This window comes from Thalassospira sp. MCCC 1A02491, from assembly GCF_001613785.1.
Taxonomy (GTDB): domain Bacteria; phylum Pseudomonadota; class Alphaproteobacteria; order Rhodospirillales; family Thalassospiraceae; genus Thalassospira; species Thalassospira povalilytica.
Genome location: NZ_LPVX01000023.1, coordinates 1 through 57,008 on the forward strand (window position 1 = coordinate 1; position 57,008 = coordinate 57,008).

A 57,008-nucleotide genomic window follows, 5' to 3' on the forward strand; every position below is an offset into this window, starting at 1 on the left:
GGTGAGCCCGACAGGATTCGAACCTGTGGCCAACTGATTAAAAGTCAGTTGCTCTACCAACTGAGCTACGGGCCCTCAACGTTGGTGAAGCGCGTTTTAATGGGAGAGCACGCGCTGGTCAACACCTGTTTTCCATATTTTTCCTCTTTTTCTGCTTTCGCGCCCTAAAACGCGAAAGCCGCCCCACAAAGGGACGGCTTTCGGTTGCAAATGATCGGTTTGCGCGATTATTGCGCGTCTGCAGCAACCTGCATTTTGACAATCACGTCCGGATCGGCAACCGACCCGTTGGCCCAAGGGGCACCTTTTTTGATCATGTCGACATATTCCATGCCTTCGGTCACCTGACCCCAGATGGTGTATTGGCCATCCAGATGCGGTGCATCGGCAAAGCAGATGAAGAATTGCGAATCAGCACTGTTCGGGTTGGCCGAACGGGCCATGGAAACGGTACCGCGACCATGATGTTCCTTGGAGAATTCGGCATCAAGTTTCTGACCCGATCCGCCGGTACCATTGCCCTTGGGGTCGCCGGTCTGCGCCATGAAGCCTTCGATCACACGATGGAACTTCAGACCATCATAGAACCCCTCGCGGGTCAGTTCCTTGATGCGGGCAACATGTTTCGGCGCAAGGTCCGGGCGAAGCTGAATAACAACGCGGCCATCTTTCAGATCAAGATAAAGCGTGTTTTCCAAATCCTGCGCGACAGCGTCGTTTCCATTGGACATGGTTACAATTCCTAGTACGAGAGCAATTATTGAGAATAGACGAAAAAGACGCATGGCCTGCGTTATTCCTTTTCTTCTGCCAGCTTTTCATGCAAGCGCTTAAGCACGTTGGCCGGCACAAATTCACTTACATTACCACCCAGCCGGGCGATTTCCTTGACGAAGCGCGACGAAACAAACTGCTGTTTGTCGGACGCCATCAAAAACACGGTTTCGACTTCCGGTGACAGCCGGGCATTCATGCCCGCCATCTGGAATTCATATTCAAAGTCCGATACCGCGCGAAGGCCGCGGATGATCGTGCTTGAACCGTTTTCTTTGGCGAAATCCATCAGAAGCGAAGAAAATGGCTTAACTGAGGTGCGCGCGGCAACTTCGCCGCCCGCCGCTTTCAGGGCCTCTTCGACCAGTTTGCAGCGTTCATCAACGCCGAACATCGGACCTTTGCCGGCGTTGATCGCAACGCCGACAATAAGCTGGTCCACAATCCGGGTCGCACGACGAATAATATCCATATGCCCCTGGGTCACCGGGTCGAATGTGCCCGGATAAATCCCGATGCGCGATATGGTAGAAGACGTTTCAGTCATCGAATTTCCAATTATTCGTCGCTTTCGGTGCCATCAGTTGCCGGTGCATCATCACCCGCATCACTGGCACTGGTTTCTGCGGTGTCGGTTGATGCGTCATCGGTGTTTTCAACACCATCCACATCGCCCTCTTCACCTTCTTCGTCACCGCCAAGGTTTGACAGTCGTTCAACCGCGACGACCTGTTCGTCATCGGCAGTCCGGAACAATGTCACACCCTGTGTCTTGCGGCCGGCGATACGGATGTCGTGGGTCGGCATACGGATGACCTTGCCACCATTGGTGACCATCATCAGTTCGTCGCCTTCTTCGATGACGAAGGATGCAGCGACGTTACCGTTACGCTCAGACATCTCGATATTGGCAAAGCCCTGCCCGCCACGACCGGTTACACGATATTCATAGGCAGACGTGCGTTTGCCATAACCGTTTTCGGTCACGGACAGGATCAGCTGATCACCAGCAAGAATTTCCTGATAGCGTTCAGCGCTGAGCACTTCGAGCGGAAGATTGTCTTCGGTGATTTCCTCGCGGCGCAGTTTGCCTGCGATCGAAAGGTATTCATCACGTTCTTCCATGGTGACATGGTTGCCAAACAGAACCGACATCGCGATGACCGAATCTTCGTCCGCAAGGCGAATACCGCGCACACCAACCGAATTACGACCGGTAAAGACGCGGACATCCCCGACACGGAAGCGAATGCATTTGCCCATTCGCGTGGTCAGAAGAATATCGTCATCATCGGTACAGGTCTGAACCGCGATCAGCTTGTCACCACGATCTTCTTCAAGCTTCATGGCGATCTTGCCGTTGGATTTCACATTCACGAAATCGGCAAGGCTGTTACGGCGGACATTCCCGGTCGAGGTGGCAAACATCACATGCAGGTTCGGCCATTCTTCCTCGTCGGGAAGCGGCAGGACCGTGGTGATATATTCGCCTTCGGACAGCGGCAGCAGGTTCACAAGGGCCTTGCCGCGCGATTGCGGGGTGCCGACCGGCAGACGCCAGACCTTCATCTTATAGACCATGCCCTCGGAGCTGAAGAACAGAACCGGGGTATGGGTATTGGCCACGAACAGCTTGGAAACGAAATCTTCCTCGCGGGTGGCCATGCCCGAACGGCCTTTGCCACCGCGACGCTGCGCGCGATAGGTCGACAGCGGAACACGCTGGATATAGCCGCTGTGCGACACGGTGACGACCATGTCTTCACGGGCAATCAGATCTTCGATGTCATGTTCGAATTCTGCTTCCTGAATTTCGCTGCGACGCGGGTCGGCGAATTCATTGCGCATTTCGCTCAGTTCGTCCTTGAGAATCGTCAGCTTGCGCTCGCGCGAGGCCAGGATATCAAGGAAGTCTTTGATCTTTTCACCCAACTCGGTCAATTCGCCCGCGATCTTGTCGCGTTCGAGACCGGTCAGGCGATGCAGACGCAGTTCAAGGATTGCACGGGCCTGTGCTTCGGACAGGCGATACATGCCATCCGATGACCCGATCTGGTTCGGATCGGCGATCAGTTCGATCAACGGAACAATATCGCCCGCCGCCCAGTCACGCGCCATCAGCTGTTCACGGGCGATCGTCGGATCGGCCGCATTGCGGATCAGCTTGATGACTTCGTCAATGTTGGAAACGGCAATCCCCAGACCAACCACGACATGGGCACGTTCACGCGCCTTTTTAAGAAGATGGATGGTCCGGCGGGTAATGACTTCTTCGCGGAATTCGACAAAGGCCTGAATGATGTCTTTCAGGTTCATCAGTTCCGGCTTGCCACGGTTCAGCGCCAGCATATTGACGCCAAACGACGTCTGCAGGGCGGTAAAGCGGAACAGCTGGTTCAAGACAACGTCGGAATTCGCATCACGTTTGAGTTCGATCACCATCCGGACACCGGAACGGTCCGACTCATCACGCAGATCGGAAATGCCTTCGAGTTTCTTGTCGCGTACCAGTTCGGCGATCTTTTCCATCAGGGTCGCCTTGTTCACCTGATAGGGAACTTCGGTAACGATGATCGCTTCGCGGTTGGCACGGATTTCCTCGACATGGGTACGTGCGCGCATGACGACCGACCCGCGGCCGGTCTTGAACGCCGAATGGATGCCCGAACGCCCCAGAATAAGGCCACCGGTCGGGAAGTCCGGCCCATGGACAAATTCCATCAGCCCTTCGACAGTGATGTCGGGATTGTCGACATAGGCCATGCAGCCATCAATGACTTCGCCAAGGTTATGGGGCGGAATATTGGTCGCCATACCAACGGCGATACCGCCCGCACCATTGACCAGCATGTTCGGAAAACGTGCCGGGATAACAGACGGTTCCTTGGTGGTTTCGTCATAGTTATCGCGAAAATCAATCGTGTCTTTATCGATATCATCAAGCAGGAAATGGGCTGCCTTGGCCATGCGGGCTTCGGTGTAACGCATGGCGGCGGCCTTGTCGCCATCCATGGAACCAAAGTTCCCCTGCCCGTCAATCAGCGGCAGACGCATGGAGAAGTTCTGGGCCATACGGACCATCGCGTCGTAAATCGCGCTGTCACCATGCGGGTGGTATTTACCCATCACGTCCCCGACCACACGGGCCGATTTGCGGAACGGCTTGTTATATTCGAAACCGTTTTCGTGCATGGCGTACAGAATACGACGATGCACAGGTTTCAAACCGTCCCGGACGTCAGGCAGCGCACGGCTAACAATCACGCTCATTGCGTAATCAAGGTAGCTGCGGCGCATTTCTTGTTCGATGGAAACCGGGAAAATATCGCGGCTCTCGGAATTGGTCTCTTGGGTGGACAAAGGCCGTGACCTCTTAAACGCTTGATCAGAAATGATTCAATCGGCGTGACATGCACCTGTTTTCAAGCACATGCCGGACCAGAAAGGCGGAAAGTATCAGGTTTGTCGCCCACAAACAATATTGACAAATCCCGACATTCCACGTTGGGCGATAAAGTTCGGCTTTTATCGCGATTTTGTGTTTTTTCTACGGATTAGACTTGCTTTTTTCACGATCGGGACTGTCAAGAACTGGCGCGATCGGATCGCCTTTGACACCAGCATCGCCTGTCTGCTTTGCTGTGCGGCCAAATCGCAATTGCGATGCGGCAATCCCGCATAAAATGATCACCAGTGCCAGCAGCGCATTGGGCTGGGGCACTTCGCCCAGCACGATAAAACTGATCAGAACCCCGACTGCCGGCACCAGATAATTGTTAAACACCAGGAAACTCGCCCCGGCCACCGCAATCAGATGGAGGATCATGAACATGGCAATCCCGGTCGGGAACATGCCCAGATACATGATCGATATCGCCGCCCCAAGGTCCCATTCCATGGTCCATGGCCGGTCAATGATCAGGGCAAAGGGCATCAGCATGAGGGCCGCGAAACTCAGGATCACGGCGGTCGACCCGATGCGGGGCTGATCGCGCAGATTGCGTGCGACCAGCGATGAAATCGCATATCCGACCGCAGCCACCAGAATGGCCAGCTGAAACAGGAATTCGCCCCCCAGCCCCGAAAGCGTTTCCGGACCGACCAGAACAATGACGCCAATGGTGCCCATGATCACCCCGATCACCTTGCCCAGCGTCAGCTTTTCATCATGGGTAAAGAAATGCGCCAGAACCACGGTGGTCAGCGGCACGGTCGACATCAGAATGGCCGCAAGCCCCGCATCGACGCGAATTTCGCCATAACTGATCAGAAAGAACGGAATGGCATTGCCAACAAGGGCAACCATGAATGTCGATATCCAGGCCCGCCGCCCGCGCGGCATGTCGGATTTGCGGATCAGGGCAAAACACCACAACACAAGGGCCGCAAATGTCAGCCGCCCGCCCGCCACCACCAGCGGGGAATAGGCATGAACCCCGATCTTGATAAAGGTGAACGAACTGCCCCAAATCATCGCCAGCAGCAACAGCAAGCCATATTCACGAATTCCCGGACGTGTCATGTTCCCAGCCTATTTTCGCCATAGTTTTTGGGCTTTATCACGGTTGTGATCAAACCGGCATCCAGCGTTAGAGGCCAAATACCAAAGAATCAAGAAAATAGAACCCCGACAGCCCAAAGGCTGGCGCGATGCCCCTTCATGGGACTGCGCATCGGGACCCAAACCGGCCGGGCCCGAACCACCCGGCCAAGACAGAAAAGCCACCACAGAAAAACATCAACCCCACAGGATAGAACCAGAACACCCGGCCCCGTCCGGACCATACAGCCAAAAGATGCAGATTTCCGGGTTTTATACGCTCAGCAAGGTACGGATTTTTGATTGCCACTGCCCGGTGATTTTCACCGAACACCAAGGCAGATCAATGCAGCAAACCAGCAAAAGTGGAAAAAAGTAAAATCGGCGCAAGTTTTTAGTTGCGAATGATTTGCAATATCACTACATTACGCGCAACAAAAAGACCAGGATACGAGATGATGAGTTACGTTGATCAGGAATTGTCGATTGAAGACATGCTTGCCGACCCGATCGTGCAGACATTAATGCGCTATGACGGCATTTCTGCCAGTGACGTTCGTCACACGATCGAGCAGGTAAATCAAAATCGCGCCCAAAAGGCCGAGGCGCCCCTTCCCGGGACGCACCATCACAACCGGTTGCACTGGGGCGCATCCCATGGCAACACCAGCCGCCTGCGCCACAACGCGGCCTGATCGTGCCGGCCTTGCCACCGGGCGCCATCAAGCGCGCCCGGAGATCTGATTGTGATCGTTGGGCAATCGGCACGCGCGAATTGCCGCACCATTGTCAGGATTGCGGTGCGTTCAGCGCCCAGTCATATTCATCGTCGGAAACATCAAACCCGCCGATATGATCAAGCTGTGCGGTCAGCTCAGGCCCGGCAAAGGTCAGAAGATGGGCGACAAACTGCGCATCCCCCGCCCCGAAATCATCCCGATACCAGTCATACAGACTTGAAATCACAAAGCCGCCATCGCCGTCACTATGGATGGCGCGCGCATGGTTGATAAAACCGCGCGCGGCCTGATCAAGCTGGCTTTCGATCCGTTTGGCATCATAGGCATCGCGCGCCAGCGCCGGACAGCCGACCGATGCACAATTCACCGCATAGTGAATGCGCGCATCCTGCCAGATCGGGCGCAGGATCCGGTGTTCGATATCATCAAGTGACAAGGTCCGCCCTTCGATACGGACAAGCTTTTTACCCCACGGGCCCGATGCGAACAGGCCCGGCGAAATGTCGATATCGCGGATCGATGCCACCGGATAATGGTCAAGCACCACCTTCACGGTCAGCGCGTTATAAAGATTGATCCAATATGCCATCTGCTCGGCCCGGTTAAGGCGACTGACCGATATATCGACCATCTGGTCTATATAATGTGCAACCGCATAAATCCCGTTTGCGCGCTCCGACAAGGCACGCTGGTAATCAAATGTGGTCACCCCGGCTTCGGGCTGATCAACAAACCGGTCAAGAACCCCCTGCCATTCCGAATGATCGACCATGATCGTGCTTTGCGGATCGTAAACCTGCCAGTCCGGCCACAGATCGGCCTTTGGCGCGGCATTGACCACCCCCGGCATCGCAAGCATCACCATGACAACAAGCACAGGCGCAAGACTGGCCAGACCAGGCCATCCGGGCAATCCGGGCAAACTGGCGCGTCGAACCGGACGGCACAGACCGTAAAGACCGGAAACAAATGGCAGAAGGGGCAAAGAACGCATAACCGCAAAACCGTTTCGTCAGTGATACAGGATCAGGCAAGCGCCTGTCGGCTTTTGGAACAGCTTACAGTGTAACCCGTTTCAGCACGTCACAGCCTCATCAAACCGGCGTGATCACGGGAACCTGCTTTATGTACTTTTAACCCCAAGTTGGGTTACACTATCACCCATGATACAGGCAGGTGCAATACAGGTCATCCCCGGGAGTGGTGGGCAACTTGGCCAGATTATTGCCACACGCGCCCTGCCCGGCTCCGGGAGCCAGCCGCCGACCAGCGGGTCGGGCGGAACGGGCGCGTCTGCGCCGCAAACCATGCCAGCCGCCGTCGCCCTTGTACCACTTGCCAGCAACACCCCCGCGCCCAACCCGTCACAAACCGGATCGAACACCCTGTCACGTTCGGGGCCGTCCGGTTCCCTCGGATCGACGGCGGGAACGGCCAGCAGCCCAGAACCCGCGCAGCCATCACCCCCGCCGCCCTCAACCGCGCCGGTCAACCGGGCCGCATCGGTGATCACGATCATTCAGCAACTTGATCCCCGCGATATTGCGGGCGAACAAACGGCCGGGGAAACAGACACAAGAAGCCCGACCGAACGTCAGCAACAGGAACGCGAAGACACCCCGAAAAGCGCCCGGCAACCCACCGCCAACCCGGCCCTTCTGACCGCAAGCGAACGCGAAATCGTCCAGCAGCTTCGCGCCCGCGACGCCACCGTCAGAACCGAGGAAGAAAGTCACCAGGCCCTTGCTGGGGCAAATGCCGGCATGATCACCTATAGCTATACCGCCGGACCTGACGGGCGGCTTTATGCCACCGGCGGCAAGGTCAGCATCCGCCCGCTTCAGGGGCTGGACGGTATCGCCGCCATCGCCAATCAGGCCGCGATATCGCGCGCGGCATCGGTACCGGGAAGCTCGGCGGCCGACTTCAATGTCGCCAAGGGTGCATCAATGAATATATCGGCGATGATTTCGGCACAGGCCTATGCGGCAGCGGAAAGCTACCGCGCGACCATCGGGCTGAATATCGGACTGAATGCCGCACCGGGGTCGGTCGACCTTCGCGGCTAAACAGCCGTCATCATCGGGCAATCTGTGCTTCGACCGCAAGCTTATCAAGGAGCGAGCGCACATTCACGATCTTGCCATCGCGAAACTCGTAGAACACGTTCTCCGAAAAGGCGACCTTCCGACCATTTACCGCAAGCCCGAGAAACTCACCCTTTGGTGAGCACTCAAAAGCCAGCACGCTTGCAACATGGGTTTCATTGGCGACCAGCAAATCGATATTGAACCGAAGATCGGGAATTTCCCGATAATCCCGTTCAAGCATGGCGCGATAGCCCGACAAACCAACATGCTTGCCGTTGTAATGCACATCGTCGCCAACATAATCACCAAGGCGATCCCAATCCTGCGCATTCAGGCAATTGATATATCCGCGGTAAAGCTCTTCCAGACGCCGGGCGCGCATAAAACGCCCCTATGCGTAATGCCAGAAGATATCAAAGCCCGGATTGAACACCGTGACCGGACCATCGCCGGTTTCGATCTTGGCGGGGAATTTCGCCGGTTCCGCGCGTTTTTCCAGCGTGATCTGATCACCGTTTAGCGGCAGACCATAGAATTGCGGCCCGTTGATCGAGGCAAAGGCTTCAAGCTTGTCAAGCGCGCCTTCCTGCTCGAACACATGGGCAAGAAGCTGCACGGTGTTGTTGGCGGTAAAGATACCGGCACAGCCGCACGGGCTTTCCTTGCGATCATCTGTATGCGGGGCGGAATCTGTGCCCAGGAAGAAACGCGCATCGCCCGACGTTGCCGCCGCACGCAGGGCCAAACGGTGCTTTTCACGCTTTGCAACCGGCAGGCAATACATATGCGGATGAATGCCGCCAACCAGAATGGCATTGCGGTTAATGATCAGATGGTGCGTCGTGATGGTCGCGCCCAGATTTTTGTCATTGGCTTTGACATATTCAACGCCGTCTTCGGTGGTGATATGTTCCATCACCACACGCAGTTCCGGCAGACGCTTGCGCAGCGGATCCAGAACCCGGTCGATAAACACCGCTTCACGATCAAAGATATCAATATCCGCATCGGTGACTTCGCCATGCACACAAAGCGGAATACCAAGCTCTGCCATCCGCTCAAGCGCTGGCATCGCATTATCGAAATTGCGCACCCCGCTATCGGAATTGGTGGTTGCCCCCGCCGGATAAAGCTTCAAGGCGGTGATCACACCGGCCTTATATCCTTCCTCGATATCATCGGGATTGGTGCCCTCGGTCAGATACAGGGTCATCAGCGGGGTGAAATCATGACCTTGCGGAATGGCTGCGGTGATGCGATCGCGATAGGCCACGGCATCCGCGGTCTTGACCACCGGCGGCACCAGGTTCGGCATAATGATCGCACGGGCAAAATGCTCCGACGTCTCGCCAATCACACCTTTGAGCATCGCGCCATCCCGCAGATGCAAATGCCAGTCATCCGGACGGCGAAGGGTAATGCGTTGTGTCGACATGTGGCGATCTCCTGGCAACCGATGAACCCGTTTGGGAAAATATGGATGCTTACCTAGCAGATTGGCCCCAAATTGGGAAACAGAAACAAGCAAGCCATTGGATCAACCATTGAGTGTGCAGGACGGAAATTTTCTGTTTAAATAAGGTGGTTCTTAACAGTTCGATTGGATGCTAGCACTGATGCAGTATCAACAAAATAATGCTGTAATTATTGCAGTCATCGCTTCATTCATAGGAGGGCTCGCTGCGATAACTGCACTTTTATTGTTTGGAGCTTATCCTGATCTCTCAGCGAAGCCTTTTTATCAAGGCACAATCAAAATACTTTATGATTGGCAAAGTCTTATCGGCGTAATTGTAAGCGCCGCACTTGCAGTTGGCCTCTTTAAATACCAGAGACATCTTGATCTTGAACGAGAAAAACAAAGCTTTCGGTTTCTGCTGACCAGAGCTCTCAAACGAACATCCACACATCCAGCAAAAATCAAACTGGATATTGCCGCAAACCGAATAGAAAGTTGCAGGGTATCAATTGAGAGACTTCGACGAGTGAGCCCTGCACAGGAGATCCGAACTACTTGCGCCAATGCACTATACGAAATTGAGGAAGTATGCGGCGTCTTTGCCGAAATTATGGCGTCAATTCCTCGCACGGCCTACTTTGATTTGACATTGACATCAGAAATAGATGATCTCGACAACGCCTTTCGCAAATTCATTATGGCAGTTCGCCTTATCCATAATGAAACACAGTCCGATAGATGGAATGATCGAGGGACTGATGGAACACCTAAAGTTATTTTCAACGCGCAACAGGTAATTCTGGATATCCGAAGCACACTTGAAAATATCAGCGTTAAAATTAGCGAACTTGAAAATAACGCAGTAACAGCTTCAACTTGATAGCAAGCCTGCACAATTATTGGAATGAAGGAATCTCATTCCGATAAGACAAAAGGCCAGGCATTTCTGCCTGACCTTTTCACATGGGGCGAGTGATGGGACTTGAACCCACGGCCCCCAGAGCCACAATCTGGTGCTCTAACCACCTGAGCTACACCCGCCATCGTGTGGCGCGGTTTATATGGCCCGTGGCCCCCAACGTCAAGCGCATATTTTCACTTTTTTCCGCTGATTTTTCCCAAGCCCTTCAAAGCGCCGAATTTTGCGGGCTTGGGCGATGTGGTGGTGGTTTGGCTGGTGAATTCTTCATACAAATTCGCCGACCTACCCGTCTGAACATCTTGCATGTCGGGCCACATGCCTTAATTAATCGGGGTCACGAACTGAACCGCAAAACAGCGTGCAAAACCATGCATATATGTATTTGCGGATTGCCGGCACCCGATGGTTGATCTTGGGGCAACCGGCCACAAAACAGAAAAACAGACGGAGTATCGGAATGAAGTGGGGCGTTATCAGCACCGCCAAGATCGGCACGGAAAAGGTCATTCCGGCCATGCAGGAAAGCGACAAGCTTGAAATTCTGGCGATTGCCGGACGCGATCTTGAAAAGACCCGCGAGGTCGCCGAAAATTTGCGTATTCCGCGCGCCTATGGCTCCTATGAGGAGCTTCTGGCCGACCCGTCAATCGAGGCGGTTTACAATCCCCTGCCCAACCATCTTCATGTCGAATGGACGATCAAGGCGCTGGAAGCAGGCAAACATGTCCTGTGCGAGAAGCCGATCGGACTTGATACCGAAGATGCCAAGCGCCTGATTGCTGCGCGCGACAAAAGCGGCAAACAGGTTCTTGAAGCCTTTATGGTGCGTCATCATCCGCAATGGCTAGAAGCCCGCAAGATCGTTGAAAGCGGTCAGATCGGCCAGCTGACCACGGTGCAAAGCATCTTTACCTATTTCAATGCCGATCCGAACAATGTGCGCAACAAAAAGGACATTGGCGGCGGCGGGTTGCTTGATATCGGCTGTTATTGTGTTGTCGGCCCGCGCTTTGTCACGGCAAAGGAACCGGTCCGCGTTGTGTCGCTGATGGACAAGGACCCGAAATTCGGCACCGACCGGCTTGTATCGGGGATGCTTGATTTCGGTTCGGGCCTTCAGGCGAGCTTTGTCTGCGGCACCCAGTCCGCCGCGGTTCAGCGCGTGCATATTCTGGGCTCTGAGGGCCGGATCGAAATCCTGATGCCGTTCAACCCAATCCCGGAAAACCCCGCAATCATCCGGGTTGGCGGGCAGAAACAGCCGGGCTTTGACGAAGCCCGCGAAATCAAATTCCCGGTCTGCAATCACTATACCCTGCAAGGGGAATCGGCGACCGCGATCTTTGCTGGTGAAAGCCCGGTCGATTATCCGATCGAAGATGCGATCATGAATATGCAGATCCTTGATGCCCTGGCCCGTTCGGCCAAGACCGGCAGTTGGGAAATGGTCAAATCCTGATCAGCAGGTATCGACCTTATTAAATGACAAAGGGCGCAAGCATCTGCTTGCGCCCGTTGTATATCGGCATACCGGCACCGGCCAGATCACGACCCGGTCCCGGCACGGCACAGCACAGTACGGCAGCCCTATTTGGCAAAGGCCTTTTTCATGCGGTCGATGGCATCCTGCATCTTTGTTTCTTCCTTGCAGAAGCAGAACCGCACGAAATGGCGCACGCCGCCATCTTCGCCCTGATAGAAGGCCGACACCGGGATGGCGACCACGCCGGCTTCCTTGATCATGATCTGACAGAATTCGACATCATCACAATCATAGCCAAGCGGGCGGAAATCACAGGTGATGAAATAGGTCCCCTGGGAATCCAGGACATCAAACCCGACTTCCTTGAGCCCCTTCATCAGGAAATCACGCTTGGCCTGCATTTCGGCGGTGAAGGTTTCGAAATATTCGTCATCCTTGTTCAGCCCATAGGCCACACCGTGCTGAAGCCCCGGCGGCACGGTAAAGACAAGGAACTGGTGCGCCTTCTTGATCGGCTCCATCAGCTTGGCACAGGCCGTGACATAACCGATCTTCCACCCGGTCAGCGAGAATGTCTTGCCCGCCGATCCGATCCGCACGGTGCGATCATGCATGCCCGGAAACGTCATCAGCGGTTTGTGTTTGCGGCCATCAAAGACCAGATGTTCATACACCTCGTCACACAGCGCGATGACGTCATGCTTGATGCACAGATCGGCAACAAATTGCAGTTCGTCGTCGCTATAGACCTTCGAACAGGGATTCTGCGGCGAGTTGATCAGGATCAGCTTGGTTTTTTCGCTGAAGGCGGCGGCCAGTTCTTCGCGCGGCAATTCCCAGTGCGGCGGGGTCACGCGCACCAGTTTGGGAATACCGCCGGCCAGCTTCACCATCGGAAGGTAGCTGTCATAAAGCGGTTCGATCAGAATGACCTCGTCACCCGGGGCCACCAGACCAAGGATCACATCAGCCAGCCCCTCGGTCGCACCGACCGCAACCAGCACTTCTGTTTTCGGATCCACATCGATGCCATAGAACCGTTTATTGTGATCGGCAACGGCCTGAAGCAATTCGGGCACCCCGGCAAGCGGCGGGTACTGGTTGGACAGTTCCATGGTGGCCTTGGCGGCGGCTTCGCGGATATCGGCCGGGCCGTCGGTATCGGGTGCACCCTGCCCCAGATTGATGGCCTGATGTTTCTGGGCCAGTTCGTTCATCACTTCAAAGATCGTAATACCGCCCGAAGCAAAAAGCGGGTTGCCGACAAATTCGGTCATGAGGCGTCCTTTATATTATATGCGTTCGCCGGATGGTGGCGTCCGGTTGCAGCCCGGCCCGATCAGGCCATTTTATGGGTCATCCGTGCCGTACTATAATCGCCCAAAGGCAAATTGTTCGAGTCCATATATCAGACAGACCGATTAAAGGTCATCTGGCGCATATGCATGACACAATTCACTCTTTTGCGGCAAATCCTGTCGCATGCCGGTGTCATTCTGGCAAGGATTGAGCAATCCGGATCACTCTGCCCGGCGATGATGCAGGGCGTTTGCATATTTTTTGATCATTTTGCCTAAAACTCGATCACCTGCAATCAAGAAAATCTTAAAAATTTCATGGGTTTTGCTGGGTTTTCGCGCAAAGAATCCTTAGAATGCCACCGCGGACCAAACTTGGCATGGTCCGTGCAACAGACACCGTGCGAAGCATTACGCTTTCCGAGTTCTACGCAACTCTCGCAAAAAGCAGAGGGCGCTTAATGAAAAAGATCGAAGCCATCATCAAGCCATTCAAGCTTGACGAGGTAAAAGAGGCCCTTCAGGAGATCGGCCTCAAAGGGATTACCGTCACCGAAGCCAAAGGTTTCGGCCGTCAGAAAGGTCACACGGAGCTGTATCGCGGCGCCGAATATGTTGTGGACTTTCTGCCGAAGGTAAAGCTGGAAATCGTCGTTGAGGACACGCTGGTTGAGCGTGCGATTGAGGCAATCCAGCAAGCCGCTCATACCGGCCGTATCGGCGACGGTAAAATTTTCGTTTCCTCACTCGAGGACGCGATCCGTATTCGTACCGGTGAACGGGGCAACGACGCGATCTGATCGGTCTTGCCTGTCAATGAACACCGTACGGTAACTAAATTTGAGTTTTAAAGGGTTGCATCATGTCTGACGCTGCTTCTGTACTTAATCTGATCAAAGAAAAAGGCATCCAGTTTGTCGATCTGCGCTTTACCGATACCAAAGGTAAATGGCAGCACACCGCGCAGGATATCTGCACGATCGACGAAGACGTCTTTGTTGACGGCATCATGTTCGACGGTTCGTCGATCTCCGGCTGGAAAGAAATTAACGAATCCGACATGATCCTGATGCCGGATCCGTCGACCGCTGTTGTTGATCCGTTCACCGCACAGCCGACCCTGATCCTCGTTTGCGACGTTATCGAACCGGCTACCGGCCAGGGTTACGAGCGTTGCCCGCGTTCGACCGCGAAACGCGCACTGGCTTACATGAAGTCGGCTGGTATCGGCGACACCGCATATTTCGGCGCAGAGCCGGAATTCTTCATGTTCGACGACGTCCGTTGGAGCACCTCGCAGGAGAGCATGGCTTACGCGCTTGACTCCGAAGAAGGTCCGTACAACACCGGCACCGAATTCGAAGGCGGCAACCGCGGCCACCGTCCGGGTCCGAAGGGTGGTTACTTCCCGGTACCGCCGGTTGACTCGGCAAACGACATTCGTGCCGAAATGGTCAACTACATCAACGAAATGGGCGTGCGTTGCGAAAAGCACCACCACGAAGTTGCACCGTCGCAGCACGAACTGGGTATCGCATTCGGCACCCTGATCGAACATGCTGACGCCGTTCAGGTTTACAAATACTGCATCCACATGGTTGCACACCAGTATGGCAAAACCGCGACCTTCATGCCGAAACCGATCTTCGGTGACAACGGCTCGGGCATGCACACCCACCAGTCGATCTGGCACGAAGGCAAGCCGCTGTTCGCTGGTAACGGTTATGCTGATCTTTCTGAAACCGCTCTGTACTACATTGGCGGTATCATCAAGCACGCCAAAGCACTGAACGCTTTCACCAACCCGACGACCAACTCCTACAAGCGTCTGGTCCCGGGCTTCGAAGCACCGGTTCTGCTGGCATATTCCGCACGTAACCGTTCTGCTTCCTGCCGTATCCCGTACACCGCTTCGCCGAAGGGCAAGCGCGTCGAGATCCGCTTCCCGGATGCCCTTGCCAACCCGTATCTCGCATTCTCTGCAATGCTGATGGCTGGCCTTGACGGTATCGAGAACAAGATCCACCCGGGCGAAGCAATGGACAAAAACCTCTATGACCTTCCGCCGGAAGAGCTCAAAGAAGTTCCGACCGTTTGCCGTTCGCTTCACGAAGCTCTCGACAGCCTCGATGCTGACCGTGAGTTCCTGAAGAAGGGCGACGTTATGACCGACGACCTGATCGACGCTTATATCGCGCTGAAAATGGAAGAAGTCGTTCGTTTCGAACAGGCTCCGCACCCGGTCGAATTCGACATGTATTACAGCGGCTAATTCCTTTCACCCGAAAGGAAGACGCGAAATATCGGAAACGCCCGGCCATCTGGCCGGGCGTTTTCATTTGTATATCATCTTTTGTGCATAACAGGCGGCAATCATTAAACGGTTTGCTTACCCCTTCCCGATAAGATTTGACCTGACCTTTCGTATCGGGATTTAATCAGACCTATGAGCAGCAAACCTTCAACGCCCAGTTTTTCCGAAAAACGCAATCGGCAAAAAGCCGACAAACTGGTGCGGACGGCCGAAAATGCGCTGGCAACGGGCCGGGACAAGGAAGCGATCCCCTACCTTGACCGGGCGTCCGAACTTGCGCGCAACAATCCCGAACGACTTGAACGCACCCTGCTTTTGACCGGCGAAACCCACCGAAATCTTGGCGATATGGACGCCGCGCGCACCTGTTTTCGCAGCGTGCTGAAAGCCAATCCCACCTGCGGCCGGGCCTGGCAAGATCTTTCCGATATAACCAAATTCACTGCGGACAGCGACGATATAAAAAACATGTTGGCCCTGCTGAACCGCGATGCCGTGCTTGATTTCCAAAAGGCAAGCCGGTCGGTTCGAACCGCCAGTGCGGCACAAGTCCGTCAAAAGCTTTATCAAACCAGTGTTGAACGCTGGAAACCTTACGAACCCTATATTCAGCCACTTTTATCCGCACTTGGCCTGCATGATAGCGACAGGGAAAATTCATGAACACGGCGACATCGCAGACACCCGAACAGGTATTGGAGCAGGCGCAGAAACTTTGGGCGCAGGGCAAATCCCAGAAGACCTACGACCTTGTTTCGACCTATTTGCGGGCCAATCCCAATGACGGGCCGCTATTGCATTTCTTTGCCGGCGTTCTGGAAAAGCAGGGCAATATATTCGGGGCAATCAAACATCTGGAATTTGCCTGCAAGGTGCCCAACAGCCAAAGCTTGTATTTCCTTGATCTGGCATCACTGCTTGGCAAACAGCAAATGTATGTCGAAAGCCAGAATGTCCTGACGGTTGCGATGAAGCGTGATCCGGGCAATCAGGAAATCCAGGCCCAGCTTGGCAGCATGTTGATCCTGAACGGTTTCTTTGATCAGGGTGTCAAACTGTTCAGTCACGTGATGGCCCAAAGCCCGTCAAACTGGCAACGATGGACCCTGTTTGCAAATTCGGTCGCCAAATCATCCCGGCCCAAACAGGCCGCCGAACTTTATGACCAGGCACTTGAAATCATGCAAGGTGCCGGTGCATCGGATGCGGATGAAAAGCCGTCGCCAGCCGATATTGCCAATACCCTGATGGCCAAGGCCGATCACCTTAAAACCATCGGCGACAAAGACGGCTGCACAGCTCTTATTCGCGCGGCAATCGCCCAGACAAAATATGTCGCGCGTGCATGGGCGGAACTGGCAACGCTTAAGGCATTTACTGACGATGATGTCGCAACGGTCGAGAAAATGATCGGTGCCGAACGCGGCAAATTATCGAAGCTTGATCTGCAATATCTGCACCATGCGCTTGGCCTTGCCTATATGACGCGCGATGACGGCAAAGCCGCGATGGCGCATTACCTCAAGGCCAATGCCTATCAGCGTGAACAGATCGACTATAACGAGGAAAAGACCCTGGCATTCCTTGCGAACCTGCCGAATTTCTTTACCCCGGATGCGATTGCCGGCAACACTCTGAGCGAAACCGGGGATGAACAGCAATTCATCTTTATTGTCGGCATGCCGCGTTGCGGATCGACCCTGCTTGAACAGGTTCTTGACAGTCACAGCGACGCGTTTGGCGTCGGGGAAATTCGCACTCTGCCCGGGCTTTTGAAGCGGGCTTACGGCGATGGCTTCCCGTCCCTGCCCGCCCATAAAAAACTTTTGGCCGATCCCAAACGGCTGGCCCTGTTTGCAAAGGCCTATCGCGACGAAGTATTGCGGATGCTGCCGCCGGAAGTTCTGAAAAATGGCAAAGGCCCGCGCTATATCGTTGACAAGATGCTGGGCAACTTTGTGTCGGTCGGCCTGATTGCCATGGCATTCCCCAATTCAAAAATCATTCACGCGCGCCGCGACCCGATGGATACCGCGTTTTCATGCTTTACCCATTTCTTTGCCGACGGGCATAAATATCTGTGTGACTTGCGTGAAATCGGCAATTTCTATGTCGCGTATCGCGATCTGATGGCCTATTGGGAAAAGACCCTGTCAAAGGATCAGCTGATCACGATCGAATATGAAAAAGTCATTGCCGACCTCGATCACGAAGCCCGTCGGCTTGTTGATTTCCTTGGCCTTGACTGGCAGGACGCGTGTCTTGAATTTTATGCCAACACGCGTGAAGTCCGCACCCATAGCGCCCTTGAAGTCCGCCAGCCCGTCTATAACAGCAGTCTGGAACGCTGGCGCCCCTATCAGAAGGAACTGACCCCGCTGATCGAGGCGCTTGGCATCAATCCAGACTGATCACACCATAAAATCGTCACGTCGCGCGCCAGTTTTTGCCTGCTGATACGTGTTTGCTCATAATGGGCGGGCTTTGCATTCGCCCGCATCACTGAGCAAACAGGATGTCGGCCATGAGTGACGATCAAAGCACAACAGCACCAAACGCCGCCCATTTGCGGGCCAAACTTCGCCTGCAACCGGCCATACCGCCCAAAAACAGCACGTCTTTGCCGGGCAATCGCGGGACGACGCCATCGGTACCGGCGCATAAACTTGCAACCGGGCTTTCTGAAATCCGGACGCAATGGAGTTCCGGGCATCGACGTGCGGCCCGCAAGCTGTGCGGCAAGCTTCTGAAAGATTATCCCGATAATGGTGATCTGTTGCAGATCAACGGGCTGATTTGCAATGAAAGCGGACAGGTATCCGATGCGGTCCGCAGTCTTGAGCGCGCATGCAACTGCGCATCGCCCAAGCCCGTCTATTTCACCGACCTTTCGGCCGTTCTGGCCAATGCCGGGTATGAGGCACAAGCCAAAACCGTTCTGAATGCCGCGGTAAAACGCTTTGCGCTTGACGGAAAAGTTCACTTGCAGCTGGGGCTTCTTGAAGCCCGCGGCATGGGCACCCGCAATGCCATTCCCCATCTTAAACGTGCCATTGCCCTTGCGCCGAATGACTGGACCGCCTGGAGTGCCATGGGGGTTGTGTTGCTGTCGCTTGATGACATCGAAGCCGCCCTGCAACATCTGGGCAAGGCATTGAAATGTGCACAGGCCAATGCCGATGCCAAGGCGATCAATGATATCCGCATCAGTATTGGCGAATGTCAGAAGGAACTGGGCAATGTCGCAGAAGCCTGCGCATTGTTTGAAATTGTCCTGTCCCAGGAACCCCATAATGTGCGGGCATGGCATTGCCTGACCCTGGCGACACGTGTACCCGAAGACCACCCGGCACGCGCCGTCATTTTCGATATCTATCAGTCGGGCCGCTATCAATCGATGCCGGTAAACGAACAGGAAATGCTGCTGTTTTCGATCGGCAAGGTCGAAATGGAAGCCAAAAATGTCGATGCCGCGATGAAGGCGCTTGCCGAAGCCAACCGGACCAAACGCCAAACCATCAATTACACCCCCGCTGCAATCGAAGACATGCTTGATCATGTTCGTGACCGGTTTCCGGCCGAACGGTTTGCCCATCTTGGTCCGGTTCGTAACGATGCCGACGAACCCCAGCATGTTTTCATTGTCGGCATGCCCCGTTCGGGCACGACCCTGACCGAGCAGATCCTGAGCTCACACCCCGATGTGTTCGGCGCGGGCGAGCTTGATACCATGGTCTATCACCATCACGCCCTGATCGAGCATAAGGTCAAAAACGGTGCCGCACGCGAAGATGTCATGAAATACGATGATGACTTCATCCGTATACTTGGTCAGGCATACCGCAAGGAAACACTGGGCCGGATCACGCGCATCCAGTCCGGCAGCAGCGATAACGGTACCGCCACCATCCGCAGGATCGTCGACAAGCTGCCATCAAACTTCACGCGGGCCGGGATGCTTGCACTGATGTTGCCAAACACCCGGATCATCCATTGCCGGCGTCATCCGATGGCATCATGCTTTTCGATCTATAATCGCCGGTTTGGCGGTGTGCAGAACTTTGCCTATGACCAGCGCGATCTTGGGCATTATTACAATACCTATGAACGTTTTATGGATCACTGGCGCGATGTTTTGCCATCGGACCGGTTGATCGAAGTCGATTACGAAAATGTCGTCGACAATCTTGAAACAGAAGCCCGCCGACTAATCGAATTCGTTGGCCTGCCATGGGATGATGCCTGTCTGAATTTCCATCAGAACGAACGTCAGGTCCGCACACACAGCGCCCTGCAGGTCCGCAAACCGATCTATCGCACCAGCCTGAAGGGCTGGCAGCCCTATGCAAAACATCTGGGTCCGTTACTTGAAACACTGGGCCTTGATGAACAGGGCAACCCGCGCGACACCGATACAAAAAAGGCCAGCTAACGCTGGCCTTTTGGCGGTCTGATATCGATGTCAGTCCTGATGCAGTTCCGGTTCAAGATCGGGGGTATAAAGGCAATGGCGTGCCTTGCCCAATGCCTTGGCCTGATGCATTGCCTTGTCGGCACGGCGCAGCTGTTCGTTCATGTCGCTGCTGCCGCCATCAAAAACGGCAAAGCCGATTGATGCGGTCACACCGCAATCCTCGCCTTTCCAGACGAAGGGCTGATTGAGTTCCGACAAGATGGCATCGGCCATCTCGATCATTTCCTTTTCACCGCCCTTGTTGATGAACAGCATGGTGAATTCATCGCCGCCAAGACGCGCGACTTCTTCGGCCCGGCGCGCTGCGCGCTTCAGCCGTTTGGAGGTCTCGCTCAGAAGCCAGTCCCCCGCGGCATGCCCCTTCTCGTCATTGAGTTTCTTGAACCCGTCAAGATCAAGAATGAACATGGCAGCCGGGGTGTTGGTGCCGCGCAGCACGGTTTCACACTGATCAATTTTTTGCATGAAGCGCGCCCGGTTGGCCAAGCCGGTCAGTTCATCATTATTGGCCTTGTTTTGCAGTTCGCGTGCCGCGTGTTTTTGTTTGGTGATGTCACTGGTCCACCACAGAACCGATTCCTCGCCCTCGAACGACAGCGGTTCCAGCGATGTCTTGAGCCATTTGGCCTCTGACATGTTCGGGCGGCGCAACCGGATTTCGACATCATGCAATTCGCCAAGCATATCCATATCGCTCAGCGACTGCTGGCGATAACGGTCCGACAGCAAAATCGCATCGGTCGGTTGTTTTTCGTCCTTGATGTCGAGCATATTGGCAAAGGTGCTGTTGAAAAACTGGAACACCCCGGTTTCCCGGCTGGAAATCCCGACACCGATCGGCGCACTTTCCAGAAGCCCGGTCAGGCGCTGGGCTGCTTCGGCGACTTCGGCCTGCGCCTTTTTCAGGCTGGTGACATCAATCAAGGATCCGATCGTACCGGCAATACTGCCACTTGGCCCTTTAAGGCTTGATGCCGCAAACAAAGCCGTCCGGTTGTCATCGCCAAGCGCGAATGTGATTTCATCACGCACCTGGCCTTCTTTGACCAGCAATGCCTTTTCGTGATCGGTGATAGTCTTGGCCAGGTCTTTTGGCGCCACTTCGACAAGCTTTTTGCCGATAACGTCGGTAACCTGAAGATCAAACAGTTCCGCAAAGGCACCGTTACAGCGCGTCACAACACTTTCGAGGTTTTTAAGGTAAACCGGGGTCGGCAACACATCGATCAGATGCTGGATAAAGATTTTGTGGTCTGCCAATGCACGCGCCAGTTCCTGGGCCTTGCCACCATCACGCAGCACAAGGGCAATCGTATTGCCGGGCCCGGTGTCGCAATGCCAGGAAAACACCGTCTTTTCGAGCCGAAATCCCGGCAGATCCGCACGCCCGCCAGATGAAATCGCGCCCAGCGCGTGGCGAACCGATCCGACCGAATCCCCGTCGGAGAATTCGCCCTTCTTGGCAAGGAAGGCAAGAAACTGTTTGATTTCGGTTCCGGCACGCAAAACAGTTTTCGCCGCAGCGAGCTGTTTCTCGGCGGCCGGATTGACATGAACGATTTTCAGATCGCCCTTATCAAGAAAAACAAGACTATCACGTGACAACGCTGCTGTTACCACCACATCCACACTAACTGACAAGACACCCCGCACGCCGCAAAACGGCGTGCTCCCTCGGCTATGTTATATAGATGTCCCAGCTCAGACCTTTTTTGACCGGTCTTTCTTTATATAAGCAACACCCATTGCATATACTTGAGGATAAGTCATTATTTTTCTTGCGGCCAGAAGAATGCCTTACGGCCTTGTCGTTGCAGATTATTTCGTCGGAATGGGCAGATCGATATAGCCGCGATCAATGCAATGTTCGAGTTCACGCGCCGCCGCCAGCATTTCCTGATAGGTTTCGCGCAAATGTCTGAGCTTTTTAAGCTCTTCCTCGGTCGGGTGCTGGTCGGTGCGATCAGCACTGAGCTTGAACGCATATTTCAGATAATCGGCGCGCAACCGGGCAACCGTAATCATAAGCGGCACCGCGTTTTCCACCGACATGTCAGGTATGGCCGGGCTGATGATTTCGTGATTGATTTCACGCAGGACATGTTCCATGCCCATCATAAAACGGCTTTTGCTGCGGTTTGTATCCTGTGACATGCCCTTTACTCCTACATCATAAGGGTCTGAATTCATGGGACAGTATTACGCGGGAAAGTAAAAACACCTATAACAGTTTGCTACCCGAAGTCCGCCATCGGCCATTTTGCATCCCGTCTGTCGGGATCGCAACTTGCAGGCGCGCGATAACCGCGCTAGAGGATGGGACAATGATTTTTCAAACACAGGAATTCTATCATGGAAGCACGCGTCAAGTGGCTTGAGAACCTTACCTTCACCGGCACCAGCGGCACCGGTCATGGCGTTGTCATGGACGGGGACAAGGATAACGGCTTTGGACCGAGCCCGATGGAAATGCTGCTTCTGGGGATTGGCGGCTGTTCGTCGATTGACGTTGTTCACATCCTGAAAAAAGGCCGCGAAAACGTTCTTGATGTTGAAACCGACGTCAAGGCAGAACGCGCCGAAACCGATCCCAAGGTCTTCACCAAAATCCACCTGCATTTCAAGGTCAAGGGTGAGAACCTTAACGAAACCAAGGTCGGACGTGCGGTTGAACTTTCGGCAGAAAAATACTGCTCGGCATCGATCATGCTGTCCAAGGCCGCCGAAATCACCCATAGCTGGGAAGTCATTGAATAACGGGCATCTGACTTTCTGCCCCAAACAGGTCACGATGATGACTTAGAAAAAGCGGTCTGGATACGGGCCGCTTTTTTGTTGTTCGCACCCGGCCGCCAGACGGGTTAACATCGCGTTCTGCCTGAAACGATATCGATTACAATTGATTGCGCCAACCGATACGGAGCCACCCCATGGTCAAACCACAAACGATACGGACCGGCATCACGTCACTTGCCCTGGGTGCTGTCATGGCAATCGGCATTGGCACGCAGGCATTCGGGCAATATGCACCGTCGGGCAATGCGGTCACAAGCCCGGCCAACGGTTTGGCCTTTGATGACTATGTCACCGCAACGCGCAAGCAGCTTCGCGATGTCATATCGGCCCGTTTCGAGGCCGAAGCAAACCCGTTTGGTCCGTTCGATATTGATCAGGTTGTCGATATGCGAAGCCCCTATTCCCTTGGGGCGGACGAGGCCGCCTGTCTGACGGCCGGACGCGGACTTGCCCATGGTGAAAAAGTCGGCTTTCTGGCTGTTCACGGCCTGACAGACAGCCCCTACTGGCTAAGCGATGTGCGCGATCAGCTGCGCCGGGATTTCCCGTGCGCCACCTTTAACGGCGTGCTGTTGCCCGGTCATGGCACGGCGCCCGGTGATCTGATCGATGTCAGTTATCAGGATTGGCTGGATACCGTGAATTACGGCATGACGGCCTTTGACAAGGATATCGAACATATCATCGCAATCGGTTATTCAACCGGGGCCACCCTGATCGGACGTGATATCGCCGCGCGCAGCAATGATCCGCGCATCAGTGCCATGATCATGCTGTCCCCGGGGCTTGCGGCCAAAAGCGATATGGCATGGCTGACGCCTTATGTCCGGTATGTCAAAAAATGGGTCGGTCAGGGATCTGAAAATGATCCCGGAAAATACGGGTCCATGGCGATGAATGCAGCAGCCGAATTTCATCTTTTGACCGCGCCGTATCGCGATGCATCGATCCCGGCTTCGAACGTTCCGGTTTTTGTTGCCATCAGTTCCGATGACCAGACCGTCAACCCGCTGGCCGCCGTGGACTATTTCTGCAACAAGGTCCAAAGCCCGATCCGCCAGATGATCTGGTATCAGGGCGAAATCAATACTGTTGATGAACATCCCCAATGTGATGACATCGATATCGTGAAATCCGCCAATGACGACATGCGAACCATCAATCACGCCCATACCGCCATTACCATGAGCCCGGAAAACCCGGTTTACGGTCTTGATGGTGCGGTACTTGATTGCGGCCATTATGATGATCCCGAAGAACTTGCATCCTGCCAGTCCGGCACGGATACGGTTTATGGCGAACGCAATCTGTTGAAATCGGCAACCCCCGGGACCCTGCGCCGGGGCACATTTAATCCTGATTTCGACGCCATGATGGACAAGATGGCAATCTTTGTTGCGGCATCGCTTGGCGTAAACAAACAGCCTGCTGCGCAATGACCGTGCAATCACGTCCCAGTAAAAGCACATCTTCCGATCTGATGGATTTTACCATTGATCACTTCACCGCCCCCGATGGTGTGCAGTTGCGCATCGCCATCATGACCCCGGCCAATATTCGCGGGCATGTTCTTATTCTTCAGGGGCGCGGTGAATTCGTTGAACGCTACCGCGAGACGGCGAACGATCTGGCCCGGCGCGGATACGGCACCGTGACATTCGATTTTCGCGGACATGGCGGGTCTTCACGCGCCACCCCGGATCCGATGATGGGATATGTGCGTGATGTTGCGCATTATGGGGCCGATACCCGTCACGTCATTGATCACGTCAAACATCAGCACGGCATTACCTGTGACACCGTCATGACCCATTCAACCGGCGGGCTGGTGGCGATGGTAATGTTGCTTGATCAGCCTGATCTTTGGAAAAGTGTCGTGATGATTGCGCCGTTCTTCGGGCTTGGCGGTCCGCGATGGTTTTCGATTGCCGCCCAGATCCTGTCTGGCAGCTTGTGCCGATATGGTTTTGACAAACAATATCTGCCCGGGCAGCGAAACCTCAGCCCGCTTGCAGAATTTGATCCGGAAAACATCCTGACATCTGATCCGCACCGCCATGACCTTAACCGCACGATGCTGCAAGCCGCGCCCGATTTGGTGGTTGGCGGCACATCGGCGGGATGGCTTGATGCCTGTTTTAGGGCACAATCAGAAACAGCCGACCGCCTGGCACAGCCCGACATGGAGCAGAAACTTCCGCCAATAACCATCATTCTGGCGGGCAATGATCAGGTCGTTTCCAACCGGACGACACAAGACCTTCTTGGCCATTTCCCGAATGTAACGATCCGGGAAATCCCCGAAGCCCGCCATGAAATCTTGCAGGAACGCGATCTTTATCGTGATCAGTTCTGGGCGGCTTTTGACCGGCATATGGACCTTTACGGGGCCTGATTCCGCCTGATTCAGCCTGTTTCCGCCCAACAAGCCATCAGGCTATCTGGCCTTTGAATGGCGGGTTTGCGCGGCGGCGGGGGTCGGGATGCCTTCGAACCGTGATTTGCGAAAGCTGCTTGGTGCCATTCCGCGGTGACGACGGAATTGGCGGTTAAAATGCGACAGGTTTTGAAAACCGGCTTCTTCGGCAACCCGATAGATCGGCATATCTGACGATAACAGCAAGCTTGCCGCCCGGCCCAGCCGCAACCCCATCAGATAATCCTGAATGGTGGCCCCCATATGGCGCTGGAAAAACCGGCGCAAGGTGCGTTCGCTCATGCCGACATTGCGCGCGATCCAGGCACTGCTGACCGGTTCGAAATAGCTGCCATGCAGCAAATCAAGAACCCTGCCCAGGCGGCTGGCATCATCATGATCGGGAATTGCCGCATCGAAACGATCAGATGCCAGCGGTGTCAGGTCGCTCGCATCAAGCAATGTCCGAAGCACGTCGATCAACATGACAAGCTGATCTGCCGGTGTGCCTTGTTCAAAGACCGGGGCAAATGCCGCGACTTTTCGGGCCGTTACCGCATCAAACTGAACACCGCGACGCGACAGCCGCAATGCGGTTTCAAGCCCGGCCAGTTCGGGCATGGTTTTGCAAACGGTATTGATCCAGTCGGCCGTAAACCAGAAAACAAAGGCCTGATGTCCCTTTGTTGTCCCCGCAACCTGCAGGGCGGCTTCGTGGGCACGCAATTCGCCGTGGCTGGCCGATGGCGGCTGGGCGTTTGCGGAATGCCAAGTATGCGGAAGATTGGGCCCCAAAAGCACCAGATCATCATCACCATAAGACCCGATATGATCACCGACATAACGCTGCCCGTAACTTCCAAGTGTCAATGTCAGTTCATATTCCGGGTGAAAATGCCATTCAAACGGGATCGCCAGAAGATTGCGATACAGGCCCTTCCAAGATCGGTCCGGGGCAATCTGAACATGTTCGAACAAAAGCTTCATCAGATCGCAACCATGCCTTTACGGAACATAATCTGGATTAATTTGGCCAAATAGTATCATTCTTTGTCCGCCCTGTCAGTGTGCAGGTGCCCGTCATCCTGTTTTAATTTTTCCAGATCAAAACAGGATGACGGAGGAACATCATGTCCATGCTTGCCAATGCCCCGATCATGACGCCCACCATGGCCCCGAACAGTGACCGTCCGGGAAATGCATCCACCAAGGAAGTCAGCGGTACACAGCTGCGCGATCTGAAAAAGAAACTTCCGTTGCGCGTCCTGTCCGAAGACGATTTTGCCCATTGGCAGACATATGGATATGTGGTTGTTCCAAACGCAGTCCCCGCCGAACAGGTGAAGGCGACCGTCGATCTTTTGTGGGAATTCGAAGAAATGGACCCCAACGATCCGGAAAGCTGGGGCCGCCCGCAAATGCGCGACAATGCGATGAAGGAATTGAACAATTCCGGCATGGTCGAGATTTACAACCACCAGACCCTTTGGGATAACCGCCAGACCCAGCGGGTCTATGACGCCTTTGTCGATATCTGGGATCGTACCGACCTTTGGGTCTCGATTGATCGTGCCAACCTCAATACGCCCAACAAGGGCACGCGTGCCTTTGACGGTTTCATTCACTGGGATGCCGATACCAGTGCCGATCCACTGCCGATCAATGTGCAAGGTGTGCTGTCACTGGTTGATACCACCGATGACATGGGCGGGTTCCAGTGCGTACCCGATCTGTTTGCGAATTTCGAAGAATGGCGCAAAACCGCCCCTGCGGATCGTGATCCGTTCCGCCCGGATATGGATACGGTGCCCTATACACCCAAACGCATTGCCATGAAGGCCGGGGATCTTGTGATTTTCAACAGCCTGCTGGCCCACGGCATTCGCGCCAACCGGTCCGATCAGGCCCGCATCGCGCAATATATTTCCATGGCACCGGCCACACCCGAGGAACAGGATCTTGTCGATTGGCGGGTTAAAAGCTGGTCCGAACGGTTGCCTGCGCGCGGCTATGCCTTTCCCGGTGATCCGCGCAATTGGGAACAGACCCGCTATGAACGGGCGAAGCTGACCCCACTTGGTGAAAAGCTTCTGGGCAAGACGCCCTGGTAAGGCCCTCCCCCATAAAACAAAGAGCGCCCGGCAATCACACCGGGCGCTCTTTTGTTTTTTGGCATAACAACCGGGCTTAGAGTTTGGCCAGCAATTTTGCCTTGGTCGCGTCATCAACAAAACCCGCTTCGATCGCGGTGCGCGTTACCCCCAGCAGCTCGGCATCACTGAAACCGAACACATCCTTGGCACGCTGATATTCCTCGGCCAGACTGGTGTGGAAGAAGGGCGGATCATCCGATCCCAATGTGACTTTCACGCCGGAATCATGGAATTTGCGCAGCGGATGGGATGCATAATCCGGATAGACCGACAGTGAAATGTTTGATCCCGGACAGACTTCCAGAACAATTCCGCGATTTGCCAATGTTTCGACCAGTTTCGGGTCTTCGATTGACCGCACGCCATGGCCGATACGGGTTACCGGCAGTTTGTCAATCGCATCCCAGACGCTTTGCGGTCCCTGTACCTCGCCAGCATGGGTGGTGCAGCCCAGCCCCGCATCCGCCGCGATCTTGAAGGCCGGGTAAAACGTTTCTTGCGAAAACATGCTTTCATTCCCGCCCATGCCGAAACCGACAATATAGGGATGCCCGCAATCTGCTGTTTCGCGTGCGACCTTTACCGCGATATCGCCACCAACATGGCGCACACAGGTCATGATGATCCGGCCGATGATCCCGGTTTCCTTTTCGGCACGGTCAATGCCATCAACCACCGCTTCGAGATGTTCGTCGTAGGAAAGACCACAATCAGCGGCATGGGTCGGTGAACAGAAAAGCTCGACATAAAGCGCGCCGACCTTTGCCTGTTCGGTCAGGTAAAAGTGGGTCAGGTCCGAATAATCCTGCTTGGTGCGGATGGCCGCACTGGCCTTGTCAAAACTTTTGAGGAATTCCGGAAAGTCGTCCCAGATGTAACGATCCTGTTCATCATAGATGTCATCAGGCAGGGTCAGGTTGTTGCGCTTGGCAAAGCTACGCACCAGCGCAGGCGTCAGGGCCCCTTCAAGATGCAGATGCAATTCGGCCTTTGGAATGGACAGGGTCATATGGACGCTCCGGATCTGTCGGTATTTTTTGCTATGAATACCTTCTAACCCGAAGCCCCAGCCACGTCACGCAGCAACGTCAAGCAGCAACCGCGTTGCGTGACGATTTCTGTGCTGTCTTGACCTTTGTCTCGTCTGCATCGGAAACAAGCGTCGCCAACGGGCCGATATAGGGTTCAAACCGTTGCCATTTCCCAAGCGAGTCCTTGAAAATCGGCCGGCGGACCTGGATCATGCTGGCCGTGGTGGCCGTGTGATCGGTCTTGTAAAATTCAAGACATTCCGGATGCCAGTCCAGCCCGCAATGCGCCAGATAGTCCTTTGCGACAACGTCCGGATTGGCCACCAGATCCTCATAGGACAGATCATAAAGCATGCCATTGCGGTCAGTTTCAAAGAACACATTCATCAGCCCGACATAGGCACGATAGTAATCGGCCAGTTCGCCAAGATCATCGGAATAGCGCATCGGAATGGCAAAGGGTGTCGTGTAAACCGACAAACAGGTTGCCAGCGGATGACGATGGGTATGAATGATCGGTGCGTCGGGAAATACCCGGCGGATCATTTCAAGGCGCACGAAATTGGCCGGTGTCTTGTTGGTGACAAACCGTTTTTCCGGGGCATAGGCACGCATTGCTTCCAGATACTGGCTTCTGATCTTGCGCGCGGCCTTGTCATCAATACGCGACAATTGTTCGGAAATTCGGCCTTTGCCAACGACATCATTGACCGCCTTGGCAAAATCACCGATTTCACCGGCCGCATACACATCGGGATGCGCACCAAGAATGCGTTCGGTCAACGTCGTTCCCGATCGCGGCATGCCGACAATAAAGATCGGCTTGGGGCCCTTGGCATCAAGTGCCATCACATCGCCCGATGACATATCCGTTGCGGCGGCCTGGCGCGCCATGTCTTCGAGCGTCTTCATTTCACGCAATTCGTGTTCCATGTCAAACGGGCGGGCGGCGCGGTTGGCCGCATGTCCATTGCCGTAATAGGCAAAGGCCCGTTCCATATCGCCTTCGGTTTCGGCGATCTTGGCCAGGGCATAGGCGGCTTTGTATTTTTCAGAACTGTCTGCCTTGGGGTTCTGAAGGATCGCCTCAAGATATTTGACAGCATCCTCGGGCATGGCCTGGGGCCGCATGAAGGAAATGACCATATAAGGCTGGGCTGAATATCCGGGACGATCATTGATAATCGACAGGCTGGTTGATACCGCCTGCTCGACCTCGCCTGCCATGGCGTAGCTTGATGCCAGAACGACCCGCAATTCAAGATTGCCAGGTTGCCGCGCAACCGCCTTTTCCAGAACCGCAAAAGCCTGTGCGTGATCTTCCTGATGCAAATGAATACGCGCCATTAATGTCTGCGCATCGTTGAAATGGGAACTGCTTTCCCCAACGGTTTTCAGCACCGAAACAGCACGCGCAAGTTTAGGTGCAACACATTTTCCGGGACTGACATGTGACTCTGCGCGAAACAGGACATCGGCAAGCAAAAAGGCCAGAAATCCGTCCTTTGGTGCAGCGCGAAGGCGCTCCTCAAGGACCGACTCGAATGAACCAAAGTCACTTGTAAGATATGAATATTGCAGCAGATTCTGGGCGACAGCCGTGAACAGTCTGTCATTGGTCGGGACAGTGCGAAACAGTTTGCGAAGACGCGGACCGGCAGACGCAGGATTTTTCCCCTGCAACTCGCTGACAGCAGTCATAATCTCGATATCAGTACGTCTTGGATGCAGCCGCAAAATACGGGCACCAATTTTGGCAGCCGTATCAAAGTCGGCTGCTGACATTGCCCGCTTAAGATCCCCGGCAATATCCTTTTTTGACTGCGTCATTCATCTGTCCCTGGATGCGATCAAATAATCTCACGCCCCCTCCCCAAGCACAAAACGACTATAGGTCACTTAAAACTTATCGCACAGCACAAATGTTGATACGAATGCCAAAGATCACGAGATTGTGACAATAAAACCACAACCTTTGTTATAGGCGCAGCATTTCATAGCCTATTGCAGGATGCTGGTCGGTCTTGACTGAACCGAATTCACTTTCAGATTGAAGCAAATGGTTTGACCATTGCAAACGGCCACAAGCGACAGGACATGAGCCGACGATTGAAAACACGCCGACGCCGGTGAAAGTTCATCGACTTCTGCCACACAGAAAAAGCGCCCTATCGTCTTGAAAAATATATTTTTCTTCCTGAACTTTTAATCAGCGCATCTCGTATGGTAAAAATTACAATATTGGAATTTAGCCACCCGGCCTGATGGCCAGACCGCCATGTGACAACCCGACGGGGAGAAGAAGGTGACATACTGCGAAAAATGCGACGCGGTTCCGGAAATTGCCCCACGTCTGGGCACACTTTATCTGTGGCCACCGGTGGCACATACCACCGGTAAAATTCTTGCCGGGGCCAAATCGATTTCGCTGTCGGTCGATAAAACGCCAAGTGTCGCTACCCTTTCGATCCATTACAGTCGTCCGGGCTTGCGCAAGCTGATCGACACCATCGCCAAGGATCTTCTGCCCGAAGAACTGGCCGACACCAAAGCCCTGATCATGGCAGAAGGCCAGAAACCCGATATCGACGATATCAGTCGCGTCACCAGTCTGGGGGCCATTCGCGCCGCGATCGGTGCGGAATGGCTCGGTGATCTGTTACGTGAAAATCGCCTGAATTCGGCATTTCAGCCGATCTTTCCGATTGGTGACCTTGGCACCCCTTATGCCCATGAATGCCTTATTCGCGGGGCGGCGCGCGATGGCAGCGTCATCAATCCCGGCCAGCTGTTTGAAGCAGCGCAATCAGCCACATTGTTGTTCCAGCTTGACCGTGCAGCGCGCGCAGCCAATGTACGCAACGCCACCAGGGCCGGGGTTTCGGGGAACCTGTTCATCAATTTCACGCCAAGTTCGATCTATGATCCGGATTCCTGCCTGCGATCCACCATCGACGTTGTCGAGGAATGCAATCTTGACCGCAACAATGTGGTGTTTGAAGTCATTGAAACCGAAAAGGTCCGCAGCACCGCACATCTGAGTGCGATTTTGCAGTCCTATCGCAATTCCGGTTTTCGGGTGGCACTTGATGATGTCGGATCGGGTTATTCGACCCTGAACATGTTGCCCGAACTGCGCCCCGATATCATCAAGATCGACCGCGAACTGGTCGATCATGTTGACCATGACAATTACAAACAGGCCATTGTCAGCAAGCTGATTGCACTGGCAAAACAGCTTGAAATCGAAGTCATTGCCGAAGGGATCGAACGTCAGGAAGAACTCGACTTCCTGATCGAACACGATGTCGATTTTGTGCAGGGCTTCCTGCTGGGTCGGCCGGGCGATGGCCCCTATCAGGCTAAATCCGCCTGATGCCCGTAAATCACACGCGGGTCATATCGGTAATTTCGCGCCCCACCATGCGTTTATAGCTGGCAACGATTTCCCGGCCTTCTTTTGGCGGCACCGAAATGGCAAGCCGCATGGTGGCTTCGCCACTATACATGATCAGAAGACAACGCGCGGCGATCGTACTGGCATCGCCATCGTTTTCCCGGATGCGCAATATCGCCTTGGTCAGCATGGCGGCATTGGCGCGGCTGACTTCCATTTCCATATCGCGCAAGGTTTTGTCGGCCTGGGTACCGGTCCAGATATCGCAAATCACCGGTTCGGCCAGAAACAGCTCGTAATAGGTATCAATCAGCTGATCAAACGCACGAACAAGTTCATCTTTTGATGACACGTTTGCCAATGCGTCTTCGATGCAGTGACGGGATTCGTCGTTATAGCGATCCGCAAGGGCATGAATGACCGATGCCTTGTCGGGAAAATATTGATAGAGCGATCCGATCGAGACTCCTGCCTTTTGGGCCAGTTCGCCCATCTTCATGGCATCGCTTCCCTGGGCTGCGATCAGCTCACAGGCCACTTTCAGGATATTTTCCACACGTTCGCGGCTTCTTTTTTGTGTGGGTGCCTTGCGCATTTTTTTCGCGTTTTCCGACAATTGGTTACGTCCTGTTTTAACCCTTGGGACATGCCGTATACGGCGCCGTTCACGGGCTTGTGACTGCCAAACTCTCTTGACGATCAAAATACGAGGATTTATCACATTTGGCAAATGTGAGGATTACTCACATTTTTTTACCCTTCAGGAGCAAGCAATATGACCACACAACCCCGTTTTCTGGTTCTTGGCGCAACCGCCAAAACCGGCCGCCGTGTTGCGGAAAATCTGACCGCCCTTGGACATTCCGTTCGCGCTGTATCACGCAGCACGTCCCCTGCATTTGACTGGACCAAACCGGAAAGCTGGGACGACGCCTTGCGCGATGTTCATGCCGTTTACATCACATTCCAGCCTGATCTGGCGGTTCCGGGATCGGCCGAAACCATTGCCCGTTTTGCGCAAGCCGCACTCAAGCATGGTGCAAAACGTCTTGTGATGCTGTCAGGACGCGGCGAAGAAGCCGCCCACCGTGCTGAACAGGTACTGCTTCAATCCGGTGCAGAGGCCTCCATTCTGCGCGCCAACTGGTTCTTTCAGAATTTCAGCGAAGATCTTTTCCTGCCCTATATCCAGGCCGGCACCCTTGCCCTGCCTGCGGGTGATATTCCCGAACCGTTTGTTGATGCCAATGACATTGCCGATTGTGCGGTAACCTGCCTGCTTGATCCGCAACATATCGGCAAGACATATGAACTGTCCGGTCCCGAAGCCCTGACCTTTGAAGACGTCACTTCGATCATTGGCAACAGTGCCAACCGCAAGATCGATTTCGTCCCGCTCACGATTGACCAGCTTGATGCCGGACTGGCAAGCGACGGCGTTCCGCAGGACTTCCGCAGCCTGATTTCCTATTTGTTTTCCGAAGTTCTTGACGGACGCAACAGCGCGCCAACCGGGGATATCGAACATATCCTTGGCCGCATGCCGACATCGCTTGCCGATTATGCCCGACAGACTGCGCAGACCGGGATCTGGAAACTTGCCAAACGTGCATAAAAAAATGGTGCGTAGCGGTCTTCTGCTACGCACCAGTTCAGCAACACCCCACCATCGGGGTTCGGAAAACGCGGTATCAGGAAAACAGCGATCTGTTTTCTTCGATGATCAGTGGCAAACGTTCCATCGTGCCAGACAGATGCTGGCGCATTTCGGCAACAGCCGTGGCGGCATCGCCTGACTGGATGGCGTCGATGACGGCCTTGTGGCCTTCAAGAACAGACACCATTTTGCCCGCACGCGGCAGATCAAGGGTCCGCACCCGCGCCAGATGACCGCTGCGCGCCGTGATTTGCAGATGCAGGTTGGACTGGTTCACTCCGTTAAACAAAGCGGCATGGAAGCTGTCATCAAGCTGCTTGAACAGATCAATCTGTTCGATGTCACCAACCAGGGCTTCCTGCATTTTAAGAATGCCCTTGGCCTTGGTGACCGCGGCTGATTCCTTGATATCGGCAAGCTGGCGCACCACTTCGCATTCGGCGGCAACCCGCAAAAAATGTTCTTCGCGGATGCGGGCCTCGTCAATTTTGGTGACCACGGTGCGCGACTGCGGATAGGACACGACCAGCCCGTCCTGCTCAAGACGCATGATCGCTTCGCGTACCGGTGACTGGCTGACCTTGAAACTGTCGGCCAGTTCGGCACGTACCAGTGTCGTTTCGGGCAACAGCGCCAGTGAAATGATCCGGTTGCGGATATCTTCATACACCAGTGCCGAGGCCGGGACATGGGCATTACCCTTGATCCCGCCATCATGGATCCCAATCAGTCCGTTCGTAGATGTGTTCATTTTCATCTATCTCCCTGGCAATTCTTTGAATGCCTAAATCCTTGAGATCACTGATTACATTAATGCATTGGGCAACAACAACGTCAAACTCGGGATCGCTGCCATCAGGATGAAAAAGATCACCATGGCAATAAAGAACGGGATTGATGCCCGGCTATAAGCCCCGGTTTTGACGTCAAGAATGCCGCAGACCGTAAACATGATGACCCCGACCGGTGGTGTCAGACCGCCGAAATTGATCAGGGTGACAATCAGGATGCCCATGTGAACCGGATCGTACCCGGCATTGACCAGAACCGGCATGACAATCGGCGTCACCAGCAGGATATTGGCCGCCCCTTCAAGGAACATACCGCTGATCACCAGAACCGCCACAACAAGCACAAGGATCATCGCCCGGTTTTCGGTCAGGGTCGTGACGAATTCGGTAATCTGTTGCGGGGCACGTTCAATGGTCATCGCATAGCCCAGAACCGCCGCCATAATGATCAGCAACATCACCATGCCAAGATCGGAAACCGAACTTGTCACGGCCTCTTTGAACTTGGTGAAATCAAGTTCGCGATAGGCAAATATCCCGACCGCCAGCGCATAGAAAACAAGAAACGCCCCCGCCTCGGTCGCGGTAAACAGGCCAAAGCGGAACCCGACAATCAGGATCACCGGAAAGGCCAATGCCCAGATGCTTTCCGAGAAACTTTTCAACAATTCGCGACGGCCCGGCATTTCCGGAAGATCCGGCTGATAGCCGTTTTTGCGCGCCACAAACCACGATGTCGCCATCAGAACAAGGGTCAGGCAAATACCCGGCACAATCCCGGCAAGGAACAGGCGCCCGATTGATACTTCATTGACAAAACCAAACAGGATCAACCCGATGCTGGGCGGGATGGTTGCGGTAATGACCGACCCGAATGCCAGAACGGCTGCCGTAGCGGCCTTGGAATAGCCCTGTTTGATCATGCTCGGACCAAGAAGGCGCGCTTCCATCGAGGCATCGGCAACTGCGGACCCGGAAATGCCGCCCATCATGAAGCTGAGCACAATTGAAACCTGTGCGAGACCACCGGCCATCCAGCCGGTCAGAAGCCGGGCAAATTTCACCAGGCGATAGGTAATACCCGTCACATTCATCAGGTTGCCGGCCAGAATAAAGAACGGAACAGCCAGCAACGGGAAACTTTGGGTCGCGGTCACCATTTTCTGAATGACCACGGTTGGCGGCATGGCGCCACTGACGACAAAGACCGGAATGGATGCCAGGCCCAGCGCAAACGCCACCGGCATACCGATAATCAGGAAAACCGCAAAAAGAACAGCAATCAATATCAACATCACATGGTCCCCCGTGTCCGAATGCGCCGAACAAGCTGGAACACCATGGTTCGCATCATAAGAAGGATACCGACCACCATCGACGCATGGATGTAGGAGGCATTAATCTGGGCCGCACCAACAAGGCGCGGATGCATCAGGATCATATTGCCCCACGCGTAATAGAGCAGAAATCCAAGGAAACCGATGACCACGAGAATGTTGAAAATCTCGATCAGGCCAACTGTGCGCGCCGAAAAGATTTCCTGCAAAACCTGAAGGCCGAAATGGCGGTCTTCCTGCATGGCGATATCGGCTGCCAGCATGCAAAGCCAGGCAAAGATCAATTGCGCTATTTCCACCGACCAGATGATCGGCGATCCCATGGCGCGCGCAATCGACGCAATGGCCACAAGGACAACAACAGCAACAAGAAGCCCCCCGGCACAGGCAAACTCAATTCGCTTGAGCATGTATTCAATTCCATCCTGATGTTTGGTGTGCGTTGCCCCGAAAACCGCAAGGCAACGCACCTAGGCAAGGCAGATTGGTCAGGCCGTGTGACTTAGCGGCCCAGAACCTTTTTGACGGTCGCGGCTTCTGCTTCGAGATCAAGCATCTTGTAAACCGGTGCGACAGCTTCCTTGAACGGGGCCAGATCGACGTCGCTGACGGTCACACCGCTTGCAGCAACATCGGCCAGTGCCTTTTCACCCAGTTCGATGGTCAACTGGGATGCGTAACGGCCATCTTCGACGGCAAGATCGCGCACGATTTTCTGGTTTTCCGGGGAAATTTCATCCCACGCCTGTGCCCCGACAACAAGGGCGGTAACCAGCTGAATGTGACCGGTCTTGGTGACGTTCTTGATCACTTCATAAAGCTTGGCATTCCAGATGGCGGTCGGTTGGGCTTCGGCAGCATCAATCGAGCCAAGCTGCAAGGCGGTGTAAACTTCGCCCCATGCAATCGGGGTCGGTTCTGCCCCCATGGCACGAATGGTTTCGATCCAGACCGGCGCACCGATGGTCCGCATACGCACACCGGAAAGATCGGCCGGGCTTGAAATCGGCTTTTGCGTCAGGGCATGGCGTGCGCCCTGATACCAGTTCGATGCAATCATCACGAGACCGGATTTTTCGCGCAACTCGTCACCCCAGGCAATGTATTCCGGCGACAGGGCAAATTTGTCGGCCTGTTCATAGGTATCAAACAGGAACGGTGCCGACATGATGGCAAGTGACGGTACAAAACTGGAAAGACGGGCCACATCCGTCACGGTGCCGACCGCCGCACCCGCGCGGGCCTGATCGATCATTTCGGTGGTATCGCCAAGCTGCGAATTGTGGAACACCTCGATGATCACATCACCATTGGTCGCCTTTTCCACATCGGTCTTGAATTTTTCAAGTCCCTGGCCCATCGGATCATTCGGCGACAAAACCGTTCCGATCCGAAGCGTGGTTGCCGCAGTTGCCGGCACCGCCAGCGCCACCGCACCGGCCAGCACGGCACAAAGTCCGAGTGTTTTCACAGTCACTTTCATTTGGATGTCCTCCCGTTGGATTGGCATTTTGCCTAAATTGATATTTTAGTTGTTGTGAAATCCTAATTACGATTCAGCGATCTTGTCAACGGATTTCTCAACTTGTAAAAATCGTTTAATTTCAATTATTTAAGTTGATTATGTGTTTTGTGATCGGCGCGCTTGTAATCAACCAACACGCAAATAGCGGTCAGGATGCACTGCCGTTCGGTCCGAAAACCGGTGTTATTTCGGGATATGTGGCGCGGTGAAAAGGTGCGTGCTGATGGTCAAATTGCCGTCCGCTTTATGTGCGTTTCGAGCAGGCTGGCGCACGCCGTGCGAAACAGCCCAACAACCAACCAAACGACCAAACAACCGAACGACCGAACACCCAGGCAACCCAGACAGGTCGCACCGATCCGAGAATCCGGGAACACCCCGCCGGTTTCTGGTCATGCAACACAGTGATTTTGGATCAAAAGCCGACAGGCAGAAGATATTTGATACGCAGACCTTTATGCCCGCCGTCAGCGGGCAATATTGCGGTATTTCGCCGGGGTCAGACCGGTAAAGTGGCTGAACCGTGTGGTCAGATGTGCCTGGCTTGAAAACCCGGTGGCCAGTGCAATTTCGGCAACCGATGCCCGGTCATCGCGCAACATTTCCATGGCGCGTTCGATACGCTGGCGCAAAACAAATTTGTGGGGTGCCTCGCCCACGGTTTTGCGGAACATCCGCGCAAAGTGATAGGCCGACAAATCGGCAACATCTGCCAGATCTTCGATGGTCAGTGGCTGGTCAAGATGGGCTTCGACAAAGTCGAAAACCCGCCGTTTGACAACCGGGGACAATCCGCCGCGCACCGCAAAGCCAAGATCGCGCCGCGTCGAATAACTGCGCAGCATATGCCCCATCAACAATTGTCCGGCATTGGACATGGCCATCCGATCGGCCGGCACATTCCAGTCAAGCGGCAGCATGGCCTGACGCACGGTCTGTTCGATCAGAGGATCAAGGAAAAAGGTTTTCTCGGGCACCTCGACCGCATTGGGTTCGATATCGAAGGCCTCGACCACCGCCCGTTCCCAGGCGGCATGGGGGATATAAAGGTGGAACAGCTCCACCTCGCCCTGAACCAGCCAGTCCGACGTCATGAAAGCCGGCATCAGGCAACAGCGCCCCGGCCCGCCACCGGTTACCGGATCGGGACCAAGTTGGCGCTGGATGCCTGTTCCGCCATTGATATACAGGCTGATCGTGTGATGATCCGGGTCGGTATATCTGGTGGTGACATGGGCCTTGCGCCGCCAATGGGCCGCCGAAATGCCGTCACCGAAATCCCCGGCGCGCAGCAGATTGGCATCCCCGATCAACTGATTGAAGACTTCAAACTTCTGATAGCGGCCGTTGGGCTGAAAACCCGAACCGGCACATTCTGTGGCAAGCGGCTCTGACATCAAGGCATCCTGAAATTCCAGAATGTGATCATCGCACCGGCCATGCCGGTTGCAAAGCCCGTTCCACGCATCCCTGCCCTGAATTGCGCAAGAATATATAAAAGCCGCAAAAAAGAATGGCGATGAGCCAAGGCCCATCGCCGCACACTGCATGACGCAGAAGGAAGTTTGTTGTCCGGTAGAAATTTACAAGTTCATTTGATCAGTCACAGCGCGCCGTCATGCCGCCATCAACAACGATTTCGGTCCCGGTGATAAAGCGGGCCTCGTCCGATGCAAGAAACAGCGCCGCATTGGCGGTGTCGCGACCATCGCCCATGAACCCAAGCGGAATGCGCGCAAGACGTTGCGCCAGCAACGCATCGACATCGCCGCCAGCCCGTTGCCCGGCAAGGCGGGCTTCGACCATCGGGGTGTGCAATTGCCCGGGTACAACGGTATTTACCCGAACACCCTTGGCGGCATATTCCACCGCGACCACCTTGGAAAACTGGATGACGGCGGCCTTGGTTGCCGCATAGGCCGATTGTGCCGCCCCGGTCCAGCGCATACCAGAGGTCGAGGACGTATTCACAATCGCCCCGCTTTGCTGTTTTTCCATGATCGGCAGCACATTGCGGCAAGTCAGATAGACACTTTTCAGATTGAAATCGACCTGCTTGTCCCAGACATCTTCGGTCATGTCAGCTGGTCCGCCCTTGGCCGAACCGCCGACATTATTGACCAGAATATCCACCCGCCCGAAATGATCGACACAGGCGCGAACCATCGCGGCAACCGCATCACCATCGGTGATGTCACAGATATGACCGACGATTTCACCGCCGACATTGCGGGTCCGTTCGATGGTTTCTTCAAGCGCGTCCGGGTTCAGATCAACTGCAAAGATCTTTGCCCCTTCTTCGGCGAAACGGACCGCCGTTGCCCGCCCGTTGCCCCAGCCCGGCCCGACACATCCGGCACCGGTTACAATTGCAATACGTCCTTCAAGGCGTCTTGTCATACCGGCCCCCTTATTTGTCAAAACGGTAAAAACGATGCGGGTTATCGACCAGAAGAGCCTGTTGCAATTCGGCAGTCGGGGCGATTTCCGGGATCAGATCGACCAGAACGCCATCATCAGGCGCATCGGCCCGGAAATTCGGATGTGGCCAGTCTGTGCCCCACAGAACGCGGTCCGGGAACCGTTCGACCAAGGTACGTGCAAACGGAACCGCATCGCCATATGGCGCGTCCTGACGCGACGCGCGTTCACAGCCCGACACCTTGACCAGAAGATGATCGTTTTCCATCAGGCGCAATAATGCATTGAACGGTGCCTGATCCAGACCAAGAGACGCATCCACGCGGCCCATATGGTCAATCACCACCGGCACGCTTGATTTGGCAAGACCATCTGCCATGCCTTCGATCAGGCTGCTTTCCATATGGATTTGTAGATGCCAGTCAAATCTGGCCAGACGGTCGGCCAGACGCAAAAGCTCGTCAATCGATGCCCCGGGCACAAGATGGGCCATATAGTTAAACCGGATGCCGCGAACACCAAGATCATCCAGACGGCGAATTTCGTCGTCTTCGACCGTTACCGGCAACAGCGCAACACCAAGGTAATCACCCTTGCGGGCGTTCATGGCATCAAGCATGGCGCGGTTGTCAAACCCGTGCACACCCGACTGCACAATCACGCATTTTTCAATGCCGATCATGTCATGCAGGGCAAACAGCGTTTCCTTTGGCGCATCGCCCGGCTGAAGTTTGCTTTGCGGTGAATAGGGAAATACAGCAGCAGGACCGAAAACATGACAATGGGTGTCACAAGCGCCTTTGGGCATGGTGAATTTCGGCTGCGTTGGCGCAGGTTTATAGGTGATGGGCGCAGTATTCATGGCCATCCTCGTTGGTATTGATGTCAAAAACAGTGTGGTCCCGAAACCCTATTCCAGTTCGGGTACAGCCCCGTCGGGCGGCGGCAGTTCAAACACATTGATCGTCATGGAAATCAGCGTGTAATAGCCAAGGATACCGGTCAGATCGACAACCGCCTCCTGGCCAAGGACCTTGACCGCGCGGGCATAAAGCTCGTCGCCAATATGGCGTTCGGTATGAAGGGTAATCGCATAGTCATAGACCACCGCTTCGTCTTCGTTTTCAAAGACCGGCTGCCGGTTGGTGCGGATCGCCTCGACAATGTCGGGGCTGATCCCGGCCTTAAGGGCGATGACCTTGTGCGCGGCCCATTCGAATTCGGATTTCCAGACACGCGCAGTCGCCAGAATGGCAAGTTCCGACAGCCGTGGTTCAAGCAAGGAATCATAGCGGCAATACCGGCCAAGTGCCTGTGCCCGATCAGCAAGATCCGGACGATTGAGCCACACGGCAAGCGGTCCGCGCACCCGGCCACGCGGACCGGATGCAATGGCGTCATACACTTCTTTCTGGCGCGGGGTCAGGTTTTCGGGTTGCAAGGGTGCAATACGGGTCATGCCGGGATCTCCGCGGGGCGTTCGGTTCGTCCAAAGGCCGCCTCGGCAGCCGCAAATTCGTCAAGCCAGTCAACAATCACCGGATAGGTTTGCCGCCACTCAACCGGCTGGCGCCAATCAAGATATCCCAGCGCACAGGCCAGACTGATCGACACCACATCGGTTTTGCGCGGATCGGGCAAAGCGGTTTGCATCGCATCGAGCGCCCGGCTGATTTTACCGCGCTGATGATCAAGCCAGATTTCCGAAATCTGTGACGGATCACGAAAACGTCCTTCATAGACCATCAACAAGGCAGCATCGGCGATCCCGTCGGCAAGGGTCGCACGGGTCAAGATACGGGCCCGTTCATCCACTGCCTCGGGGATCAGTCTGTTTTGTCCCGACCAGCGATCAAGAAATTCAATGATCACCCGGCTGTCATAAAGAATGCTGCCATCTTCAAGGATCAGACACGGAATTTTGCCCAGCGGGTTCTGCTGACGCAGGGTGTCGCTTTGATCGCGGGTGTCGGCGGGCTGAACATCAATCCGTCCGGACAATCCCAGAACATCCATTGCAATGCGGACCTTGCGCCCGAACGGGGATGTCAGGGTTGATCGCAACAGTTTCGGTCCGGGCAGTTTGCCGTCAAACGGGAAAAGGTTTTGTGCTGAATTCATCCTGCGATCCTCAATTCATCGATTCTGGCAGGAACAGCGCCATTTGCGGGAACAGGCACAGCAACAGCAACATCACAAAACCGGCCGCGATATAGGGCAACAATCCGCGGAACACATCTTCGAGACGCACACGCCCGTCAGAGGCCGCCTGCACGACAAAGCAGTTGATCCCGACCGGTGGTGTGACCGCACCGATTTCCACCAGCAACACCACAAACACCCCGAACCAGATCGGATCAAATCCAAGATTCATCATCACCGGATGGGTGATCGGAAGCGTGATGGCCAGCAATGCCGGGGCATCCATCATCATGCCAAGCAGCAAATAGATGCCGACAATGATCAGAACGACGATCCAGCGATTGACCTCAAGCCCGATCAGGAAACCGCCAATCGCATTGGCCACACCGCTCAGTGCCAGGAATTTCGAAAAGACCAGCGCACAGATGATAATCGCGAAAATCATGCCCGACGTCTTGATGGTATCCATCAAGGTTTTGCTCAGTTCCAGTTTGCGGATACTGCGCTGACGCATGATTGCCAGAACAAAGGTCAGTCCCGCACCAATGCCACCGGCCTCGGTCGGGGTGAAAACCCCAAGATAAAGCCCGGAAATGATGCAGATGATGACAAACAGCAGCGGCCCGGCCAGTCGAAGGGAATAAAGCTTTTCCTTCATCGGAACATTGGTGGCGGTAACCGGCGCCAGATCAGGATTGCGCATCACGGTCAAATAGGTCGCAATACACAGAAGAACCGCAAATACACCGCCGGGAATGACACCGGCAACCAGCAAACCGCCGATGCTTGAATCCGTCAGGATGCCATAGACCACCACAAGCGCACTGGGCGGGATCATCACGGCCAGCGTCCCGGCAATCGCAATCGATGCCGATGCCAGACGTTTGTCATAGCCACGTGCGAGCATTTCCGGCAGGGCAAGCTTGGTAAAGACCGTGGCAGTCCCGACACTTGATCCGGACGCCGCACCGAATGCCGCCGCCCCCATCGTGGTCGAAATCGCAAGTCCGCCCTTTAAATTACCAAGCCACTTGGTGGCGGCTTCGAACATGTCTTCGCCAAGGCCCGCGCGCATCGCAAAAAAGCCCATCAGCAAAAACAGCGGAATAACACTGAAATGGAAGCTGTGCGTGGTGTCAAAAAACACCGTCGACAGCATGGCGGTCGCCCCCTTGGTCCCGACCAGGGCCGCAAGACCGGCCGCGCCGACAACACCAAGCGCAACCATCACATTCGCGCCAAACAGGATGGCAGCAAACAGGGCCACAATGCCCAAAGATCCGATTTCAAGCCCCGTCATTGGCCCACGGCCTCCTTGTTTGGCGCAGACCCGATCAGTTCACGCATGAAATCGAGTGCAAACTGAATGGCAAGCATCGTCAGTCCGAAGAAAATCACAAATTTGACCGGATAAAGCGGATAGCGAACCGATCCCCATTGCTGTTCATTGATCGCAAAGGACCGCATCGCAAATTCCCAGCCCGCCTGTGCACACCAGGCAAAGAACACGCAGCCCAGTGCGAGAACGAACAAACGCAACGGTTTCTGCATAAAGACCGGCATGTGCTGAAGAACGACCGTGACCTTGATATGGCCACCTTCATACTGGGTCAGTGCAAGCGACAGGAACACCAGAACCGTCAACATGGTTTCGGTGATTTCAAGGGCGCCCTGCACCGGGGAATTGAATAAGAAGCGCGACACTGCATTGGCCACAACCAGCATCATCATGGCAAAGGTTGTGTAGCCTGCGACAAATCCGCAGCCGCGCAGGAACCGGCCATAGGACTGGCAGATCCGTTCGAACAACGACATTGATGGAAACTCCACTTAATCCGCGTCACCATATTTCATGGTGCCAAACCCGCCCCGGGAAACGGGCATTCCCGGGGCGGTGAATGTCGGCAACTCTTAGAATTCGAGTTCCGAAACAATTTCCTGGGCCGGAAGGCCCGCGGCTTCGGCGCGCGCGATCCATTCCTGACGGACAGCCTGGATGCGTTCGTCCTTGATCACGGAGACCAGTTCTTCTTTCGGGAACTGAATGACTTCAACCCCCTTGGCCGGCCAGCCGGCACGGACGTCCTTGATGGTTTTTTCCAGCTCGTCATTATAGGCGTCAGCATATTCCTGACCGAGCTTGTCGACCACCGCACGGGTGGCATCATCCATGGCGTTGTAGGTATCAAGGTTCATCGCGATCAGGTGACCGAACGACGCGCCAAGCGGAATTTCGATATAGTATTTGGCAACCTCGTCATATTTCCAGCCATAGGCCAGCGCCGGACCAATCGGCGTGCAATCGAGGATGCTGGTTTCAAGTGCTTCGTAAGCTTCCGACGTTGCAATCGAAACCGGGGTTGCGCCAAGTGCCTCGACCAGTGCCGGATAGGCAAAGCCATAGGTACGGATACGCTTGCCCTTGAGATCGGCCAGCGAACGGATCGGTGACGTGCACAGCAGGCCATAGCTTTCAAGCGGACGGAAACCGACGGCCTTAAGGTTGTAATTGGCCAGTTCCTGGCTGAATTGCGGATATTTGGCGTGCCATTTTTCCATCAGATGCGCGATTTCGATCGTCGAATTCGGCTGCGGAATGAAGAAACCAACGGCGTTATTGAGCGGGAATTTATCGGCAAAATACGGTGTGACAATATCGCCGAATTCACCAACGCCGGCACTGAGCGCATCGGGAATTTCGCGGGTCTTGGCAACCGAACCGCCCCAGAAAACTTCGATTTCATGTTCGCCATTGGTGCGTTTTTTGAATTCGTCAACGAACCACTGGGTCGAAATCGCCTGTGCGTCGCCGGCACCCTGCGGCTTGAAGGTCAGCCATTTATAGGTTTCTGCCGATGCATTATTTGCAAAAGAAGTGGTCGCAACCCCAAGCGCAACCATCGCCATTGCAGCGGATGCAATCATCCCGCCTTTACCAAAACGTTTCATCATTCCTCCCTGGGCCGCGTGGGCCTGGTTACCAATCTTCTTGTTTGCGACAGATGCCCATCTGCCGGTCCTCATTGATTAGTCGCGCCGCGACCTATAATTCAAATACTATGTAATTATGCTTCCCATACCTTTGTGGCATGGCTATTTCCAGATACCGGCCGCAACCAGATCATCAACGATCTCGTGGATCATCTGTTCGACAACACTCAAGGTGCGTTTGCGTCCCTGATCCATGCGCATGGCCACGCAAAGCCGCCATGTGATTGCCGGATCAACAATCGGCATGGCTTCGAGCACCCCGCTTTGCACATCGGAAATGATCGCCCCATAGGTCAGGATCGTGAACCCGTGGCCATAGCGCACCAGCGACTTGGTATGGCCGATCCCGTCCGATCGGGTTTCGATATTAAGTGACACGTCATGCTTTTCGGCATAGCTGTCGACCAGAATGCGCAGGAAATTCGGTCGACTCGGCATAATCAGCGGATAGCTTGCGGCCTCTTTGAGGCTGTAGGACGGCTTTGAAAGCGTGCCAGACCGCCCGACCAGACAAAGATGTTCGACCAGAAGTTCGGTGATCTGGATATCATCGCGCGGGGTCGGGTCATGCATGACCGCAACCCCGATTTCGTTGTTGGCCATTTTCTGTTCAAGATCGGCACTGAAGCCTTCGACAAAGCGCAATTCGATATCGGGATACAGCGCCTTGCTGCGTTCAAGCAGACGCGGGGCGATAAATTCCCCCGGTGTCGGCGGCATCCCCACCGACACCACCCCGCCCAGATGGGTTGAATGAATGGTGATGTCATGATGGGTTTGCTGCAACTGATTGAACATCAGATAGGCACGGCGTAACAGGATCTCGCCCGCCTCGGTCAGGTCCGCCCCGCGTACCGTGCGGGTAAACAGCTGCACCTTAAGGTCTTCTTCAAGCCGCTTGATCTGACGGCTCAGTGCAGGTTGTGCGATGCGCAGGCGGTTTGCCGCCCGGGTGAAACTTTTTTCTTCGGCGACACTGACAAAGTATCGCAAGGCCCGCAGTTCCGGTTGCCATTCCCCGTTCATCCGGCTCCCCTTCCCGGTCATTCATGATCATGCTTTTTCTTGCTGATGGTCCGGCCCCTATAACCGGACGGCATAATCAAGGCCAAGCCCCCACAAAATTGCAATAGCCGATAACCCTGAGATTTTCGTCAATCACCCCCAAAACACCGCAAGAACGTGAAAGAACAAAATCCCGGCTTATGGCTTAATCGGGCATGACGGTTATGCCCCACATGGCCGTTGCACAACCAAGCCCTTCTTGCGTCACCACGCTTCCCCTTATGTGCCGTTACGGCGCCACGCTGTTTGAAAGCCCCGAAATGACTGCCCTTTTATTTGCCATTGTTACATTCTGCTGGGGCTTTACCTGGTATGCGATCAAGCTCCAGATCGGTCCGATCCCGGTTGAAATGTCGATCTTCTATCGCTTTGCCCTTGCCGCGGCCGTGCTGTGCGGCTTTTTGGTGCTGTCGCGCAAATGGCGCCCGGTGCCATGGCGCGCCCATCCGTGGATCGTGCTTTTGGGGTGCGGGCTTTTTGGCATCAACTTTATCCTGATGTATTCGGCCACTGCCTATATCGCATCGGGCATTGTGGCGGTGATTTTCACCACTTCGACCATTTTCAATGCGCTGGGCAACTGGGCCTTTTATGGCAATCGTCCGGGTGTGCGCTTTGTGTTTGGTGCGGCCTTCGGGCTTAGCGGGATTGCCTGCCTGTTTGCCAATCAGATTTACGCTTTGTCGCATAACCCCCATGCGATCACCGGCATGTTGCTGGCCCTTTGCGGGACGGCTGTGTTCAGCTGCGGCAATATGGTATCGGTCAAGCTGCATTCCATGGGCATTCCCAATCGCGATGCGGTTGCGCGCGGCATGATTTACGGCACGGTGTTGCTGTTTATCTTTGCCACCTTGCGCGGCCAGACACCGGTGATGCCGACCGACCCGATCTATATCGGCGGGTTGCTGTATCTTGCCATTCCGGGATCGGTGGTAGCGTTTATCGCCTATCTCGCGCTGGTCAACCGGGTTGGTGCGGGGCGTGCGGCCTATGTCACTGTTCTGTTCCCGGTGGTGGCGCTGACGGTTTCGACCTTCCTTGAAGGCTATGTCTGGACCCCGATTGGCGCGACCGGCCTTGCCATGGTATTGCTCGGCAATATCACGATCTTTGCCAAGCTGCCGAAATTCATCCGCCTTCCGGGAAATACCGCACCGGTCAAATAACCCTCAATACCAATCATCAGGCTTCAGGTCCGAAAATGGCGAGCAGCAAGATTGTTGCTCGCCTATTTTTTTTGCGTGTCACCGGGGCGTCCCCCGGCAAGCACCAGCCCGGCAAGCACCAGCAAAGAACGGACAAAATCATGCTCCCTACCGAAATCACGCCCAAACGCTTTGCGCTTGAAGAAAATCACCAATCAGGCAAACCTGTTTATCCGCAAGATGACAGCAACCGCCTTGCCGCCACTGCCACCTCGCCCAAGGCCACGACCACCCGTCAGGGACATTTGCGCAAACAGGAAACCCGCTCCATGCCGACACAGCCACAACGCATGCCCGATCTCAGGATGGATGGAACAAGCTGGGCGATGTTGCTCATTCTTTCGGTTCTTTGGGGCGGATCGTTTTTCTTTACCGAAATCGCGCTTGTCGATCTTCCGCCCTTTACGCTTGTGCTGTGCCGGGTGACGATTGCGTCACTGATCCTGTGGTGGGTGGTGTTGCTCCGTCACATCCCGATCCCGCGCGATCCGAAATTCTGGGGCGCGATTGTCATTATGGGGGCGTTTAACAATCTTGTGCCCTTTTCGCTGATTGTCTGGGGACAGACCCATATCGCAAGCGGCCTTGCCGCCATCCTCAATGCGACCACCCCGCTTTTCACCATCGTCATCGCCCATATCGCCACCGACAATGAAAAGCTCAATCTGCGCAAAGCGCTGGGGGTTCTGATCGGCTTTGCCGGGGTGGTGGTGATCATCGGCCTGCCGGGTGGTGAAACCATTACCGCCAAGGGCGAGAACACCTTCAAACCGGCTTCGGCACTAGCACCGCTTGCCCCCTTTGCCATCCTGCTTGCGACATTCTGTTATGGCTGCACCGGGGTTTTTGGCAAACGGTTTGGCGGCATGAACCCGATCCTGACCGCAGCCGGCATGACCAGCGCCTCAAGCATCCTGCTGATCCCGCTTTCTGCGATCATCGACCGCCCCTGGACCCTGCCGGTGCCTTCCCCCGAAACCCTGATGGCAGTCTTCGGCATCGCCGCCCTTTCGACATCGCTTGCCTATATCCTCTATTTCGCGATCCTCAAACGCGCCGGGGCATCCAACCTGCTGCTCGTCACCTTCCTGATCCCGGTCAGCGCGATATTGCTCGGTGTCGGTTTCCTTGGTGAAACGCTTCTGGCCCAGCACATTATCGGCATGGGCGTGATCGGGGTTGGATTGGCGGTGATTGATGGGCGGTTGATTGCCGCAACAGGCAATCGAAGTTGACGATAAAACTTAGCCATTGATCTAACTATTTATCCGACATATACTTAGCCGCATGGATAAGTATAACACATCACTCGACACCATCTTTCACGCACTGGCAGATCCAACCCGCAGGGCCGTGGTCCAGCGTCTGGTCAAGGGACCAGCGCCGGTAACGGAATTGGCAGCCCCCTATGACATGGCCCTGCCCTCCTTCATGAAACATCTTAACGTCCTGGAACAAGCCGGACTGATTACCTCAAGCAAGCAGGGCCGCGTGCGCACTTGCAGCTTTAACCCGGACAAACTCGAAGCAGCAGAAAAGTGGTTCGATGAACAACGCGCCCTTTGGGCAAGCCGCTTTGATAATCTCGACACTTTGCTGACATCCCTACAGGGAGGAAACGATGAAACCTGATTTGCGCTTTAACTTTATCGCCGACATGCAAAAAGGCACTTTGACCGTCCGTCGCGAATTTGCCGCCGCTCGCCAACTGGTCTGGGATTGCTACACCAAAAGCGAGTTGCTTGATCAGTGGTACGCTCCCAAGCCGCTGACAACAAAAACCCAATCGTTTGACTTCCGCGAAGGCGGTCACTGGCACTTTGCCATGATCGACCCGAATGGCACCCATTATTGGAGCCGCACAGATTACGAGACAATCACCCCGATTGACGGCTATACCGGCTATGACAGCTTTACCGACGAAACAGGCGCCGCGAACCCGGATTTGCCGCGCTCCCACCTCGCCATGACCTTCACCGATCAGGGCAGCCATACGCTTACCGAAACAGTGGTGAGCTATAATTCGGCAGAAGACCTGCAAACTGTGATTGATATGGGCATGGAAGAAGGCCTGACCTCAACACTCGAACGGCTGGATGAGTTGTTGTTGAAATTAGCGGTTTAAGCTGCCGCCCAAAACGCAAAAAGGACCGGAAATACCCGGTCCTTTTTTGTTTCTTGGCACAGAATATCTAAACAAAAAGTGGACAGTCCTCTTTCTCCACAAGAGAGTTCAAATATTTTCGTCTTTATTATTGTTGCATACCTCCAGAGCCTCATCGCGACTAAGCTAACCTTCAGCTCGCGCACACCCTAGATCGCATATAAAAGCCATTACACAATTATAAATTTATGTATTGGTAATCATTACTTTTCTTAGTTACCTTGAGTATTGTCACGAACTCACTACAAGAGGGCTTCAATGCGTGAATCTAGAAGAGCATTAAGATACTCAACAAACCCGATGTTTCGAAAATTCGAGAAACACGTTCTTTCATCTACAGTATCAACAAGAGAAGACGCCTTTTCAAGCTTGGAGTTTATCTCAGAGATTGAAGAAAATGGCATCGAATTCTTGAGAGCGCATGGCCACACAAAAAATTTAAAAACAACGTGGAAGTATCTGCAAGCTTTCATTCGGCAAGCAAAGACTTTCTACGAATCAGCTGAAAGCCTGAATTATCGAGCTAGCTCTCTGAGTTACTACTATGCATTCCACAATCTCGCAAAAGCATATATTGCTGTTCAAAACCCTGATGGAATAAGAGGACGGATGAATCATGGCCTCATACTGCCGTTGAATCCAACCCAGAATAACAAACAAAGCATTGAAGTTAGAGGTGGAGCATTTCAACTATTTTATGAACTTCTTACTAAAAATAGAATTCCAAACAAAACGAGATTGAATTTAAGAAACCTTTTAGCGTTCTGCACAGACGTTCAACTGGAATATGGACTGTGCGGCTATGGAATCACAAGAGTCCTACCGTTTTCGATTGGACTCGCTTCTGAAACTAACAATGGTCCATTTCACGTCATTAGCGCAGTTGTTAACTTCGATGTCATTCGGAAATGCTCTAAATCTTTACATAAATTCAACGGTTTTTTCGAAGAAGTAGAGATGGACAAGAGAACAGCAAGAGAGGTCTTCGACCTCAAGGCTGAAGATACAAAGAACGTTACCTTCTTTGAGTCCAATGAAACGTTCGATCAAAATGAAGATGGAAGCATAGCATTACGGCCGATTTATCAATCAGCATATAAAGCATTCGAAAATATGTTTGAAATGAACCCTTATGATTTCAAGTTTCCTTACTATTTAGTAGCTCCACTAAGAGAAAATTTTCAAATTCCAATGAGAGAGACTATTGCTATTTATGCAATCATGTTCTATCTCGGCTCATTAGTTCGATACAACCCTAGGTACCTAGAGGATATACTATCAAGTAAAGATGGGTGGATAATTGAACGGTTCGTCTCGTCCTCCCCCACCACTTTTCTGAGAAGCATTCGAAACTTGATTGACGGAAGAAATTTTATTTACGCTCCGAGGTAACTGCTTCCTTTAGCAAATGTTTTTCCTCTGCGTTCTAAGCCTCGTCCAACAAGCGAAACTGTAAACCCTTATGTGTTGGTGACACTAAAAAAGGAACAGCTTTATCGAACTGTCTGAAACCGAAATCACCTCGCAGATAAAACGAATCTGAGTAAATTGTAAAAATCAGCCTTTGGGCTGCTTTTTATCCTTGGGCTTTCGCCCTGCGGACCGTTGCGCGGTTTGCGCAACGTCTCTCGAAAGCTGCCTGCGTCGCTTTCTCGCGAACCCGCGGGGGTTAATTAAGTCCTCTCCCCGCGTTAGCCACATAACAGAAAAGCCCGATCCATCGGATCGGGCTTTTCTGTTATTGGTAGCGGAGGAGGGACTTGAACCCCCGACACGCGGATTATGATTCCGCTGCTCTAACCAGCTGAGCTACTCCGCCACAAGTATTTTGTGGTGTTCCGTATCGTTCGGAACGAGGCGGTTTTTAAGTCAGGGAGCCGTCCCCGTCAAGCGCCTTTTTGACGTTTTTGTCAAAAAAGATTTCCACAAAACCAGCGGGCGAGGAACATGTGCCCTCGCCCACCACAATCGTTGATCAGATGGCCTTATGCCGCCGTGGCGGTATTGCCGATCAGCTCCTCGCGGGTGATCCAGCCGCCACCAAGGACGCGTTCGCCCTGATAGAACACACCGGCCTGCCCTGGGGCAATACCGAACTGGGCATCATGAAGTTCGATGCGGGCTTCGCCGCGGGCTTCGGGGAAGACTGTTGCCGTGGTCGGCTGCATGGCCGAGCGCAGTTTGACTTCGACCTCGACCCCGTTTTCATCGATCTGGTCGCCATCAAGCCAGTTGAGCTCTTTGACATAGACCATTTTCTTGGCAAGGGCAGCCTTGGGGCCAACCACGACCTGACGTTTTTCCGGGACCAGCTTGACGACATAAAGCGGTTCTGCCGTGCCCCCGATATTAAGGCCACGACGCTGCCCGACCGTGTAATGGATCAGGCCGCGGTGATCGCCCATGACATTGCCGTCAAGGTCAACGATCTGGCCCGGCTCACCGGCTTCGGGACGGAGGCGTTCGACCAGACGGGCATATTTGCCATCCGGGACAAAGCAGATGTCCTGGCTGTCGGGCTTGTCGGCAACTTCAAGGCCGAACTTGGCGGCAAGGGCACGGGTTTCGGCCTTGCTCATCAGATGGCCAAGCGGGAAGCGCAGGAAATCAAGCTGTTCCTGGGTGGTGGTAAACAGGAAGTAGCTTTGATCGCGGTTCGGATCAGCCGCACGGTGAAGCTGTGCGCGCCCATCGGCACCGAGTTTACGCTGCACATAATGGCCCGTCGCCATGCAGTCCGCGCCAAGATCATAGGACGTTTCAAGCAGATCACGGAATTTGACGGTCTGATTGCATTTCACGCACGGGATCGGAGTTTCGCCGCGCATATAGCTGTCGGCAAAATCATCGATCACTTCTTCGCGGAAGCGTGATTCGTAATCGAGCACGTAATAGGGAATGTCGATATCCTCGGCCACTTTGCGCGCATCGTAAATATCGCGCCCGGCACAGCAGGATTTCGCACGGGTCGGTGCATTGGCACCCATATCATAAAGCTGAAGCGTGATGCCGACCACGTCATAGCCTTCCGATTTCAGAAGGGCCGCAACCGCGGAGCTGTCCACACCACCCGACATGGCCACAACCACGCGCGTGTCTTCAGGGGCCTTATCAAAGCCAAGAGAGTTCATTTTTCCCACCCATCTGCGGGTCAAGGCCGCAGCGACAAGAAGTTAATCCAAAAAGGCAACGGGCGGCATTTCCGCCACCCGCACGCAATATTTCGAGCTTATATAAGCGATGTTCGCCTATTTTGCCAGATCAAGTCCCATCTGCCAGAAATCGGCTTCAAGGCGGCTTGCCATGGCAAAGGTATCGACCAGACCATCAATGCGATCATGACCGCCGCGCTTGGCGACAGTATGTTCCAGCAAATCAATTTCGGCCTTGGCCACGTCCTGGAATTCAGCGGACGCATACATTTCAATCCATGCCCGGTACGGATTGCCGTCCAGCCTTGTATCAGAACTTGCCATCAGGCGGTTTGCGATTTCGGCATAGCCAACCATACAGGGCATCAGGGCAACCTGAAGATCAACCACATCGCCCTGCACACCGCGATCCAGCACATAGCGGGTATAGGTCACGCACGCACGTGCTTCGGGTTCGGCAATGATATCGGCCTCGGACAGGCCCCAGCCTTTGCAGAATTCAAGATGCAGGCTCATTTCCATATCAAGGATCGCATGCACGGTGCCAGAAAACTGGCGCATGGCGGTCAAATCTTCGGCCTTGTAGACCGCAAGCGCATAGGCGCGCGAAAACTGGATCAGAAACAGGTAATCCTGGATCAGGTAATGCTTGAAGGCCGCTTCGGGCAATGTGCCGGCACCAAGCTGTTTGACGAAGTCATGGCAGACATAGCTTTCCCAGGCGTCGGTTGCGCGCGCACGCAATTTGCCAAACAGGCTGTCGTCCGGAATGATATCGGTAAAGGTGGCGGTCTGGCTCATGGATGTTTCGTCCCGTTTTGCGGTATCAGCCATCATGGCGGTGATGGCGGTCATTCAAACAAAAACAGACCAGCCCGCGCAAAGCAGGCTGGTCTGATATTTCGTGGTCAGGGTGCAGGCCGAAAGGCGCACGTCTCAACCCTTTCGAAATCAGTCTTCGCGTTCGTCGATCCAGGCCATCTGGATGGCTTCGAGAATCTTTTCGTTCGATTTCTCGGGATCGTCTTCGAAACCTTCAAGCTCGCAGACCCATTTATGCAGGTCGGTAAAGCGAAGGTTGAGGTTATCCTTGTCAGGATGGGCTTCCTCAAGCTCGATCGCGATGTCCTGAATATCTGTCCAACGCATATCCGTCTCCTTTGGTGCCCGGGGCGCAAAACACACCGGTCAAAAGAAGGTCAAACTTACTTGTCGACCATCATGTTGCGGGTCGCAGCCGGCAGCATAACGCGCAGGCCGTCGAGTTCGTCGCTCATGATGATCTGGCAGCCAAGACGCGACGTCTCGGTCAGGCCGAAAGCAAGATCAAGCATGTCTTCTTCGTCTTCGGACGGCTCGTCAAGTTTGTCGAACCATTCTTCGTCCAGAACAACGTGGCAGGTCGAGCAAGCCAGCGAACCTTCGCATGCACCTTCAAGGTCAATGCCGTTCTTATGGGCAGCTTCCAGAACGGACAGGCCGTCGGCAACTTCGAATTCCTTTTCGGTGCCATCGGTCTCAACAAAAACGATCTTAGGCATCTGTGCCTTTCTCCTCGGTAATACTTTTCGTTCGATCTCTGTTTGCTGCGCTGCTTGTCACAACGCAATTGTCCGGCCCTGACCTTGGCGGTTGTTCGGGACAATCGCCGTACTTGACCGGTTTGTCAATTCCACCGGTGCCGATTAATTCACTTCATCGACATTTTGACCGGCAAGCGCCTGTCTGATCCGGCTATCCATTCGGGTTTCGGCAAAGGGTCGCGACGCATTTTCAAGGGCCTCGGCGGCCTCGTTAATCGCATCGCGATCATCGCCAGCCATCGCCGTCTCAAGGGCGGTGATGGCGTTGTTGATACTGGTTTCGTCCTCGGCACTCAGAAGCGCGCGGTCGGCCGCCATGGCCGCCCGGACCGCAAGGATATTGCGCCGTGCCTCGACCCGTGCTTCGGTCAGGACGCGCATTTCCATATCTTCGCGGGCATGGACCATACTGTCGCGCAGCATGTTGGCCATATCGGTTTCATTGATGCCATAGGTCGGCTTGACCGCGACTTCCTGTTCGGTGCCGGTGGTTTCTTCGCGTGCCGACACCGTCAAAAGGCCATCGGCATCAACATTGAACTGCACACGTATCCGTGCAGCACCAGCCGCCATTGACGGAATGCCGGTCAAAACGAACCGGGCCAGTGACCTGCATTGATCGACCATTTCGCGTTCGCCCTGCACCACATGGATCATCATGGCCGACTGGCCATCCTGATAGGTGGTGAATTCCTGGGCCTTGGCGACCGGGATCGGGGTGTTGCGGTCGATGACCTTTTCAACAATCCCGCCCATGGTTTCCAGACCAAGCGACAGCGGCGTGACATCCAGAAGAAGGTTATCAGAGCCCCCCGTCAGCGCCTCGGCCTGAAGGGCGGCGCCAAGGGCCACGACCTCGTCCGGGTCGATATCAGACAGCGGTTCCTGTTCAAACAGATCGGCCACCGCCTTGCGCACCGCAGGCACGCGGGTTGACCCGCCGACCAGCACCACGCCCTTGACGTCTTCGGGCAGGATATCGGCATCATCAAGCACCTGTTCGGTGATCGCGATGGTACGCGACACCAGCTTGGCGATCATTGCCTCGAACGCGGTGCGGGTAACAGTATGGCTGGTCACCGACCCGTTCAGATCGACAGACACCTCGACCGCATCCTGATCGGTCAGGCCTTCCTTGACCTTGCGTGCGGTTTTCAAAAGCCGTTTGGCATCCGACGCATCAAGGGAATCGGCTGCACCGCCGTCCTTGCGCTCAGCCAGGAGATGTTCGGCAATGGCATGATCGAAATCATCCCCGCCAAGGGCCGCGTCACCACCGGTCGCCTTGACCTGGAAAACGCCCTTTTGCATTTTCAGAAGCGAGATATCAAACGTCCCGCCGCCAAGATCGTAAACGGCGTAAAGCCCCTCTGCCCCGTTATCAAGGCCATAGGCAAGGGCGGCTGCGGTCGGTTCATTGACCAGACGCAGAACTTCGATCCCGGCAAGCTTCGCCGCATCCTTTGTCGCGGTACGTGCCCCGTCATCGAAATAGGCCGGAACCGTGATCACCGCCTTTTCGACCGGTTTATCAAGGCCTTCTTCGGCGCGTGCGCGCAGGGCACGCAGAATATCGGCCGACACTTCAACCGGGGTCAGAACCCGCCCGCCGACATTGAGGCGCACCATCATCGGTTCACCCGCACCATCATCGGTGCCTTCGGGGACTTCGACGTCATAGGGCAGCGTACCGGCAACGGATTTGACATCCTCAAGCCCGCGCCCCATCAGGCGCTTGACCGAGGACACCACACGATTGGCATCGGTATTGATATGTTCGCGGGCGTCTTCGCCAACCACCGGTGCGTCATCGCCATAATAGACAACAGACGGCACAATCGCATTGCCACCGGATTTGTCGCGCAGGACTTCGGGTTTTTCGCCGCGTGAAATCGCAACGACCGAGTTGGTGGTACCCAGATCGATACCAACAGCGATCTGGCGCTCGTCCTCGTGGGGGAGCGGCGTTTCGCCCGGTTCGTGGATTTTAAGCAGAGCCATGAATTCTATCCGTATCGGTTATTTGAAATGATCAGGCAGCGGCAAGGCGCGATTTCTTCGCGCGCGCTTCCTCGGTCATTTTCATCAGGTATCTCAGGCGGGTGGTCAGTTTTTTGGCAACGTCATATGACTGTTGATCAAGTGCCTGGCCAAGGTCCTTTTCACAGGCGCGCGCCTGTTTGCGGGTATCCTTGATCATTGCATCAATGGTGATCCTGTCATCGGCATCATCAAGTGCCTCGCGCATTTCCATCGCTTCCATCAGAAGTTCCGGATCATTGACAGTATGGCCTTCGCCGCCTTCGGGTTCGATCCCGGCCAAACGCAACATGTAATGGGCGCGCGACACCGGGTTTTTAAGGGTCTCGAAAGCCTCGTTCAGGCTGGCAGCCTGCTGGGAAGACAGAGCCTGCTCGCGACCGGATTTCGATGCAAAACGGTCGGGATGCAATTGCTGCTGCTGTTTGAGGTAGGTTGCCTCCATCGCGTCGATATCAACGTCAAAGGACCGTTCCAGACCGAACCGTTTGAAATGGTCGAGCTGACCCGGGGCCTGAATGGCGTTGCAGGTATCACAAAACAGTGCGCGGACTTCGACCGGCCCCTTGCAGGACCAGCAAGCTTTGTGTGCCGGATGTTCTGTATTGCTCACGCGATGCACTTCCGAGGATTAAAACAATAACAAATCAGTCAAAAGGCAGCCGGGACGATGGATCAGGCCGCCCTTTTCAGCCGATGGCCCCGGCGATGAAACCGGGGCCATGACCAAACAGAAAGCAGGGAAAGCCCGGCCGATCAGACGTGGAAGGATTCCCCGCACCCGCAACGACCTTTTTCGTTGGGGTTACGGAAGACGAAACCTTCTTCCATCTTGTTGACCTCGTAATCCATCTCCGTGCCGAGCACGAACATGATGGCTTTCGGGTCGATCAGGATTTTCACGCCGTCTTCCAGCTCGACAACTTCTTCGAAGCCGCTGGCATCGTCAGCATATTCAAGCGTGTAAGACAGGCCCGAACACCCTTTGCTGCGCACACCAAGCCGAATGCCATGCGACGGTTTGCCGCGGCTATCAAGCAACGCC

General features: G+C 54.5%; 54 protein-coding genes and 3 tRNA genes (1 of these 57 running past the window's edge). 20 read left to right on the forward strand and 37 right to left on the reverse strand.

All coding sequences use genetic code 11. From position 1 onward, the window contains the following. Positions 1–2: 2 nt before the first annotated feature. The 5 genes from AUQ42_RS07570 to AUQ42_RS07590 all read right to left on the reverse strand — a co-directional run bounded on the left by AUQ42_RS07570 (position 3) and on the right by AUQ42_RS07590 (position 5,296). Positions 3–75 (reverse strand) — tRNA-Lys (locus tag AUQ42_RS07570). Positions 76–227: 152 nt separating this feature from the next. After that, positions 228–731 carry a peptidylprolyl isomerase gene (locus AUQ42_RS07575; protein ID WP_068518488.1) on the reverse strand — a complete coding sequence of 168 codons (504 nt, stop codon included), beginning with the start codon at positions 729–731 and terminating at the stop codon, positions 228–230. Positions 732–793: 62 nt separating this feature from the next. Then, positions 794–1,321, reverse strand: a complete 528-nt coding sequence (gene coaD / locus AUQ42_RS07580) for a pantetheine-phosphate adenylyltransferase (RefSeq protein WP_068518489.1) — start codon at positions 1,319–1,321, stop codon at positions 794–796. An 11-nt stretch (positions 1,322–1,332) separates the two neighbouring features. Then, complete coding sequence (gene gyrA, locus AUQ42_RS07585; RefSeq protein WP_068518490.1) at positions 1,333–4,134, reverse strand: DNA gyrase subunit A; 2,802 nt, start codon at positions 4,132–4,134, stop codon at positions 1,333–1,335. Positions 4,135–4,321: 187 nt separating this feature from the next. Continuing rightward, entirely contained in the window at positions 4,322–5,296 is a 975-nt protein-coding gene (locus AUQ42_RS07590; protein ID WP_068518491.1) for a DMT family transporter, read from the reverse strand. A 473-nt stretch (positions 5,297–5,769) separates the two neighbouring features. Here AUQ42_RS07590 and AUQ42_RS07595 point away from each other — a divergent pair, with 473 nt between their 5' ends. Next, positions 5,770–6,009 (forward strand): hypothetical protein, encoded by a 240-nt coding sequence (locus AUQ42_RS07595; protein ID WP_156480851.1) that lies wholly within the window; start codon positions 5,770–5,772, stop codon positions 6,007–6,009. A 94-nt stretch (positions 6,010–6,103) separates the two neighbouring features. Here the strand turns inward: AUQ42_RS07595 and AUQ42_RS07600 are convergent, their stop codons facing one another. Continuing rightward, entirely contained in the window at positions 6,104–7,048 is a 945-nt protein-coding gene (locus AUQ42_RS07600) for a DUF547 domain-containing protein (protein WP_156480852.1), read from the reverse strand. A gap of 169 nt (positions 7,049–7,217) precedes the next feature. On the opposite strand from AUQ42_RS07600, the gene AUQ42_RS07605 reads away from it, so the two are divergent. Beyond that, the gene (locus AUQ42_RS07605) at positions 7,218–8,123 is read left to right on the forward strand and encodes a putative metalloprotease CJM1_0395 family protein (protein WP_068518493.1); all 906 of its coding nucleotides are present in this window, start codon (positions 7,218–7,220) and stop codon (positions 8,121–8,123) included. A gap of 10 nt (positions 8,124–8,133) precedes the next feature. Here the strand turns inward: AUQ42_RS07605 and AUQ42_RS07610 are convergent, their stop codons facing one another. Next, complete coding sequence (locus AUQ42_RS07610; protein ID WP_068518494.1) at positions 8,134–8,526, reverse strand: ester cyclase; 393 nt, start codon at positions 8,524–8,526, stop codon at positions 8,134–8,136. Between the two features lie 9 nt (positions 8,527–8,535). After that, positions 8,536–9,579, reverse strand: coding sequence for a dihydroorotase (gene pyrC / locus AUQ42_RS07615; RefSeq protein ID WP_068518495.1), 1,044 nt, complete (start codon positions 9,577–9,579; stop codon positions 8,536–8,538). A 181-nt stretch (positions 9,580–9,760) separates the two neighbouring features. Here pyrC and AUQ42_RS07620 point away from each other — a divergent pair, with 181 nt between their 5' ends. Continuing rightward, positions 9,761–10,483 carry a hypothetical protein gene (locus AUQ42_RS07620; protein WP_147250652.1) on the forward strand — a complete coding sequence of 241 codons (723 nt, stop codon included), beginning with the start codon at positions 9,761–9,763 and terminating at the stop codon, positions 10,481–10,483. Between the two features lie 84 nt (positions 10,484–10,567). Here the strand turns inward: AUQ42_RS07620 and AUQ42_RS07625 are convergent. Then, positions 10,568–10,644, reverse strand: a tRNA-His gene (locus AUQ42_RS07625). Between the two features lie 338 nt (positions 10,645–10,982). Here AUQ42_RS07625 and AUQ42_RS07630 point away from each other — a divergent pair. Beyond that, positions 10,983–11,984 carry a Gfo/Idh/MocA family protein gene (locus AUQ42_RS07630; protein ID WP_068518717.1) on the forward strand — a complete coding sequence of 334 codons (1,002 nt, stop codon included), beginning with the start codon at positions 10,983–10,985 and terminating at the stop codon, positions 11,982–11,984. 128 nt (positions 11,985–12,112) lie between these two features. Here AUQ42_RS07630 and AUQ42_RS07635 read toward each other — a convergent pair whose 3' ends face one another. Continuing rightward, positions 12,113–13,285, reverse strand: coding sequence for an aminotransferase (locus tag AUQ42_RS07635; protein ID WP_068518497.1), 1,173 nt, complete (start codon positions 13,283–13,285; stop codon positions 12,113–12,115). Between the two features lie 482 nt (positions 13,286–13,767). Between AUQ42_RS07635 and AUQ42_RS07640 the strand changes: the two genes are divergently transcribed. The 5 genes from AUQ42_RS07640 to AUQ42_RS07660 all read left to right on the forward strand — a co-directional run bounded on the left by AUQ42_RS07640 (position 13,768) and on the right by AUQ42_RS07660 (position 20,052). Further along, entirely contained in the window at positions 13,768–14,106 is a 339-nt protein-coding gene (locus tag AUQ42_RS07640; RefSeq protein WP_007091888.1) for a P-II family nitrogen regulator, read from the forward strand. A 62-nt stretch (positions 14,107–14,168) separates the two neighbouring features. Continuing rightward, a complete protein-coding gene (gene glnA, locus AUQ42_RS07645; protein ID WP_008890688.1) occupies positions 14,169–15,578 on the forward strand; it encodes a type I glutamate--ammonia ligase in 1,410 nt (469 codons plus the stop codon). 174 nt (positions 15,579–15,752) lie between these two features. Beyond that, entirely contained in the window at positions 15,753–16,283 is a 531-nt protein-coding gene (locus tag AUQ42_RS07650; RefSeq protein ID WP_068518498.1) for a tetratricopeptide repeat protein, read from the forward strand. Then, positions 16,280–18,031: a sulfotransferase gene (locus tag AUQ42_RS07655; RefSeq protein WP_068518499.1), complete on the forward strand. Its 1,752-nt coding sequence runs from the start codon at positions 16,280–16,282 to the stop codon at positions 18,029–18,031. The genes AUQ42_RS07650 and AUQ42_RS07655 overlap by 4 nt, the downstream gene beginning before the upstream one ends. Before the next feature lie 113 nt (positions 18,032–18,144). Beyond that, entirely contained in the window at positions 18,145–20,052 is a 1,908-nt protein-coding gene (locus AUQ42_RS07660; protein WP_197460804.1) for a sulfotransferase, read from the forward strand. A 30-nt stretch (positions 20,053–20,082) separates the two neighbouring features. Here the strand turns inward: AUQ42_RS07660 and AUQ42_RS07665 are convergent, their stop codons facing one another. Next, a complete protein-coding gene (locus tag AUQ42_RS07665; protein WP_231856707.1) occupies positions 20,083–21,735 on the reverse strand; it encodes a diguanylate cyclase domain-containing protein in 1,653 nt (550 codons plus the stop codon). Between the two features lie 177 nt (positions 21,736–21,912). Further along, entirely contained in the window at positions 21,913–22,248 is a 336-nt protein-coding gene (locus AUQ42_RS07670) for a hypothetical protein (RefSeq protein WP_068518501.1), read from the reverse strand. A gap of 198 nt (positions 22,249–22,446) precedes the next feature. Between AUQ42_RS07670 and AUQ42_RS07675 the strand changes: the two genes are divergently transcribed. The 3 genes from AUQ42_RS07675 to AUQ42_RS07685 all read left to right on the forward strand — a co-directional run bounded on the left by AUQ42_RS07675 (position 22,447) and on the right by AUQ42_RS07685 (position 25,285). Continuing rightward, on the forward strand, positions 22,447–22,851 hold the full coding sequence (locus AUQ42_RS07675) for an OsmC family protein (RefSeq protein WP_068518502.1): 405 nt from the start codon (positions 22,447–22,449) through the stop codon (positions 22,849–22,851). 173 nt (positions 22,852–23,024) lie between these two features. After that, positions 23,025–24,329: a carboxylesterase gene (locus tag AUQ42_RS07680; protein ID WP_068518503.1), complete on the forward strand. Its 1,305-nt coding sequence runs from the start codon at positions 23,025–23,027 to the stop codon at positions 24,327–24,329. A gap of 41 nt (positions 24,330–24,370) precedes the next feature. Continuing rightward, entirely contained in the window at positions 24,371–25,285 is a 915-nt protein-coding gene (locus tag AUQ42_RS07685) for an alpha/beta fold hydrolase (protein ID WP_068518719.1), read from the forward strand. A gap of 42 nt (positions 25,286–25,327) precedes the next feature. Here the strand turns inward: AUQ42_RS07685 and AUQ42_RS07690 are convergent, their stop codons facing one another. Further along, positions 25,328–26,293, reverse strand: a complete 966-nt coding sequence (locus AUQ42_RS07690; RefSeq protein WP_068518504.1) for an AraC family transcriptional regulator — start codon at positions 26,291–26,293, stop codon at positions 25,328–25,330. A gap of 143 nt (positions 26,294–26,436) precedes the next feature. Between AUQ42_RS07690 and AUQ42_RS07695 the strand changes: the two genes are divergently transcribed. Further along, positions 26,437–27,417, forward strand: a complete 981-nt coding sequence (locus AUQ42_RS07695) for a phytanoyl-CoA dioxygenase family protein (RefSeq protein WP_082817780.1) — start codon at positions 26,437–26,439, stop codon at positions 27,415–27,417. Between the two features lie 76 nt (positions 27,418–27,493). Here the strand turns inward: AUQ42_RS07695 and AUQ42_RS07700 are convergent, their stop codons facing one another. Together AUQ42_RS07700 and AUQ42_RS07705 are read right to left on the reverse strand one after the other, a co-directional pair. After that, positions 27,494–28,468, reverse strand: a complete 975-nt coding sequence (locus AUQ42_RS07700; RefSeq protein ID WP_068518505.1) for an adenosine deaminase — start codon at positions 28,466–28,468, stop codon at positions 27,494–27,496. A gap of 79 nt (positions 28,469–28,547) precedes the next feature. After that, positions 28,548–30,320, reverse strand: coding sequence for a tetratricopeptide repeat-containing sulfotransferase family protein (locus tag AUQ42_RS07705; protein ID WP_068518506.1), 1,773 nt, complete (start codon positions 30,318–30,320; stop codon positions 28,548–28,550). A 475-nt stretch (positions 30,321–30,795) separates the two neighbouring features. Here AUQ42_RS07705 and AUQ42_RS07710 point away from each other — a divergent pair, with 475 nt between their 5' ends. Beyond that, a complete protein-coding gene (locus tag AUQ42_RS07710; RefSeq protein WP_068518507.1) occupies positions 30,796–31,866 on the forward strand; it encodes an EAL domain-containing protein in 1,071 nt (356 codons plus the stop codon). Between the two features lie 10 nt (positions 31,867–31,876). Here AUQ42_RS07710 and AUQ42_RS07715 read toward each other — a convergent pair whose 3' ends face one another. Then, the gene (locus AUQ42_RS07715; protein ID WP_068518508.1) at positions 31,877–32,482 is read right to left on the reverse strand and encodes a TetR/AcrR family transcriptional regulator; all 606 of its coding nucleotides are present in this window, start codon (positions 32,480–32,482) and stop codon (positions 31,877–31,879) included. Between the two features lie 180 nt (positions 32,483–32,662). On the opposite strand from AUQ42_RS07715, the gene AUQ42_RS07720 reads away from it, so the two are divergent. Further along, a complete protein-coding gene (locus AUQ42_RS07720) occupies positions 32,663–33,502 on the forward strand; it encodes an SDR family oxidoreductase (RefSeq protein ID WP_068518509.1) in 840 nt (279 codons plus the stop codon). A 76-nt stretch (positions 33,503–33,578) separates the two neighbouring features. Here AUQ42_RS07720 and AUQ42_RS07725 read toward each other — a convergent pair whose 3' ends face one another. From AUQ42_RS07725 to AUQ42_RS07785, 13 genes are all read right to left on the reverse strand, one after another. Further along, on the reverse strand, positions 33,579–34,295 hold the full coding sequence (locus tag AUQ42_RS07725; RefSeq protein ID WP_068518721.1) for a GntR family transcriptional regulator: 717 nt from the start codon (positions 34,293–34,295) through the stop codon (positions 33,579–33,581). Positions 34,296–34,349: 54 nt separating this feature from the next. Next, positions 34,350–35,630, reverse strand: a complete 1,281-nt coding sequence (locus AUQ42_RS07730) for a TRAP transporter large permease (protein ID WP_082817781.1) — start codon at positions 35,628–35,630, stop codon at positions 34,350–34,352. Next, entirely contained in the window at positions 35,630–36,082 is a 453-nt protein-coding gene (locus AUQ42_RS07735; RefSeq protein WP_068518723.1) for a TRAP transporter small permease, read from the reverse strand. The genes AUQ42_RS07730 and AUQ42_RS07735 overlap by 1 nt, the downstream gene beginning before the upstream one ends. Positions 36,083–36,174: 92 nt before the next feature. Further along, entirely contained in the window at positions 36,175–37,155 is a 981-nt protein-coding gene (locus AUQ42_RS07740; RefSeq protein ID WP_068518510.1) for a C4-dicarboxylate TRAP transporter substrate-binding protein, read from the reverse strand. 509 nt (positions 37,156–37,664) lie between these two features. Further along, positions 37,665–38,594, reverse strand: coding sequence for a helix-turn-helix domain-containing protein (locus tag AUQ42_RS07745; RefSeq protein WP_082817790.1), 930 nt, complete (start codon positions 38,592–38,594; stop codon positions 37,665–37,667). 202 nt (positions 38,595–38,796) lie between these two features. Next, entirely contained in the window at positions 38,797–39,597 is an 801-nt protein-coding gene (locus AUQ42_RS07750; protein ID WP_068518511.1) for an SDR family NAD(P)-dependent oxidoreductase, read from the reverse strand. A gap of 10 nt (positions 39,598–39,607) precedes the next feature. Beyond that, positions 39,608–40,480 (reverse strand): amidohydrolase, encoded by an 873-nt coding sequence (locus AUQ42_RS07755; RefSeq protein WP_068518725.1) that lies wholly within the window; start codon positions 40,478–40,480, stop codon positions 39,608–39,610. Positions 40,481–40,528: 48 nt separating this feature from the next. Next, complete coding sequence (locus AUQ42_RS07760) at positions 40,529–41,077, reverse strand: carboxymuconolactone decarboxylase family protein (protein ID WP_068518512.1); 549 nt, start codon at positions 41,075–41,077, stop codon at positions 40,529–40,531. Further along, positions 41,074–41,739 (reverse strand): glutathione S-transferase N-terminal domain-containing protein, encoded by a 666-nt coding sequence (locus AUQ42_RS07765; protein ID WP_068518513.1) that lies wholly within the window; start codon positions 41,737–41,739, stop codon positions 41,074–41,076. The genes AUQ42_RS07760 and AUQ42_RS07765 overlap by 4 nt, the downstream gene beginning before the upstream one ends. Positions 41,740–41,749: 10 nt before the next feature. After that, positions 41,750–43,060, reverse strand: a complete 1,311-nt coding sequence (locus AUQ42_RS07770; protein ID WP_068518514.1) for a TRAP transporter large permease — start codon at positions 43,058–43,060, stop codon at positions 41,750–41,752. Next, a complete protein-coding gene (locus tag AUQ42_RS07775) occupies positions 43,057–43,575 on the reverse strand; it encodes a TRAP transporter small permease subunit (RefSeq protein WP_068518515.1) in 519 nt (172 codons plus the stop codon). The genes AUQ42_RS07770 and AUQ42_RS07775 overlap by 4 nt, the downstream gene beginning before the upstream one ends. Before the next feature lie 96 nt (positions 43,576–43,671). After that, positions 43,672–44,709, reverse strand: coding sequence for a C4-dicarboxylate TRAP transporter substrate-binding protein (locus AUQ42_RS07780; RefSeq protein WP_068518516.1), 1,038 nt, complete (start codon positions 44,707–44,709; stop codon positions 43,672–43,674). Positions 44,710–44,853: 144 nt separating this feature from the next. After that, positions 44,854–45,798 carry a LysR family transcriptional regulator gene (locus AUQ42_RS07785; protein WP_082817783.1) on the reverse strand — a complete coding sequence of 315 codons (945 nt, stop codon included), beginning with the start codon at positions 45,796–45,798 and terminating at the stop codon, positions 44,854–44,856. Positions 45,799–46,076: 278 nt separating this feature from the next. Here AUQ42_RS07785 and AUQ42_RS07790 point away from each other — a divergent pair, with 278 nt between their 5' ends. The 5 genes from AUQ42_RS07790 (at position 46,077) to AUQ42_RS07810 (ending at position 50,580) form a co-directional block, all read left to right on the forward strand. After that, the gene (locus AUQ42_RS07790) at positions 46,077–46,985 is read left to right on the forward strand and encodes a DMT family transporter (protein WP_068518726.1); all 909 of its coding nucleotides are present in this window, start codon (positions 46,077–46,079) and stop codon (positions 46,983–46,985) included. Positions 46,986–47,125: 140 nt separating this feature from the next. Beyond that, positions 47,126–48,259: a DMT family transporter gene (locus AUQ42_RS07795; RefSeq protein ID WP_231856708.1), complete on the forward strand. Its 1,134-nt coding sequence runs from the start codon at positions 47,126–47,128 to the stop codon at positions 48,257–48,259. Between the two features lie 52 nt (positions 48,260–48,311). Beyond that, a complete protein-coding gene (locus tag AUQ42_RS07800; protein ID WP_068518518.1) occupies positions 48,312–48,656 on the forward strand; it encodes a helix-turn-helix transcriptional regulator in 345 nt (114 codons plus the stop codon). Then, on the forward strand, positions 48,646–49,149 hold the full coding sequence (locus tag AUQ42_RS07805; protein WP_068518519.1) for an SRPBCC domain-containing protein: 504 nt from the start codon (positions 48,646–48,648) through the stop codon (positions 49,147–49,149). The genes AUQ42_RS07800 and AUQ42_RS07805 overlap by 11 nt, the downstream gene beginning before the upstream one ends. A gap of 297 nt (positions 49,150–49,446) precedes the next feature. Next, positions 49,447–50,580, forward strand: a complete 1,134-nt coding sequence (locus AUQ42_RS07810; RefSeq protein ID WP_082817784.1) for a YaaC family protein — start codon at positions 49,447–49,449, stop codon at positions 50,578–50,580. Positions 50,581–50,930: 350 nt separating this feature from the next. On the opposite strand, the gene AUQ42_RS07815 is transcribed toward AUQ42_RS07810, so the two are convergent. The 8 genes from AUQ42_RS07815 to AUQ42_RS07850 form a co-directional block, all read right to left on the reverse strand. Then, positions 50,931–51,007 (reverse strand) — tRNA-Met (locus AUQ42_RS07815). Positions 51,008–51,173: 166 nt separating this feature from the next. Continuing rightward, a complete protein-coding gene (mnmA, locus tag AUQ42_RS07820) occupies positions 51,174–52,319 on the reverse strand; it encodes a tRNA 2-thiouridine(34) synthase MnmA (protein ID WP_068518521.1) in 1,146 nt (381 codons plus the stop codon). A 117-nt stretch (positions 52,320–52,436) separates the two neighbouring features. Next, positions 52,437–53,141, reverse strand: coding sequence for a thiaminase II (gene tenA / locus AUQ42_RS07825; RefSeq protein WP_068518728.1), 705 nt, complete (start codon positions 53,139–53,141; stop codon positions 52,437–52,439). Positions 53,142–53,291: 150 nt separating this feature from the next. Then, positions 53,292–53,489 carry a Fe-S cluster assembly protein IscX gene (iscX, locus tag AUQ42_RS07830; protein WP_068518522.1) on the reverse strand — a complete coding sequence of 66 codons (198 nt, stop codon included), beginning with the start codon at positions 53,487–53,489 and terminating at the stop codon, positions 53,292–53,294. A gap of 56 nt (positions 53,490–53,545) precedes the next feature. Next, positions 53,546–53,881, reverse strand: a complete 336-nt coding sequence (locus tag AUQ42_RS07835) for a ferredoxin family 2Fe-2S iron-sulfur cluster binding protein (protein ID WP_068518523.1) — start codon at positions 53,879–53,881, stop codon at positions 53,546–53,548. A gap of 144 nt (positions 53,882–54,025) precedes the next feature. Then, a complete protein-coding gene (gene hscA, locus AUQ42_RS07840; protein ID WP_068518524.1) occupies positions 54,026–55,924 on the reverse strand; it encodes a Fe-S protein assembly chaperone HscA in 1,899 nt (632 codons plus the stop codon). A gap of 31 nt (positions 55,925–55,955) precedes the next feature. Beyond that, positions 55,956–56,576: a Fe-S protein assembly co-chaperone HscB gene (gene hscB, locus AUQ42_RS07845; protein WP_068518525.1), complete on the reverse strand. Its 621-nt coding sequence runs from the start codon at positions 56,574–56,576 to the stop codon at positions 55,956–55,958. A 143-nt stretch (positions 56,577–56,719) separates the two neighbouring features. After that, positions 56,720–57,008: the 3' portion of an iron-sulfur cluster assembly accessory protein gene (locus tag AUQ42_RS07850; protein WP_068518526.1), read on the reverse strand. Its footprint extends 53 nt past the window's final position; the window shows 289 of its 342 coding nt (coding positions 54–342); the start codon falls outside the window, past its right edge; the stop codon is at positions 56,720–56,722.

What these genes read in the sequence shown, in the direction of transcription:
- AUQ42_RS07720 (WP_068518509.1), top strand. Translation starts at nt 32,663, where the DNA reads ATGACCACACAACCCCGTTTTCTGGTTCTTGGCGCAACCGCCAAAACC.
- mnmA (WP_068518521.1), bottom strand. Translation starts at nt 52,319, where the DNA reads ATGAACTCTCTTGGCTTTGATAAGGCCCCTGAAGACACGCGCGTGGTT.
- AUQ42_RS07705 (WP_068518506.1), bottom strand. Translation starts at nt 30,320, where the DNA reads ATGACGCAGTCAAAAAAGGATATTGCCGGGGATCTTAAGCGGGCAATG.
- AUQ42_RS07725 (WP_068518721.1), bottom strand. Translation starts at nt 34,295, where the DNA reads ATGAACACATCTACGAACGGACTGATTGGGATCCATGATGGCGGGATC.
- AUQ42_RS07670 (WP_068518501.1), bottom strand. Translation starts at nt 22,248, where the DNA reads ATGTCACAGGATACAAACCGCAGCAAAAGCCGTTTTATGATGGGCATG.
- AUQ42_RS07695 (WP_082817780.1), top strand. Translation starts at nt 26,437, where the DNA reads ATGTCCATGCTTGCCAATGCCCCGATCATGACGCCCACCATGGCCCCG.
- AUQ42_RS07660 (WP_197460804.1), top strand. Translation starts at nt 18,145, where the DNA reads ATGAGTGACGATCAAAGCACAACAGCACCAAACGCCGCCCATTTGCGG.
- AUQ42_RS07655 (WP_068518499.1), top strand. Translation starts at nt 16,280, where the DNA reads ATGAACACGGCGACATCGCAGACACCCGAACAGGTATTGGAGCAGGCG.
- coaD (WP_068518489.1), bottom strand. Translation starts at nt 1,321, where the DNA reads ATGACTGAAACGTCTTCTACCATATCGCGCATCGGGATTTATCCGGGC.
- AUQ42_RS07610 (WP_068518494.1), bottom strand. Translation starts at nt 8,526, where the DNA reads ATGCGCGCCCGGCGTCTGGAAGAGCTTTACCGCGGATATATCAATTGC.
- AUQ42_RS07650 (WP_068518498.1), top strand. Translation starts at nt 15,753, where the DNA reads ATGAGCAGCAAACCTTCAACGCCCAGTTTTTCCGAAAAACGCAATCGG.
- AUQ42_RS07680 (WP_068518503.1), top strand. Translation starts at nt 23,025, where the DNA reads ATGGTCAAACCACAAACGATACGGACCGGCATCACGTCACTTGCCCTG.
- AUQ42_RS07700 (WP_068518505.1), bottom strand. Translation starts at nt 28,468, where the DNA reads ATGACCCTGTCCATTCCAAAGGCCGAATTGCATCTGCATCTTGAAGGG.
- AUQ42_RS07805 (WP_068518519.1), top strand. Translation starts at nt 48,646, where the DNA reads ATGAAACCTGATTTGCGCTTTAACTTTATCGCCGACATGCAAAAAGGC.
- AUQ42_RS07790 (WP_068518726.1), top strand. Translation starts at nt 46,077, where the DNA reads ATGACTGCCCTTTTATTTGCCATTGTTACATTCTGCTGGGGCTTTACC.
- AUQ42_RS07675 (WP_068518502.1), top strand. Translation starts at nt 22,447, where the DNA reads ATGGAAGCACGCGTCAAGTGGCTTGAGAACCTTACCTTCACCGGCACC.
- AUQ42_RS07605 (WP_068518493.1), top strand. Translation starts at nt 7,218, where the DNA reads ATGATACAGGCAGGTGCAATACAGGTCATCCCCGGGAGTGGTGGGCAA.
- AUQ42_RS07575 (WP_068518488.1), bottom strand. Translation starts at nt 731, where the DNA reads ATGTCCAATGGAAACGACGCTGTCGCGCAGGATTTGGAAAACACGCTT.
- AUQ42_RS07715 (WP_068518508.1), bottom strand. Translation starts at nt 32,482, where the DNA reads ATGCGCAAGGCACCCACACAAAAAAGAAGCCGCGAACGTGTGGAAAAT.
- AUQ42_RS07810 (WP_082817784.1), top strand. Translation starts at nt 49,447, where the DNA reads ATGCGTGAATCTAGAAGAGCATTAAGATACTCAACAAACCCGATGTTT.
- AUQ42_RS07735 (WP_068518723.1), bottom strand. Translation starts at nt 36,082, where the DNA reads ATGCTCAAGCGAATTGAGTTTGCCTGTGCCGGGGGGCTTCTTGTTGCT.
- hscA (WP_068518524.1), bottom strand. Translation starts at nt 55,924, where the DNA reads ATGGCTCTGCTTAAAATCCACGAACCGGGCGAAACGCCGCTCCCCCAC.
- AUQ42_RS07780 (WP_068518516.1), bottom strand. Translation starts at nt 44,709, where the DNA reads ATGAAACGTTTTGGTAAAGGCGGGATGATTGCATCCGCTGCAATGGCG.
- AUQ42_RS07740 (WP_068518510.1), bottom strand. Translation starts at nt 37,155, where the DNA reads ATGAAAGTGACTGTGAAAACACTCGGACTTTGTGCCGTGCTGGCCGGT.
- AUQ42_RS07795 (WP_231856708.1), top strand. Translation starts at nt 47,126, where the DNA reads ATGCTCCCTACCGAAATCACGCCCAAACGCTTTGCGCTTGAAGAAAAT.
- AUQ42_RS07775 (WP_068518515.1), bottom strand. Translation starts at nt 43,575, where the DNA reads ATGTCGTTGTTCGAACGGATCTGCCAGTCCTATGGCCGGTTCCTGCGC.
- AUQ42_RS07685 (WP_068518719.1), top strand. Translation starts at nt 24,371, where the DNA reads ATGGATTTTACCATTGATCACTTCACCGCCCCCGATGGTGTGCAGTTG.
- AUQ42_RS07595 (WP_156480851.1), top strand. Translation starts at nt 5,770, where the DNA reads ATGATGAGTTACGTTGATCAGGAATTGTCGATTGAAGACATGCTTGCC.
- iscX (WP_068518522.1), bottom strand. Translation starts at nt 53,489, where the DNA reads ATGCGTTGGACAGATATTCAGGACATCGCGATCGAGCTTGAGGAAGCC.
- AUQ42_RS07750 (WP_068518511.1), bottom strand. Translation starts at nt 39,597, where the DNA reads ATGACAAGACGCCTTGAAGGACGTATTGCAATTGTAACCGGTGCCGGA.
- AUQ42_RS07590 (WP_068518491.1), bottom strand. Translation starts at nt 5,296, where the DNA reads ATGACACGTCCGGGAATTCGTGAATATGGCTTGCTGTTGCTGCTGGCG.
- pyrC (WP_068518495.1), bottom strand. Translation starts at nt 9,579, where the DNA reads ATGTCGACACAACGCATTACCCTTCGCCGTCCGGATGACTGGCATTTG.
- AUQ42_RS07800 (WP_068518518.1), top strand. Translation starts at nt 48,312, where the DNA reads ATGGATAAGTATAACACATCACTCGACACCATCTTTCACGCACTGGCA.
- AUQ42_RS07640 (WP_007091888.1), top strand. Translation starts at nt 13,768, where the DNA reads ATGAAAAAGATCGAAGCCATCATCAAGCCATTCAAGCTTGACGAGGTA.
- AUQ42_RS07835 (WP_068518523.1), bottom strand. Translation starts at nt 53,881, where the DNA reads ATGCCTAAGATCGTTTTTGTTGAGACCGATGGCACCGAAAAGGAATTC.
- tenA (WP_068518728.1), bottom strand. Translation starts at nt 53,141, where the DNA reads ATGAGCCAGACCGCCACCTTTACCGATATCATTCCGGACGACAGCCTG.
- AUQ42_RS07630 (WP_068518717.1), top strand. Translation starts at nt 10,983, where the DNA reads ATGAAGTGGGGCGTTATCAGCACCGCCAAGATCGGCACGGAAAAGGTC.
- glnA (WP_008890688.1), top strand. Translation starts at nt 14,169, where the DNA reads ATGTCTGACGCTGCTTCTGTACTTAATCTGATCAAAGAAAAAGGCATC.
- AUQ42_RS07760 (WP_068518512.1), bottom strand. Translation starts at nt 41,077, where the DNA reads ATGACCCGTATTGCACCCTTGCAACCCGAAAACCTGACCCCGCGCCAG.
- AUQ42_RS07635 (WP_068518497.1), bottom strand. Translation starts at nt 13,285, where the DNA reads ATGACCGAATTTGTCGGCAACCCGCTTTTTGCTTCGGGCGGTATTACG.
- AUQ42_RS07755 (WP_068518725.1), bottom strand. Translation starts at nt 40,480, where the DNA reads ATGAATACTGCGCCCATCACCTATAAACCTGCGCCAACGCAGCCGAAA.
- AUQ42_RS07765 (WP_068518513.1), bottom strand. Translation starts at nt 41,739, where the DNA reads ATGAATTCAGCACAAAACCTTTTCCCGTTTGACGGCAAACTGCCCGGA.
- AUQ42_RS07620 (WP_147250652.1), top strand. Translation starts at nt 9,761, where the DNA reads ATGCAGTATCAACAAAATAATGCTGTAATTATTGCAGTCATCGCTTCA.
- AUQ42_RS07690 (WP_068518504.1), bottom strand. Translation starts at nt 26,293, where the DNA reads ATGAAGCTTTTGTTCGAACATGTTCAGATTGCCCCGGACCGATCTTGG.
- AUQ42_RS07730 (WP_082817781.1), bottom strand. Translation starts at nt 35,630, where the DNA reads ATGTTGATATTGATTGCTGTTCTTTTTGCGGTTTTCCTGATTATCGGT.
- AUQ42_RS07745 (WP_082817790.1), bottom strand. Translation starts at nt 38,594, where the DNA reads ATGTCAGAGCCGCTTGCCACAGAATGTGCCGGTTCGGGTTTTCAGCCC.
- AUQ42_RS07785 (WP_082817783.1), bottom strand. Translation starts at nt 45,798, where the DNA reads ATGACCGGGAAGGGGAGCCGGATGAACGGGGAATGGCAACCGGAACTG.
- AUQ42_RS07600 (WP_156480852.1), bottom strand. Translation starts at nt 7,048, where the DNA reads ATGCGTTCTTTGCCCCTTCTGCCATTTGTTTCCGGTCTTTACGGTCTG.
- AUQ42_RS07770 (WP_068518514.1), bottom strand. Translation starts at nt 43,060, where the DNA reads ATGACGGGGCTTGAAATCGGATCTTTGGGCATTGTGGCCCTGTTTGCT.